Origin of the sequence: Achromobacter insuavis (assembly GCF_902859645.1) — a bacterium.
GTDB classification, from domain to species: Bacteria; Pseudomonadota; Gammaproteobacteria; order Burkholderiales; family Burkholderiaceae_B; genus Achromobacter; species Achromobacter insuavis.
Genome location: NZ_CADIJR010000039.1, coordinates 1 through 55906 on the forward strand (window position 1 = coordinate 1; position 55906 = coordinate 55906).

General features: G+C 67.3%; 53 protein-coding genes and 3 tRNA genes (1 of these 56 cut by a window edge). 17 read left to right on the plus strand and 39 right to left on the minus strand.

Annotation, left to right across the window (positions count from 1 at the left end; translation table 11 throughout):
- Both rluB and scpB read right to left on the minus strand, forming a co-directional pair.
- The coding region (gene rluB, locus H0523_RS18960; RefSeq protein WP_180180123.1) for a 23S rRNA pseudouridine(2605) synthase RluB at positions 1–1386 on the minus strand (1386 nt) is incomplete at its 3' end.
- A gap of 35 nt (positions 1387–1421) precedes the next feature.
- The gene (gene scpB, locus H0523_RS18965; protein WP_054429440.1) at positions 1422–2639 is read right to left on the minus strand and encodes an SMC-Scp complex subunit ScpB; all 1218 of its coding nucleotides are present in this window, start codon (positions 2637–2639) and stop codon (positions 1422–1424) included.
- A gap of 68 nt (positions 2640–2707) precedes the next feature.
- Here scpB and H0523_RS18970 point away from each other — a divergent pair.
- Positions 2708–2784, plus strand: a tRNA-Met gene (locus H0523_RS18970).
- Positions 2785–3616: 832 nt separating this feature from the next.
- Here H0523_RS18970 and H0523_RS18975 read toward each other — a convergent pair.
- The 4 genes from H0523_RS18975 to H0523_RS18990 form a co-directional block, all read right to left on the minus strand.
- The gene (locus H0523_RS18975) at positions 3617–4516 is read right to left on the minus strand and encodes a LysR family transcriptional regulator (protein WP_156333224.1); all 900 of its coding nucleotides are present in this window, start codon (positions 4514–4516) and stop codon (positions 3617–3619) included.
- A gap of 147 nt (positions 4517–4663) precedes the next feature.
- Complete coding sequence (locus H0523_RS18980) at positions 4664–5671, minus strand: CobW family GTP-binding protein (protein WP_082380253.1); 1008 nt, start codon at positions 5669–5671, stop codon at positions 4664–4666.
- A 28-nt stretch (positions 5672–5699) separates the two neighbouring features.
- Positions 5700–6947: a zinc metallochaperone GTPase ZigA gene (zigA, locus tag H0523_RS18985; RefSeq protein ID WP_054429443.1), complete on the minus strand. Its 1248-nt coding sequence runs from the start codon at positions 6945–6947 to the stop codon at positions 5700–5702.
- A 278-nt stretch (positions 6948–7225) separates the two neighbouring features.
- Positions 7226–7301 (minus strand) — tRNA-Asn (locus H0523_RS18990).
- Between the two features lie 212 nt (positions 7302–7513).
- On the opposite strand from H0523_RS18990, the gene H0523_RS18995 reads away from it, so the two are divergent.
- The 4 genes from H0523_RS18995 to H0523_RS19010 all read left to right on the plus strand — a co-directional run bounded on the left by H0523_RS18995 (position 7514) and on the right by H0523_RS19010 (position 11269).
- Positions 7514–7589 (plus strand) — tRNA-Thr (locus tag H0523_RS18995).
- A 153-nt stretch (positions 7590–7742) separates the two neighbouring features.
- Positions 7743–8402 (plus strand): response regulator, encoded by a 660-nt coding sequence (locus H0523_RS19000; protein WP_054429444.1) that lies wholly within the window; start codon positions 7743–7745, stop codon positions 8400–8402.
- Positions 8399–9742 carry an ATP-binding protein gene (locus tag H0523_RS19005; RefSeq protein WP_054429445.1) on the plus strand — a complete coding sequence of 448 codons (1344 nt, stop codon included), beginning with the start codon at positions 8399–8401 and terminating at the stop codon, positions 9740–9742. The genes H0523_RS19000 and H0523_RS19005 overlap by 4 nt, the downstream gene beginning before the upstream one ends.
- A 63-nt stretch (positions 9743–9805) precedes the next feature.
- On the plus strand, positions 9806–11269 hold the full coding sequence (locus tag H0523_RS19010; protein WP_180180124.1) for a DegQ family serine endoprotease: 1464 nt from the start codon (positions 9806–9808) through the stop codon (positions 11267–11269).
- A gap of 58 nt (positions 11270–11327) precedes the next feature.
- Here H0523_RS19010 and maiA read toward each other — a convergent pair whose 3' ends face one another.
- From maiA to H0523_RS19025, 3 genes are read right to left on the minus strand one after another with little or no spacing between them, the layout of a single operon-like run.
- Positions 11328–11972 (minus strand): maleylacetoacetate isomerase, encoded by a 645-nt coding sequence (gene maiA / locus H0523_RS19015; RefSeq protein ID WP_054461036.1) that lies wholly within the window; start codon positions 11970–11972, stop codon positions 11328–11330.
- 50 nt (positions 11973–12022) lie between these two features.
- Positions 12023–13000 (minus strand): 4-hydroxy-3-methylbut-2-enyl diphosphate reductase, encoded by a 978-nt coding sequence (gene ispH / locus H0523_RS19020; protein ID WP_054429447.1) that lies wholly within the window; start codon positions 12998–13000, stop codon positions 12023–12025.
- Positions 13000–13476, minus strand: a complete 477-nt coding sequence (locus H0523_RS19025) for an FKBP-type peptidyl-prolyl cis-trans isomerase (protein WP_175142229.1) — start codon at positions 13474–13476, stop codon at positions 13000–13002. The genes ispH and H0523_RS19025 overlap by 1 nt, the downstream gene beginning before the upstream one ends.
- Before the next feature lie 51 nt (positions 13477–13527).
- Between H0523_RS19025 and radC the strand changes: the two genes are divergently transcribed.
- The 7 genes from radC to H0523_RS19055 all read left to right on the plus strand — a co-directional run bounded on the left by radC (position 13528) and on the right by H0523_RS19055 (position 19709).
- Positions 13528–14205 (plus strand): RadC family protein, encoded by a 678-nt coding sequence (gene radC / locus H0523_RS19030; RefSeq protein WP_054429448.1) that lies wholly within the window; start codon positions 13528–13530, stop codon positions 14203–14205.
- Positions 14206–14294: 89 nt separating this feature from the next.
- On the plus strand, positions 14295–14924 hold the full coding sequence (gene kynB / locus H0523_RS19035) for an arylformamidase (protein WP_054429449.1): 630 nt from the start codon (positions 14295–14297) through the stop codon (positions 14922–14924).
- A 91-nt stretch (positions 14925–15015) separates the two neighbouring features.
- Positions 15016–15138 (plus strand): hypothetical protein, encoded by a 123-nt coding sequence (locus H0523_RS32305; RefSeq protein ID WP_255353610.1) that lies wholly within the window; start codon positions 15016–15018, stop codon positions 15136–15138.
- Complete coding sequence (kynA, locus tag H0523_RS19040) at positions 15135–15983, plus strand: tryptophan 2,3-dioxygenase (protein WP_054429450.1); 849 nt, start codon at positions 15135–15137, stop codon at positions 15981–15983. The genes H0523_RS32305 and kynA overlap by 4 nt, the downstream gene beginning before the upstream one ends.
- 201 nt (positions 15984–16184) lie before the next feature.
- Positions 16185–16451: a type B 50S ribosomal protein L31 gene (locus H0523_RS19045; RefSeq protein WP_006388310.1), complete on the plus strand. Its 267-nt coding sequence runs from the start codon at positions 16185–16187 to the stop codon at positions 16449–16451.
- A gap of 124 nt (positions 16452–16575) precedes the next feature.
- Positions 16576–18306 (plus strand): ArnT family glycosyltransferase, encoded by a 1731-nt coding sequence (locus H0523_RS19050; protein ID WP_054429451.1) that lies wholly within the window; start codon positions 16576–16578, stop codon positions 18304–18306.
- The gene (locus H0523_RS19055) at positions 18303–19709 is read left to right on the plus strand and encodes an MATE family efflux transporter (protein WP_054429452.1); all 1407 of its coding nucleotides are present in this window, start codon (positions 18303–18305) and stop codon (positions 19707–19709) included. Before H0523_RS19050 ends, H0523_RS19055 begins: the two co-directional genes overlap by 4 nt.
- 114 nt (positions 19710–19823) lie before the next feature.
- Here the strand turns inward: H0523_RS19055 and paaK are convergent, their stop codons facing one another.
- The 9 genes from paaK to paaA form a co-directional block, all read right to left on the minus strand.
- Positions 19824–21140, minus strand: a complete 1317-nt coding sequence (gene paaK, locus H0523_RS19060; protein WP_054429453.1) for a phenylacetate--CoA ligase PaaK — start codon at positions 21138–21140, stop codon at positions 19824–19826.
- Positions 21141–21236: 96 nt separating this feature from the next.
- Positions 21237–21710 carry a hydroxyphenylacetyl-CoA thioesterase PaaI gene (gene paaI, locus H0523_RS19065; protein WP_054429454.1) on the minus strand — a complete coding sequence of 158 codons (474 nt, stop codon included), beginning with the start codon at positions 21708–21710 and terminating at the stop codon, positions 21237–21239.
- Positions 21710–22498 (minus strand): 2-(1,2-epoxy-1,2-dihydrophenyl)acetyl-CoA isomerase PaaG, encoded by a 789-nt coding sequence (gene paaG / locus H0523_RS19070; protein ID WP_054429455.1) that lies wholly within the window; start codon positions 22496–22498, stop codon positions 21710–21712. The genes paaI and paaG overlap by 1 nt, the downstream gene beginning before the upstream one ends.
- A gap of 14 nt (positions 22499–22512) precedes the next feature.
- Positions 22513–24177, minus strand: a complete 1665-nt coding sequence (gene paaN / locus H0523_RS19075) for a phenylacetic acid degradation protein PaaN (RefSeq protein WP_054429456.1) — start codon at positions 24175–24177, stop codon at positions 22513–22515.
- A 45-nt stretch (positions 24178–24222) separates the two neighbouring features.
- Positions 24223–25311: a 1,2-phenylacetyl-CoA epoxidase subunit PaaE gene (gene paaE, locus H0523_RS19080; RefSeq protein WP_054429457.1), complete on the minus strand. Its 1089-nt coding sequence runs from the start codon at positions 25309–25311 to the stop codon at positions 24223–24225.
- A 14-nt stretch (positions 25312–25325) separates the two neighbouring features.
- The gene (gene paaD, locus H0523_RS19085; RefSeq protein ID WP_156349980.1) at positions 25326–25826 is read right to left on the minus strand and encodes a 1,2-phenylacetyl-CoA epoxidase subunit PaaD; all 501 of its coding nucleotides are present in this window, start codon (positions 25824–25826) and stop codon (positions 25326–25328) included.
- A 2-nt stretch (positions 25827–25828) separates the two neighbouring features.
- On the minus strand, positions 25829–26593 hold the full coding sequence (gene paaC, locus H0523_RS19090; RefSeq protein WP_054429458.1) for a 1,2-phenylacetyl-CoA epoxidase subunit PaaC: 765 nt from the start codon (positions 26591–26593) through the stop codon (positions 25829–25831).
- A 15-nt stretch (positions 26594–26608) separates the two neighbouring features.
- Complete coding sequence (gene paaB / locus H0523_RS19095) at positions 26609–26893, minus strand: 1,2-phenylacetyl-CoA epoxidase subunit PaaB (protein ID WP_006388300.1); 285 nt, start codon at positions 26891–26893, stop codon at positions 26609–26611.
- Between the two features lie 88 nt (positions 26894–26981).
- Positions 26982–27971, minus strand: a complete 990-nt coding sequence (gene paaA, locus H0523_RS19100) for a 1,2-phenylacetyl-CoA epoxidase subunit PaaA (protein ID WP_054429459.1) — start codon at positions 27969–27971, stop codon at positions 26982–26984.
- 172 nt (positions 27972–28143) lie between these two features.
- On the opposite strand from paaA, the gene paaX reads away from it, so the two are divergent.
- Positions 28144–29088, plus strand: a complete 945-nt coding sequence (paaX, locus tag H0523_RS19105) for a phenylacetic acid degradation operon negative regulatory protein PaaX (protein WP_054429460.1) — start codon at positions 28144–28146, stop codon at positions 29086–29088.
- On the opposite strand, the gene H0523_RS19110 is transcribed toward paaX, so the two are convergent.
- Positions 29071–29706 carry an NAD(P)H-hydrate epimerase gene (locus H0523_RS19110; protein ID WP_054429461.1) on the minus strand — a complete coding sequence of 212 codons (636 nt, stop codon included), beginning with the start codon at positions 29704–29706 and terminating at the stop codon, positions 29071–29073. The two genes, paaX and H0523_RS19110, sit on opposite strands and share 18 nt — an antisense overlap.
- A gap of 34 nt (positions 29707–29740) precedes the next feature.
- Complete coding sequence (gene orn, locus H0523_RS19115) at positions 29741–30286, minus strand: oligoribonuclease (RefSeq protein ID WP_054429462.1); 546 nt, start codon at positions 30284–30286, stop codon at positions 29741–29743.
- Between the two features lie 76 nt (positions 30287–30362).
- On the opposite strand from orn, the gene H0523_RS19120 reads away from it, so the two are divergent.
- Positions 30363–31613, plus strand: a complete 1251-nt coding sequence (locus tag H0523_RS19120) for a M48 family metallopeptidase (protein ID WP_049072380.1) — start codon at positions 30363–30365, stop codon at positions 31611–31613.
- A gap of 2 nt (positions 31614–31615) precedes the next feature.
- On the plus strand, positions 31616–32572 hold the full coding sequence (rsgA, locus tag H0523_RS19125; protein ID WP_054429463.1) for a ribosome small subunit-dependent GTPase A: 957 nt from the start codon (positions 31616–31618) through the stop codon (positions 32570–32572).
- A 30-nt stretch (positions 32573–32602) separates the two neighbouring features.
- Here rsgA and H0523_RS19130 read toward each other — a convergent pair whose 3' ends face one another.
- Positions 32603–33334, minus strand: a complete 732-nt coding sequence (locus H0523_RS19130; protein ID WP_054429464.1) for a CoA pyrophosphatase — start codon at positions 33332–33334, stop codon at positions 32603–32605.
- Positions 33335–33457: 123 nt separating this feature from the next.
- A complete protein-coding gene (gene rplS / locus H0523_RS19135; protein WP_006218237.1) occupies positions 33458–33838 on the minus strand; it encodes a 50S ribosomal protein L19 in 381 nt (126 codons plus the stop codon).
- Positions 33839–34072: 234 nt separating this feature from the next.
- On the opposite strand from rplS, the gene H0523_RS19140 reads away from it, so the two are divergent.
- Positions 34073–34945, plus strand: a complete 873-nt coding sequence (locus H0523_RS19140; protein ID WP_006393647.1) for an EamA family transporter — start codon at positions 34073–34075, stop codon at positions 34943–34945.
- Positions 34946–35031: 86 nt separating this feature from the next.
- Here the strand turns inward: H0523_RS19140 and H0523_RS19145 are convergent, their stop codons facing one another.
- The 17 genes from H0523_RS19145 to H0523_RS19225 all read right to left on the minus strand — a co-directional run bounded on the left by H0523_RS19145 (position 35032) and on the right by H0523_RS19225 (position 55397).
- Entirely contained in the window at positions 35032–35493 is a 462-nt protein-coding gene (locus tag H0523_RS19145) for a hypothetical protein (protein WP_054429465.1), read from the minus strand.
- Positions 35494–35565: 72 nt separating this feature from the next.
- Positions 35566–36906, minus strand: coding sequence for a PA0069 family radical SAM protein (locus H0523_RS19150; RefSeq protein WP_054429466.1), 1341 nt, complete (start codon positions 36904–36906; stop codon positions 35566–35568).
- 212 nt (positions 36907–37118) lie between these two features.
- Entirely contained in the window at positions 37119–38417 is a 1299-nt protein-coding gene (locus H0523_RS19155) for a sulfate adenylyltransferase subunit 1 (protein ID WP_054429467.1), read from the minus strand.
- Positions 38418–38460: 43 nt separating this feature from the next.
- Entirely contained in the window at positions 38461–39369 is a 909-nt protein-coding gene (gene cysD, locus H0523_RS19160; RefSeq protein WP_054429468.1) for a sulfate adenylyltransferase subunit CysD, read from the minus strand.
- Between the two features lie 40 nt (positions 39370–39409).
- On the minus strand, positions 39410–40159 hold the full coding sequence (locus H0523_RS19165; protein ID WP_054429469.1) for a phosphoadenylyl-sulfate reductase: 750 nt from the start codon (positions 40157–40159) through the stop codon (positions 39410–39412).
- A complete protein-coding gene (locus H0523_RS19170) occupies positions 40156–41220 on the minus strand; it encodes a sulfate/molybdate ABC transporter ATP-binding protein (RefSeq protein ID WP_054429470.1) in 1065 nt (354 codons plus the stop codon). The genes H0523_RS19165 and H0523_RS19170 overlap by 4 nt, the downstream gene beginning before the upstream one ends.
- 25 nt (positions 41221–41245) lie before the next feature.
- Positions 41246–42145, minus strand: coding sequence for a sulfate ABC transporter permease subunit CysW (cysW, locus tag H0523_RS19175; protein WP_054429471.1), 900 nt, complete (start codon positions 42143–42145; stop codon positions 41246–41248).
- Entirely contained in the window at positions 42142–43032 is an 891-nt protein-coding gene (gene cysT / locus H0523_RS19180; RefSeq protein ID WP_054429472.1) for a sulfate ABC transporter permease subunit CysT, read from the minus strand. Before cysT ends, cysW begins: the two co-directional genes overlap by 4 nt.
- A 24-nt stretch (positions 43033–43056) precedes the next feature.
- Entirely contained in the window at positions 43057–44085 is a 1029-nt protein-coding gene (locus H0523_RS19185) for a sulfate ABC transporter substrate-binding protein (protein ID WP_054429473.1), read from the minus strand.
- Positions 44086–44310: 225 nt separating this feature from the next.
- Positions 44311–44952 (minus strand): peroxiredoxin, encoded by a 642-nt coding sequence (locus tag H0523_RS19190; protein WP_006388282.1) that lies wholly within the window; start codon positions 44950–44952, stop codon positions 44311–44313.
- 153 nt (positions 44953–45105) lie between these two features.
- Entirely contained in the window at positions 45106–46932 is a 1827-nt protein-coding gene (locus H0523_RS19195) for an acyl-CoA dehydrogenase (RefSeq protein ID WP_054429474.1), read from the minus strand.
- A gap of 161 nt (positions 46933–47093) precedes the next feature.
- Complete coding sequence (gene aspT / locus H0523_RS19200) at positions 47094–48797, minus strand: aspartate-alanine antiporter (protein ID WP_054429475.1); 1704 nt, start codon at positions 48795–48797, stop codon at positions 47094–47096.
- 34 nt (positions 48798–48831) lie between these two features.
- Positions 48832–50649: a bifunctional aspartate transaminase/aspartate 4-decarboxylase gene (locus H0523_RS19205; RefSeq protein ID WP_054429476.1), complete on the minus strand. Its 1818-nt coding sequence runs from the start codon at positions 50647–50649 to the stop codon at positions 48832–48834.
- A 147-nt stretch (positions 50650–50796) separates the two neighbouring features.
- Positions 50797–52488 carry an aspartate-alanine antiporter gene (gene aspT / locus H0523_RS19210; RefSeq protein WP_054429477.1) on the minus strand — a complete coding sequence of 564 codons (1692 nt, stop codon included), beginning with the start codon at positions 52486–52488 and terminating at the stop codon, positions 50797–50799.
- A gap of 224 nt (positions 52489–52712) precedes the next feature.
- Positions 52713–53642 carry an electron transfer flavoprotein subunit alpha/FixB family protein gene (locus H0523_RS19215; RefSeq protein WP_024068180.1) on the minus strand — a complete coding sequence of 310 codons (930 nt, stop codon included), beginning with the start codon at positions 53640–53642 and terminating at the stop codon, positions 52713–52715.
- Position 53643: 1 nt separating this feature from the next.
- A complete protein-coding gene (locus H0523_RS19220; RefSeq protein WP_006388274.1) occupies positions 53644–54393 on the minus strand; it encodes an electron transfer flavoprotein subunit beta/FixA family protein in 750 nt (249 codons plus the stop codon).
- An 80-nt stretch (positions 54394–54473) separates the two neighbouring features.
- Positions 54474–55397, minus strand: a complete 924-nt coding sequence (locus H0523_RS19225; RefSeq protein ID WP_082385492.1) for a histone deacetylase family protein — start codon at positions 55395–55397, stop codon at positions 54474–54476.
- 10 nt (positions 55398–55407) lie between these two features.
- On the opposite strand from H0523_RS19225, the gene mltB reads away from it, so the two are divergent.
- A protein-coding gene (gene mltB, locus H0523_RS19230) for a lytic murein transglycosylase B (protein WP_180180125.1) crosses the window boundary here: on the plus strand, positions 55408–55906 show its start. Its footprint extends 662 nt past the window's final position; only the first 499 of its 1161 coding nucleotides appear in the window; it begins with the start codon at positions 55408–55410; its stop codon lies off the right edge, out of view.

The following is a 55906-nucleotide window of genomic DNA, read 5'->3' on the forward strand; positions in this document are numbered from 1 at the left end:
GCCCGGCTTGCCGCCGCCGCCCGCGCCGCCACCCGCCGCGCCGCGGCCACCCGCGGGCTTGCCGCCCTTGCGGTTGCCGTTGGCTTCGCCCGCCAGCGGGTGACCATTGGCGTAACCGCCAGCGATCATCAGGCCGGTGCCGAAAGGATCGGACGGACACGCCGCCGCCTGACCAGCGCTGCCGACGCGGCCGCCCTGGATCTTGCCGCGGCGGCCGATACGGGCGCCATTCATGCCATTGCGATCCATCGTGCCGAAGCCCGGGGGCAAGGCGCTGTCATGCGACTGCGGCTGCTTGGAGCGGCGGCCTTTGCCGCCAGATTCGTCGTCTTCGCGCAACAGGCCCAGCTGCACCATCAGCGCGGTGACCAGCGAGGCGTCGAGTTCTTCCCAACGGCCACGGCGCAGCGTGCGCGGCAGCACCACGTCGCCAAAGCGGGTACGGATCAGTCGGCTGACCGTCACGCCCACCGCCTCGAACATACGGCGCACTTCGCGGTTGCGCCCTTCCTGCAGGGTGACGCGGTACCAGCGGTTGCTGCCGTCGCCGCCCAGGTAGTCGAGCGCGCCGAACGCGGCCACGCCGTCTTCCAGCTCGATGCCGTCGACCAGCGACTGGCGCTGGGCCTCGTCCATCTCGCCCAGCACGCGCACCGCGTATTCACGCTCGGTGCCGTAACGCGGGTGCATGATGCGGTTGGCCATGTCGCCCGAGGTCGTGAAGATCAGCAGGCCTTCGGTATTCAGGTCGAGGCGGCCGACCGACAGCCACTTGCCGGTGCGCAGCTTGGGCAGGCGCGCGAACACGCTGGCGCGGCCGCCCGGATCGTCATGGCTGACGATCTCGCCCGCCGGCTTGTGATACAGGATCACGCGCGGCGGCTTCTTGGTATTGGTGCGCATGATGGGCTTGCCATTGACGCGCACCTGGTCGTTCGGGGCCACGCGCTGGCCGATATGGGCCGGCTCGCCATTGACCGAGACGCGACCGGCGACGATCAACTCTTCCATCTCGCGGCGCGAACCGATGCCGGCGTCGGCCAGCACCTTGTGCAGCTTCGGCATCACCGCTTCGCTGTTCAGGTACTTGCCCAGGCGCTGCTCCATGCGGTCAGCGGTGTCCAGGTACGACAGGGCCTGCTCGGCTTCCTGCTCGCCGCCGCGGCTGTCCGCGTTGTCGGCGGCAGCCTGGGCGGGCGCGGCGGCCTGCCCTTCGGCAGCCGGCGCCTGCTCGGCGGCGGCGTCGCCGCGACGGCGGCGGAACGGGGTGCGCAGCTTGCGGCCGCGGCCGCGGGCCTCGCCTTCGGCGGCCGGCTCACGGCCGGCGGAGGCTTCCGCCGGCCCATTGGAAACGGCGTCATCCGGACGGGGATTGTCGTCCTGCATTGCTGTATTCGTTGTCACTGGGACAGCTCCGAATTTCAAACTTGGGGAGGCCTGCCAGTGGCAGGCGCATCATCATCTGGGGACTCCGGTTCGCGCTCAGCCTCGGGCTGGGCGGAATCCGGCTCGGCAGGCTCCGCCATGGCGGAGCCGGTATCAGGCTCAAACGGCCCGGCGCCAGGCACCAGGGGTTCGGCCTCGTCTATCGGTTCGGTCGGTTTCGCGCTTTCCGCGTGCTCGACAAGCTCATCCGCGGCGCCGGATTCGGCGCGTGCGTCGGAACTGCCAGTCTCTGCGGGGTTTTCGGACAGCCCGCCATGCGCCTCTTGGGCGGCATCCACTCCCGGCGCCTCGGCTTCATCGAAGCGCCCGGCATTCTCGATGCCCACGGATGGCGCATCGGACAAGCTTTCGGCTTGCCCCCGGACGGTGGAATCGTCTGCGGGAATCGCGTCTTCTTCTGTGCGCGAAAGCGGGGATTCTACGCCATCATCCGCCGCGATGGGGGCGCCGTCGTCCGAAACAGACAATTCCGCCCCTGGAATACTGGCTTGCACACCGGCCTCGGCAAGGGCGCCCTGCCCTTCGCCATTCTCGGCGACGGCAGCGGCATCCGCACCCTCCACGGAATCAGCGGCATCATCGGTACTGGCGGCATCAACGCCTTCGGCGGCGTCGGCGGCATCCGCCAGCTGCTGCACTTCGCCCAGGTCCAGGCCGGCCAGCGCGGCGGCGGCATGCGTCGATTCCAGCGCGGGCAATTCATCCAGCGCACGCAGGCCGAGGTCATCGAGGAACTGGCGCGTGGTGCCGAACAAGGCAGGACGGCCCGGCGCGTCTCGGTGGCCGATGACTTCGATCCAGCCCCGATCCTCCAGCGCCTTCACGATGTTCGACGACACGGTCACGCCGCGGATGTCCTCGATGTCGCCGCGCGTCACCGGCTGGCGCCAGGCCACGATGGCCAGGGTTTCCATCACCGCGCGGGAATACTTGGGCGGCTTCTCGGGATTGAGCCGTTCCAGGTAGCGCTGCATGTGCGGGCGGCTCTGGAACCGCCACCCCGTCGCCAGCTGCACCAGCTCCAGGCCGCCATCGGCCCAGTTGTTCTGCAGCGTTTCCAGCAACGTGCGCAAGGCGCTGTTGTCGAATTGTTCATCATCCCCGAACAGCTTGCGCATTTCGGACAGTTGCATCGGCTGCACCGCGCAAAGCAGCGCGGTTTCCAGCACGAGTATCGCCTCGCTATCGTTCATCGAGATTCAAATTCAAAAAGGGCTAACTTGCGTTAGGTTGAAAATAAGGCTACTATTCTTTTCTCAGACGCGGGGTGGAGCAGTCTGGCAGCTCGTCGGGCTCATAACCCGAAGGTCGTAGGTTCAAATCCTGCCCCCGCAACCAAATTGATCAAGGCTTGGCGAATGCGCCGGGCCTTTTTCATTTGCGGCCGGCGTGTTGAAAGCACACACATTGAACGCACGCAGGACGCCATCGGCCAAGACAAGCCCGCGCGACGCCGGCTTGCGCGCTGAATGAAGCGACTGAACCGACTGAAGTGACTGAAGCGACGCGGCATTTTGCCAACCGGAAATGCGCGCCACGGCGCCACGCCAGGCAGCGGCCCGCGCAGCCACCCGGACCACACCATGGGCGGGACGGCTACAGACAGCGCTGGTTTGCGTATTTCTCACGAGAATCCTGTATTTACCACCAACCGCCGCGGGCTCGCGCGGCGATACTCACGCCATTCAAGATGGGCTGCGCGCAGCCCCCGGCTATGGCGGGGACAAATCCATCAGCGACGGATTCGTTCAAGCAAAATCTGGAAAGCTGGCAAATGCGCCAACAAGCCTGCGGAACGCACCACCATTTGGCGCTATTCCCGCGGCAACCGACATTGCGGTAATCGATATTGCGGTATTCGAGATCAAGGACCTGAATCGTCAGGCATCGGCCAATGGCACCCTGCGCCTGCGGCCGCCATCCGGAAAATCCGGTGCGCCTCTCCCCTGGTGCTCCTGGCGCCCGGCCTTGCAGGGCACAGGCCCGACAAGCCTGGACCCCAATACGCCGGAACCACGATTCTTAGATATTTTCCAAGACTACTTGCTGGCGGACGATGGCAAAGGCCCTGATGCACAGCGCCTGGCCCGTCGAGGCAGCAGCCAAATTATACCGTTATATACCCCGCCCTCAACCCGGCGCCTCCAAGCGAGGGCGCCCCGAGGACAGCTTAGGACTGATCCCAGGGCGCCGGCCCCAGCCGCTCCACCAGGAAATCCAGCATCGAGCGCAAGATCAAGGGCATCTGCCGGCGTGACGCATAGACGCCGTAGATGCCGAGCTCCTGCGGCCTGGCCTGCGGCAGGATGACCTTCAAACGCCCCTGCGCCACATACTCGGCGGCGTAGTAAGTTGGCAACATGGCGACGCCGGCGCCTTCCAGCGCCGCCTGCAGCAGCACCGACACCTCGTTGGCGCTGATGTTGCCGCTGACCGGCACATCGACCGGCACGCCCTCGCGCTCGAAACGCCACAGACTCTTGCCGAAATAGGAGTGGGTCAGGCAGTTGCGCAGTGACAGATCCTCGACCCGCGCCGGCTCGCCTTCGCGCTGCAGGTAGTCGGGCGAGGCGCAGACGATGGAACGGCAGACCGCCAGCTTGCGCGCGATCAGGTTCGGATCCAGGTCATTGGTGATGCGCACGGCCAGATCGACCCGCTCCTCGACCAGATTGACCGTCCGGTCGACCAGCATCAGGTCGACCGAGGTGCCCGGGTGCAGCTTGACGTAGTCGGTGATGACCCGCGCCAGGTGCCGGGACCCGAACGACATGCTGGTGGTCATGCGCAGCAGGCCGCGCGGCGTATCCTCGGGCGTGGAGACCGCGCCGCGCAAGTCGCCCACCATGTCGAGCATCTGCCGGCAGCGCGGCAGCGTCTCGGCGCCGGCCGGCGTCAGGCTGAGACGGCGGGTGGTGCGATGCAACAGGCGCACGCCAACCCATTGCTCCATTTCGGCCAGGTAGCGCGACACCATCGCGCGCGACATATCCAGATGAACCGCCGCCGCCGACAAACTGCCTCTGTCGGCGACCTCCACGAATACCTGCATCGCTTTCAATCGGTCCATGATTGTCTCGATTCTTGCATCAGACTTTCTGGTTATACCGTATTTCCATGCATTTTCAGCACATGAAATGACAGCTTTCCAGCCATTTCAAGACAATCCGGCAAGCGCGTGCCGGCTTTGCCAGCGAGCGGCGCCGCGGTCGGCCCGTCAGGCGGGGAACTGGCCCAGCGCCGCGCACACCTCAGCCCGCACCGCGCCCACGTCGGCCCCTCTGACGATATAGACCAGCCGCGACAAGCGGTCGTCGCCCGGCCATTGCGGCAACGTCCGGATCGGATAGAGCTCGCCGTGCACGCCATGAACCTCGCAGGGCAAGGCTTCGCCCTCGAAGCACACCAACCCCTTCATCCGCAACAATGCCGGGCCGAACCGCTCCTGCACCCGCGACACGCCCGCCAGGAAGGCGGCGCGCCCGATCGGCGCGACCAGCGTCAGCGAAAAGCTCGCCACCTGCGCATGGCGTCCGGCCATCGGCTTGGCGAACGCCCGCAGCCAGCCCGCCAGGTCGGTGCCGTCGCGCCGCGCCTGCGTGTCGGGCCCCTCCAGCAACGCGCCGACCAAGGGCGCGTCGGTGCGCTGCACGCAGCGCCGCGCGCCCGGATTGACCGCGGCCACGGCCTGCTCCACCGCGCGCAATTGTGCGGCGTCCGCCAGGTCGGATTTACTGAGGACGACCGTATCGGCCAGGGCCAGTTGCCGCAGCGCTTCCGGTTGCGTCTCCATCTGCTGCGGTCCGTGGCGCACGTCGACCACCACGATGGCGCCCTGGTAGGCATAGCGCTCGGCCAGGAAGCGGTCGTGCTTGAGCGTGAAGAGCACCGGCGCCGGATCCGCCAGGCCGCTGGTCTCGATCAGCACCCGGCGAAACGGCTTGATGCGGCGATTGAGCGCCAGCATGAACAGCTCGCGCAGGGTGTCGGCCACCGCGCCGCTGACCACGCAGCACAGGCAGCCGCCCTCGATCAGCACGATGTTGTCCTGCGCCAGGCGGACCAGATGATGGTCCACGCCGATGTCGCCGTATTCGTTGACGATGACCACGGCGTCGGCATAGGCCGGCTCGCGCAGCAGGCGATTGAGCAGCGTCGTCTTGCCGCTGCCCAGAAACCCCGAAATCACCGTCACGCCGATGCGCTTGTCGCCTTCCGCCGCCATCACCCCACGGGCTCTCGCCCCGCCCTCGCTATTGCGCCGCGCCCCAGATGGGGAACGGATCCCGAATCGTAGCCAATTCGATCGCCGGGCGGGTCATTTCCTCCTGCGTCATCAGGCACGCCTGCAGCCGGGCCGTCAGCGCCGCCTGGTCCATGCCGACGCCGATCAGCACCAGTTCCTGGCAGCGGTCGCCATAGATGGGATCCCAGTCGGCCACGATGCGGGCGCGCGACTCGACATCCTCCGGCCAGCGCTCGCGGGGCAGCGCGGCCCACCAGTACCCGGCCGCGCCATGGCGCGTGACGGGGCCGGCCTGCGACCAGGAGGCGGCGAACGCGGGCCGCGTCACCAGCCAGAAGTAGCCCTTGGAACGCACCACGCCGGGCCACTCCTCGTGAAAGCAGTCCCACAGGCGCTGCGGATGGAACGGCCGCCGCGCGCGGAACACGAAGCTGCCGATGCCGTACTCCTCGGTTTCCGGCGTGTGCTCGCCGCGCAGCACCTTGAGCCAGCCCGGCGCCTGCGCCGCCTCCTCGAAATCGAAGCGTCCCGTATCCAGCACGCGCGCCAGCGGCACGCGGCCGAACTCGCCGTGCACGATGTCGGCGCGCGGATTGAGCTGGCGCAGGATCGCCTCCAGCCGCTCCAGCTCGTCCGCCGCGATCAGGTCGGTCTTGTTCAGCACCATGACATCACAGAACTCCACCTGCTCGATCAGCAGGTCGACCACGGTGCGCTCGTCCTCCTCGCCCAACGTCTCGCCGCGCGCGGCCAGGCGGTCCTGGCTGGCGTAGTCGCGCAGGAAATTGAAGGCGTCCACCACGGTGACCATGGTGTCCAGCCTTGCCACGTCGGACAGGCTAAGCCCGTCCTCGTCGCGAAAGGTGAAGGTCTCGGCCACGGGCAGCGGTTCCGAGATACCCGTGGATTCGATCAGCAGGTAATCGAAGCGGCCCTCGGCGGCCAGACGGCGGATCTCGATCAACAGGTCCTCGCGCAACGTACAGCAGATGCAGCCATTGCTCATTTCCACCAGCTTTTCGTCCGCCCGCGACAACGCCGCCCCGCCCTCGCGCACCAGCCGGGCGTCGATGTTGACGTCCGACATGTCATTGACGATGACCGCCACGCGCCGCCCCTCGCGGTTGTTCAGCACATGATTGAGCAAGGTGGTCTTGCCCGCGCCGAGAAAGCCCGACAGCACCGTCACCGGCAGGCGCGCATCCGGCCGCGCCAACCCCGAATCGGGCCCCACACCCTCGTCATTCGTCCGCATGATATCTCACCAAAAAGAAATGTTATTACATAACAAATCTTACGCGCGCCCAGGCCCCGGAAGCAAGGCCGCAATGATCGGGCGCGGATGACAACAATGAGGAGAGAATGACGGGCCGGCCAGGCTTGGCCCCAACGTCGCCACACGGACAAACGCATGCGACGCACGCGTCGGGACGGCAGGCAACAGAGACGCCGCGCACGAACGCGCGCGACAAAAAAACCCACGCGACAAAAACCAAAAGGGCCACTCACTTGCGTGAGTGGCCCTGAATTCTTTGGCTCCCCGAGCTGGGCTCGAACCAGCGACCTGCGGATTAACAGTCCGTCGCTCTACCGACTGAGCTATCGGGGAACTGCTAAGAAACGAGATTATGAAGGAAAAATTCGAAGTGTGCAAATCGGATCTTTTTTCGCGCCACACGCACCCCAAGTTTCCCATCGCCAAAAAACTCTGATATCATTTCGGTCTTTCCAGATCAGGCCCCATAAACAGGGCATGAAACGGGAAAGAAAAAGATGTTTTGCCTGAGGTTCTGGCTTGCCGGAAACGAAGCAAATGGTCTTGCCGGCATAGCTCAGTTGGTAGAGCAGCGCATTCGTAATGCGAAGGTCGTAGGTTCGACTCCTATTGCCGGCACCAGAATTCAAAAAGCAGCCCTTCGGGCTGCTTTTTTCATTTCCGGCCGGCGCGCCTGAACCGCCCCGCCGCCGCCCCAGGCAGCCCTCCCCTTGCGGGAACTCCGGCCTCGCCGCACACGTCCAACCCGCTGGACACCTCACGGCGACAACTATCATGCGCATCCTTCTCGTCGAAGACGACACCATGATCGGTGAAAGCGTGCTGGACTGCCTGCGCGCCGAACACTACGCCGCCGACTGGGTCAAGGACGGCCACGCGGCCGAACTGGCCCTGCGCACCGATCCCTACGACCTCGTGCTGCTCGACCTTGGACTGCCGCGCCGCGACGGCCTGACGCTGCTGCGCGAGCTGCGCGGCCGCAAGGACCGCACTCCGGTCCTGATCGCCACCGCGCGCGACGCCGTCAGCGACCGCATCGCGGGGCTGGACGCGGGCGCCGACGACTACATCGTCAAGCCCTACGACGTCGATGAACTGCTGGCGCGCATGCGCGCCCTGATCCGCCGCAGCGCGGGCCGCGCCGAGCCGGTGTTCGAGCACGACGGCATCATCATCGACCCGCAGTCGCACGCCGCCACCGTCGACGGCACGCCAGTGCCGCTGACCGCGCGCGAATGGGCGGTGCTGGAGCCGCTGATCGCCCGCCCCGGCATGATCTTCTCGCGCGCCCAGCTCGAGGAAAAGCTGTACAGCTGGAAAGACAGCGTCAGCAGCAACGCGGTCGAGGTTTATATTCATGGCCTGCGCAAGAAACTGGGTCAGGACCTGATCCAGAACGTGAGAGGCGTCGGCTATGTCATTCCCAAAACATGAGCATTCCGCTTAGCTATTCGCTGCGGGCCCGGTTGCTGTTCTTCCTGCTGGCCGCGATCGCGGTCGGCGCGCTGGTGCAGGGCGCCATCGCCTATCGCAGCACCCTGCAGCAGGCCGACGACATCTTCGATTCGCTGCTGCAGCGCACCGCGCTGTCGCTTGGAACCGGCGACGGATTGCTGCGGATGGGACCAGCCCATGCCAAGGGCTCGGCCACGCCGATGGCCGACGACCTCATCATCCAGATCTGGACGCCGGATGGCGTGCGCGTATTCAACTCGCGCTCGCGCCGCCCCCTGCCCGACCAGATCATCCTGGGTTTCGCCGATGCCGAAGTCGAAGGCAGCACCTATCGCGTCTACTCGCTGGCCACGCCCTTCCAGGTGATCCAGGTGGCGCAGGACATGCAGGTGCGCAAGCGCATGGCGGGCGCGCTGGCCTGGCGCACGGTCGCGCCGATCGCGGCGGCGGCGCCGCTGCTGATGCTGATCGTCTGGTGCGTGGTGAGCTGGTCGCTGCGGCCCGTCAAGCGCGCCCGGGCCCAGGTGGCCGACCGCCGCCCCGAGGACCTGTCGCCCATCAACGTGCCTGACCTGCCCGATGAAATCCGGCCGTTGATGCAGGAACTGAACCTGCTGCTGGAACGGATGCGCGGCGCGTTCGCGCAGCAGAAGCAATTCGTCGGCGACGCCGCGCACGAGCTGCGCTCGCCGCTGGCGGCGTTGAACCTGCAACTGCAATCGCTGCGCCGCGCCAGTGACGACGACAGCCGCCGCGTCGCCGAGCAACGGCTGGCGGCGGGCATCGAACGCGCCACGCGGCTGGTGGAGCAATTGTTGTCGATGGCGCGCCACGAGAACAACGCCGAGCAGCCGCCCGCTGAAACCGTGGACCTGGCCGACGTGGTGCGCCTGGCGCTGTCCGAGACGCTGCCCGCGGCCAACGCCAAGGACATCGGCATCGAACTGCGGGGCGCGCCGCAGGCCATGGTGCGCGGACATCGCGACGATCTGGTGCTGCTGGCGCGCAACCTGCTCGACAACGCCATCAAGTACACCTCCGCCGGCGGCCATATCGCGATCCGGCTCGACACGCCCCCGGAAGGCGCCCGGCTGCTGATCGACGACAACGGCCCGGGCATCCCGCCGGCCGAGCGCGCCCGCGTGTTCGACCGCTTCTACCGGCTGGACGGCAACACCCAGCCCGGCAGCGGCCTGGGGCTGGCGATCGCCCGCGCCATCGCCCAGCGCCACAACGCGGCCATCACGCTCGAGGACGTGCCCGACGGCCCCGGCCTGCGCGCCCAGGTGGCGTTTCCGCCCGAGCAGGCGCCGACTTAAGATTCACCTAAGTGTCAGGCCCGAAGATAGCGCCATGTCCCCACACATGACGCAGGAGCCGACATGAAGACCTCGAAGATGAACCCCTCGCGCCTGGTGCTGGCGCTGCTGGCCGCCGGCGCGATTGGCGGCGCTGGCGCGACCGCCGCGTTCGGCGGCATTTCGATGGCGGCCAGCGCGCCGTCCGCCGTGGCCGCAGCCTCCCCTACGCCGGGCGCCCCTACGCCGGGCGCCTCCATGGGCGCTCCCAATTTCGTGCAGATCACCCATGACTACGGCCCCGCCGTGGTCAACATCAGCATCAGCGGCACGCGCAAGGTGTCCGATGACGACGACGATCCCTTCGCCCAATTCTTCGGCCAGATCCCCGGCGCGCGCGGCGGCATGCCGTCTCGCGAAGTGCCGATCCGCGGCGAGGGCTCGGGCTTCATCGTCAGCAGCGACGGCGTCATCCTGACCAACGCCCACGTGGTGCAAGGCGCCAAGGAAGTGACCGTCAAGCTGACCGACCGCCGCGAATTCCGCGCCAAGGTGCTGGGCGCCGATCCGCAGACCGACGTGGCCGTCATCAAGATCGACGCCAAGAACCTGCCGGTGGTGAAGGTCGGCGACGTCAACCAGCTGCAGGTGGGCGAATGGGTGCTGGCCATCGGTTCGCCCTACGGCCTGGAGAACACCGCCACCGCCGGCATCGTCAGCGCCAAGGGCCGCTCGCTGCCGGACGACACGTCGGTGCCGTTCATCCAGACCGACGTGGCGGTGAACCCCGGCAATTCCGGCGGCCCGCTGTTCAATGACCGCGGCGAAGTGGTCGGCATCAACTCGCAGATCTACAGCCGCACCGGCGGCTTCCAGGGCCTGTCGTTCTCGATCCCGATCGACGTGGCGTACAAGATCAAGGACCAGATCCTGGAACACGGCAAGGTGCAGCATGCGCGCCTGGGCGTGACGGTGCAGGAGGTCAACCAGGACCTGGCCAACTCGTTCAAGCTCGATACGCCGTCCGGCGCGCTGGTCTCCAGCGTCGAGAAAGGCAGCGCGGCCGAGAAGGCCGGCCTGCAGCCCGGCGACGTGGTGCGCAAGATCAACGGCCGCACCATCGTGTCGTCCGGCGATCTGGCGTCGCTGATCACGCTGGCCACGCCGGGCGAGAAGATCACGATGGACCTGTGGCGCAACGGCGCCCCCAAGGAAGTCGTGGCGACGCTGGGCGGCGTGCCGAAGGACCGGACGCAGACCGCCGGCGACAGCCGCGAGGTGCAGAAGGGTCAGCTCGGCCTGGCATTGCGCCCGCTCTCGCCGCAGGAGCAGGAAGCCTCGGGCACGCAGGGCCTGTTGATCGAGCAATCGGCGGGTCCGGCCGCCAAGGCCGGCATCCAGCCGGGTGACGTGCTGCTGTCGCTCAATGGCGTGCCGGTGCACAACATCGGCCAGGTCAAGGACGCGCTGTCCAAGGCCGGCAAGACGGTGGCGCTGCTGGTGCAGCGCGGCGAAGACAAGATCTTCGTGCCGGTGCAATTGGGCTGAGCCCGATCGACGGGCAGGCGGCGCGCCGGCCGGGAAGACATCCCGGCCGGCGCGCGCCTCATTCGGCGTCGGGCTGCTTGCCCGGCGCGGCGGCGTCAAACGCCGGCAAGGCGCGGCAGGCGGCGTCGATGCGCACCACAGTGGGCATCGCGCTCAGGTCGCATTCGAAGCGGCGCGCGTTGGCCACCTGCGGCACCAGGCACAGATCGGCGATGGTCGGCGTGTCGCCATGGCAGAACGCGCCGGTGGCGGCCGAGCCGGCCAGCTGCGCTTCCAGGGCTTCCAGCCCCTGGCGCACCCAGTGCTGGTACCAGGCCGTCTTGGCGGCCTCGTCCACGCCCAGCGTGTGCTTCAGGTATTTCAACACCCGCAGGTTGTTCAGCGGATGGGTATCGCAGGCGATGCCCAGCGCCAGGTCGCGCACGCGCGCGCGGCCGATCGCGTCGGCCGGCAGCAGCGGCGCCTGCGGATGCGTTTCCTCGAGGTACTCGATGATGGCGAGCGACTGGCCGATGACCGCATCGCCATCGACCAGCGTGGGCACCAGTGCGGTCGGGTTGACCTTGCGATAGTCGGCCGACAATTGCTGGCCGCCGTCCTTGAGCAGGTGCACCGCCAGGTATTCGTACGGTAGGCCCTTCAGGTTCAGCGCGATGCGCACGCGATACGCGGCCGAGCTGCGGAAATAGCTGTACAACTGCATGGAGTCTCCTCGATTCTTGTTCTGCGCGACGCCCGCGGCGGGCGTCGCGCTCATTCCAGCGATTCGGTCTGCGCGGCCTTGCGCGACAGGCCCTTGGGCAGCGGGAACGCCACGTTCTCTTCCAGGCCCGGCATGGTGCGCACCGACACCGCGCCCAGTTCCTTGACCCGCGCGATCACCTGCTGCACCAGGATCTCGGGCGCCGACGCGCCGGCGGTCACACCGATGCGCTTGCGGCCCTCGAGCCAGGCCGGATCGATGGAATGCGCGCCATCGATCAGGTACGACGCCACGCCCTTGCGGTCCGCCACTTCGCGCAGGCGGTTGGAATTGGAGCTGTTGGGGCTGCCGACCACCAGCACCAGGTCGCACTCGGGCGCCAGCACCTTGACCGCGTCCTGGCGGTTCTGGGTGGCGTAGCAGATGTCGCTTTTCTTGGGCTCGACGATGCTGGGAAAGCGCGCCTTGAGCGCCTTGGACACGGCCGCGGCGTCATCCACCGACAGCGTGGTCTGCGTGACGTACGCCAGGTTCTCGGGATCGGTGACCTGCAGGCTGGCCACGTCGTCGACGGTCTCGACCAAATACATGCCGCCCTGGGCCTGGCCCAGCGTGCCTTCGACTTCCGGATGGCCCTTGTGGCCGATCATGATGATCTCGCGGCCGGCCGCGCGCATGCGGGCCACCTCGATGTGCACCTTGGTCACCAGCGGGCAGGTGGCATCGAACACCTGCTGCCCGCGCGCCTCGGCTTCGGCCCGCACCGCCTTGGACACGCCATGGGCCGAGAACACCACGATGGCGCCGGAAGGCGCATCGTCCAGTTCGTCGATGAAGATGGCGCCCTTGGCGCGCAGGTCTTCGACCACGTAGCGGTTGTGGACGATCTCGTGGCGCACGTAGATCGGCGCGCCGTGCAGCTCGAGCGCGCGCTCGACGATGTCGATGGCGCGATCGACGCCGGCACAGAAGCCGCGCGGCTGCGCCAGCAGGACTTCGGCGCCGGCGGCGGTGACAGCCTGGCTCATCAGAGAACTCCCAGCAGCGCCACGTCGACCCGCAAGCTGATGCCCGCGAGCGGGTGGTTGAAATCGAACAATGCCGATTCCTCGTTGATTTCCTTCAGGACGCCCGAATAGCGGCCGCCGTTGGGCGCCGCGAACTCGACCAGGTCGCCGGGCTCGAAGGTGGCGTCGGCGCCGGCGTGCTCGGCGAGCATCTTGCGCGTGACGCGCTGGATCAACTCGGGGTTGCGGTCGCCATAGGCGTCGGCGGGCTCCAGCGTGACGCTGAAGCGGTCGCCCTCGGCCTTGCCCAGCAAGGCGGTCTCCAGGCCCGGCGCCCATTGGCCGCTGCCCATCTGCAGCGTGGCGGGACGGCCGTCGAAAGTATCGGTGAACACCGAATCCTTGCCGGGGCCCGAAGCCAGGGTGATGCGGTAATGCAGCGTCAGGTAGGAGTCCGGACGGACCAAAACATTCATTTCGTTAGAGGCGATGCTCAAGATCTGCCACCGTAGTCAGACAGTAAGTGAACCCTGATTTTAGAGCCTCTTATGAAATTGTCTGTCCAGGTGTCCAAACACGAGCGTCCCCGCGAGCGCCTGCTGCGCCTGGGCGCCTCGTCGTTACAAAATACCGAGCTGCTCGCCATCGCCCTGCGCACCGGGGTGCCCGGGCTGAATGTGCTGGACCTTTCCAGCCAGCTGCTGGACCGGTTCCGCGGCCTGCGCGGGCTGCTGGGAGCCTCCCCGGAAGAGCTGCTGGCCGTGCCCGGTCTGGGCACGGCCAAGGCCTGCGCCCTGGCGGCGATCCTGGAACTGGCCAAGCGCGCCATCGAGGAAGAACTGACGCTCGCCAGCACTCTCGACCATCCTTCGCGGGTGAAACAATATTGCAAGGTCACGCTGGCCCACCGCCGGGTCGAACATTGCATCGCGCTCTACCTGGATAGTCAGCTGCGGCTGATCGCCAGCGGCGAACTGGCGCGCGGCACGCTGTCGCAGGCCTCGGTCTATCCGCGCGAGGTGGTGCGCGAGGCCCTGCGCCATCACGCGGCGGCCCTCATCATCGCCCACAACCACCCGTCCGGCCTGGCCCAGCCCAGCGCCGCCGACCTGGCGTTCACCCGCCACCTGAAGCAGGCGCTGGCGCTGGTCGACGTCGCCCTGGTCGACCACCTGATCGTCGCCGGCGACGAAGTCGCCTCGATGGCGGAACACGGCCGCATGTAAGGCTGCGCCCGCGGCGGGAATTCGTTAGACTACGGCCCGATATTGTTTTAGGCTTAACCTAATTTCCGCTTCCGCGACCTCGCGCCTCCATGAAACGCCTGTGGGATATCTCCCCTCCCGTCTCCACGGCCTCGCCCGTGTTTCCTGGCGATACGCCGTATCGCCAGCAATGGAAGTGGTCGCTCGAACCCGGCTGTCCGGTCAACGTCAGCGAAATCACGATGTCGCCGCACGTCGGCGCGCACGCCGATGCGCCGCTGCACTACCAGAACGGCGGCGCCGCCATCGGCGCGGTCTCGCTCGAACCCTTCCTGGGCCCCTGTCGCGTCATCCACGCCATTGACTGCGGGCCACTGATCACCCCGGAGCACCTGCTCCACGCCGCCAACAACCTGCCCCCGCGCATCCTGGTGCGTACCGCCAAGCATGCCGCGCAGGAATGGTGGACGGACGACTTCTCGGCCTACGCGCCCCAGACCATCGAATGGCTGGCCGAACGCGGCGTCATGCTGATCGGGTTGGACACCCCCAGCATCGACCCCGCGTCCAGCAAGACCCTGGACAGCCATCACGCCATCCTGCGGCACGACATGCGAGTACTGGAGAACCTGGTGCTCGACGACGTGCCGGAGGGCGATTACGAACTGATCGCACTGCCGCTGGCTTTGATCCAGGCTGACGCCAGCCCGGTGCGCGCCGTCTTGCGCGAACTGGGCTGATACCGGCCACCGGGCAGGCTGCGCGCGAGACGCGGCGCGATGAGCGCGCCGCCCCGTCACGCGCGGCCCGCCTTTTCGAAGAAGCACGACCATGAACACTCCCTCCGATCCGCGCATGGCGCTTGCCTGCGCCCGCCTGCCGCATTCCGGCTGGCGCAGCCTGCCCGCCTCGGCCCGCCGCGCCGCCCCGCCCTGCCAGGGAGGCCGCGCATGAGCCAGAGCCAACGCCCCGAAGACATCGTCCGAGAGGAAAAGGCGCAGCTGGATTTCACGCGCGACATGACCTACGGCGATTACCTGCACCTGGACGAACTGCTGGGCGCGCAGCATCCGCTCTCGCCCGAGCACAACGAGATGCTGTTCATCATCCAGCACCAGACCAGCGAGCTCTGGATGAAGCTGATGCTGCACGAGTTGCGCGGCGCCATCGCCAACCTGGCGGCGGACCGCCCGCAGCCGGCCTTCAAGATGCTGGCCCGGGTCAGCAAGATCATGGAACAGCTAGTCCACGCCTGGGACGTGCTGGCGACCATGACGCCGCCCGAGTATTCCGCCCTGCGCCCCTACCTGGCGCGCTCCAGCGGCTTCCAGAGCTACCAGTACCGCCAGATCGAATTCCTGCTGGGCAACAAGAACGCCGCCATGCTCAAGCCGCACGCGCATCGCGCCGACCTGCTGGCGCAGGTGCAGCAGGCCTACGAGACGCCGTCGCTGTATGACGAATCGCTGCGCCTGCTGGCGCGGCACGGCGTGGCGGTCCCCGCCGACCGCCTGGAACGCGACTGGACCCAGCCCTACCAGGCGTCGGAAGGCGTCGAGCAGGCCTGGCTGACGGTCTACCGCGACACCGACCGCTACTGGGACCTGTACCAACTGGGCGAGAAACTGACCGACCTGGAAGATGCCTTCCGCCTGTGGCGTTTCCGCCACGTCACCACGGTCGAGCGCGTCATCGGCTTCAAGCGCGGCACCGGCGGCACCTCGGGCGTGGATTACCTGCGGCGCATGCTGGAGGTAGTGCTGTTCCCGGAGATCTGGAAACTGCGCACCGATCTCTGATCGTCGCTTCGATCCGTCCCCGGATGAAAAATCCGGGCCTCCCCACCCGGACGGCCCGGATTGCCTGTTCCGGCCGGACGATCCCATGCTAGAATCCACAGTTACTTTTCGGATACGTGGCAAGAACGCCTGAAAAAGCGATTCGTGCTGGCGACCCTAACTTTTGACATGACTCCCTTGAGGGAGTCCTAGGAAAGCACCATGAAAGAAGGCATTCACCCCGAATACCGCGAAGTCGTCTTCGCCGACCTGCAAACGGGCAGCAAGTTCATCACCCGCTCGACCGTGCAAACGCGCGAAACCATCGAACTCGATGGCAAGACGTACCCGCTCTTCAAGTGCGACGTGACCTCCGAATCGCACCCGTTCTACACGGGCGCCCAGACGCGTATCGTCGAAACCGGCCGCGTGGAAAAGTTCCGCGCCCGTTTCGCCCGTACCGCCGGCACGGTCAAGTCCGCTTCCTGATCCTGTCGCTCCTACGGGAGTCACAGCAAAAAGGCAGCCTCCGGGCTGCTTTTTTTTCCCCTGATCCCGCTCCTACGCAAACCGGGGGCTGGCGCTTCCCGATCACTCGGTTACATTAACGCCCGTGTCCCCACTTTCCATTTCCACTCCGGCCAGGCTGACGTCCGTGGCCACCGCGAAACTGCCCAGGCTGATTCTGCTTGGGCTGGCGCTGGCGTACATCATCGCCGGCCTGTTCATGCGCGACCCGTGGAAAACGGACGATGCGGTCGGCCTGGCGACCATGATCACCGCCATCCGTGAAGGCGGGATCACATGGCTGCTGCCGCAAGTGGGGCACCTGGCTCACGCCGAGGAAGGCCCGCTGATCACCTGGATCGGCGCGATCAGCATCTGGCTGTTCGGCCCCTTCATCGGCGACATCACCGCCGGCCGCCTGCCCAACCTGCTGTGGTTCGGCGTGACGGCGATGAGCGTCTGGTACGGCACCTACCTGCTCGGCCGCCGCGCCGAAGCCCAGCCGCTGGCGCTGCCCTTCGGCGGCGAACCGGAGCCGCGCGACTACGGCCGCATGCTGGCCGACGCCGCGCTGCTGCTGCTGCTGGCCACCATCGGCATCCTGCAGCGCACCCATGAGACCACGGTGGTGCCCGCCATCATGGCCTGCCAGGCGCTGGCCTTCTACTCGCTGGCGCGCACCGTGGACCGCCCCGTCACCGGCTCGACCACGCTGGGCATCGCGCTGGCCGCCAGCTTCCTCACGCGCGGCTGGATCGGCGCCCTGCCGATCATGGTCGCCGCCCTGCTCGCCTTCTATCCGCGCGGCCCGCTCTGGAAGTGCAAGCGCTGGCTGCCCTGGGCCGCGCTGGTCGCCGCCGTCCTGATCCTGGCCTGGTGGATTCCCGCCAGCCAGAGCAGCGAGTACTGGATCCGCAACTGGAAGACCTGGAACCTGGCGTCCTTCGCCGTGCCCACCTGGCACGACGTGGGCCGCACCCTGCGCGACCTGCCCTGGTACCTGTGGCCGACCTGGCCGCTGGCGCTGCTGGCCATCTGGCGCTGGCGCGCCTGGATCTACGCCCCGCACATCTGGCTGCCGCTGATGCTGCTGATCTGCTCGACCCTGGGGCTGTTCGGGCTGGACGAGGCCAGCGACTCCGAATACGTGCTGCTGGCCGTGCCCTGCGCGGTGCTGGGCGCGTTCTCGCTGCCAACCCTGCGGCGCGGCGTAGTCAACACGCTGGACTGGTTCGCGGTGATGTGTTTTTCGCTGACCGCCGCCACCGCGTGGCTCGGCTGGATCGCCCTGCACTTCCAATGGCCCGCGCAGATCTCCCGCAACATCGGCCGCCAGACGACCGGCTATGAGCCCGTCATCTCGTGGGTGGCGTTCGCGCTGGCGGTGATCTTCACCATCGGCTGGATCGCGCTGGTGGTCTGGCGCCTGCGGGTCAAGCCGCAAGCCCTGTGGCGCGGCACCGTGCTGTCCGCCGGCGGCCTGACGGTCACCTGGATCCTGCTGGTGCTGTTGTGGCAGCCCGCGGTCGACTATGCCCGCAGCTATCGCACCGTGTCCGGCGAGCTGGCGCAGGCCCTGGAGCAGAACATCCGGCCGGGCGAATGCGTGCGCGGCCTCAGCCTGGGCAGCGGCCAGCGCGCCTCGTTCCTGATCTTCAACAACCTGACGTTCACGTTCGATTCCAAGTGCACGCTGGTGCTGCAGCAGACCACCAACCAGAGCCTGCGCGACAACACCGCCGCCTACAGCGACAGCGCCGACGTGCTGTGGCAAGGCGGCCGCCGCGCCGATCGCCAGGAAGTCTTCCGCCTGCTGCGCGTCGGCCCCACGCGATGACCCCCGTCCACGCGGCGCCGGCCAGTTTCGGCGCCACCCTGCGCGGCATCGCCAAGCAGGCCTGGCCGGTCCTGATCAGCCAATGGGCCGGCATCTCGTTCGGCGTTCTCGACACCGCCATGACCGGCCACGCCAGTGCCAATGACCTGGCGGCGATGGCCCTGTCGGCCTCCATCTACATCACCGTCTTCGTCGGCCTGATGGGCGTGGTCCACGCCCTCATCCCGATCCTGGCGCAGCATTTCGGCGCCGGCAACAACCGCGAAGTCGGCCGCAGCTGGGGCCAGGGCGTATGGCTGGCGCTGGGATTGTCGGTGGTGGGCGGCATCCTGATGCTGTTCCCGGACTTCTGGCTGTCGATGTCGGGCAACGTCGATCCCGGCGTGCGCGAGCGCATCGCCTCGTACCTGCGGGCGCTGATCCTGGCCCTGCCGGCCGCGCTGGTGTTCCGCACCATCTACGCGCTCGGCACCTCGGTCTCGCGGCCCAAGCTGGTGATGGCGATCAACCTCACCGCCATCGGCTTCAAGGCCTTCTTCAACTGGCTGTTCATCTACGGCAGCCTGGGCCTGCCCGCCATGGGCGCCACCGGCGCCGGCCTGGCCACGGCGGTGGTGTCGTGGATGAGCCTGGGGCTGGGCCTGTGGGTCATCACTCACGACCGCTACTACCGCCGCTTCCACCTGCACGTCGGCCGCCCCGACTGGAAGACGCTGAAGGAACTGCTGCGCCTGGGCATCCCGATGGGCGGCTCGTACCTGGTCGAGGTCTCGGCCTTCACTTTCATGGCGCTGCTGGTCGCGCGTGAAGGCACCTTCGTCACCGGCGGCCACCAGATCATGGCGAACCTGGCGGCGCTCTGCTACATGATGCCGATGGCGCTGGGGGTGGCCACCGCCGCCCTGACGGCGCAGGCGATCGGCGCCGGCAACCTCGCGCACGCCCATCGCACCGGCATGGCCGGCCTGGCGCTCGGGCTGATGGGCGCGCTGCTGACCGCGGCGGTGCTGCTGGCCGGCCGCCCCCTGATCCTGGCGGCCTACACCGACAACCCGCAGGTGACCGCCGTGGCCACCACGCTGCTGGCGGTGCTGCCGCTGTTCCACCTGTTCGACTCCATGCAGTGCATCAACTCGTACCTGCTGCGGGCCTACAAGGTCGCGGTGGTGCCGCTGCTGCTGCAGACCGTGGCGCTGGCCGGCGTCGGCCTGGTCGGCGGCTGGTGGTTCGGTTTCGGGCCGGGCCAAGGCGGCCTGGACGGGCTGCGCGAGATCCTGGTGCCGGGCTCGCCGCAGGGGGCGGGCAGCATGTGGCTGATGGCCATGGTCGGCCTGGCGCTGTCGGCCACGCTGCTGCACTTCTGGTACCGCCACATCGTGCGCGACGTGGCGCGCCAGGCCTGACGGCGCGCCCGGCGGGAAACGGCGGCGTCGAAAAAAAAGCAGCCCGAGGGCTGCTTTTTTCATGGCGGCGTGGCCGTCCCGCCCCGTTGCCGGCGGCGGGGACGCGCAGCGCGCTCAGCCCTTCGGGCGCTTGTCGATCACGCGGCGGGCCTTGCCCGTCAACGTACGCTCGACGTGGCCGGCATCCGACACCTGGATGCGGGCGCTGACGCCGATGTGCGTCTTGACCGCGTGCTGCAGCTGCTTGCCCAGCGCCGCGCGCTCGGCGTCCGACAGGGTCGAGAACTCGGCCCGGACTTCCGTCAGGATCTCGAGTTCGTCCATATTGCCGGTGCGCGACAGCACCAGCTGGTAGTGCGGCGCCAGCTGCGCGATCTTGAGCACCAGTTCCTCGACCTGGGTCGGGAACATGTTCACGCCGCGCACGATCAGCATGTCGTCGCTGCGGCCGGTGATCTTGCCGATGCGGCGCATGCTGCGCGCGGTGGGCGGCAGCAGGCGGGTCAGGTCGCGGGTGCGGTAGCGGATGATGGGCATCGCTTCCTTGGTGAGCGAGGTGAACACCAGTTCGCCCGGCTCGCCGTCCGCCACGGGTTCGCCCGTGTCCGGATTGATGATCTCGGCGTAGAAGTGGTCTTCCCACACCACCGGGCCGTCCTTGGTCTCGACGCACTCGCTGGCCACGCCCGGGCCCATCACTTCGGACAACCCGTAGATGTCGACCGCGTCGATGCCGGCCTCGGCCTCGATGTCGGCGCGCATCTGCCCGGTCCAGGGCTCGGCGCCGAAGATGCCGATGCGCAGCGAAGTTTGACGCGGATCAATCCCCTGGCGGCGCTGCTCCTCCAGAATATTGCAGAAATAAGAGGGCGTGACCATGATGATGTCCGGACGGAAATCGTTGATCAGCTGCACCTGCTTTTCGGTCTGCCCGCCCGACATCGGGATGACGGTGCAACCCAGGCGTTCGGCGCCGTAATGCGCGCCCAGGCCGCCCGTGAACAGGCCGTAGCCGTAGGCCACGTGCACCGTGTCGCCGGGCTTGCCGCCGGCCGCGCGGATCGAGCGCGCCACCAGGTTGGCCCAGTTGTCCAGGTCGCGCTGGGTGTAGCCCACCACGGTCGGCTTGCCGGTCGTGCCGCTGGACGCGTGGATGCGCGAGATACGCTCGCGCGGCACCGCGAACATGCCGAACGGATAGTTCTCGCGCAGTTCCTTCTTGGTGGTGAACGGGAACTTCGAAATATCCGACAGCTGCTTCAGGTCGTCGGGATGCACGCCCATCTCGTCGAACGCCTTCTTGTAGTGCGGCACGTTCTCGTAGGCGTGCTTGAGCGACCACTTCAGGCGCTCGAGCTGCAACGCGCGCAGCTCATCCTGGCTGGCATGCTCGATGGGGTCCAGCCCCGGCTTGCTCATGGTGTTGGACATGGTTATCTCTCTCCTGGAATGCTCTACCCTCCGTGCCGGAGGACGCGCCGCGCGCCCGCCTCGGCCGGTGGCCTTGTCTCTGATTGGTTGACGCGTTCAAGCCTCGGCTGGCGTGCCGACGATCTGCCCCTTGATGCGATAGGAACGGCCCCGGAACAGGGCGACGTTGCGGCCGTCCTGATTGGTGACGGTCACGTCGTACACCCCGGTGCGTCCCGCCAGCGAGCGCTCCTGCGCCACCGCGGTCAGCAGGTCGCCCTCGAAGCCGGGGGCCAGGTAATCGATGGTGCAGCCCGACGCCACGGTGCTGACGTTGCGCGAGTTGCACGAAAAGGCGAAGGCGCTGTCGGCCAGCGCGAAGATGAAGCCGCCGTGGCAGGTCTTGTGGCCGTTGAGCATGTCGGGACGCACCCGCATGGTCAGGCGCGCATAGCCCGGCGCCATTTCCTCGACCTTCATGTTCAGGCCCTGCGAGGCCGCGTCGCCGGCATACATCACCGTGCCCACGGCCTGCGCCAGTTCCTGCGGATCGGCCGGCGCCTCGACGGGCGGAACGTGCGTGCTGCTCATCATTGCCCCTTGAACTGCGGTTCGCGTTTGCCCAGGAACGCGGCCACGCCTTCGGCGTAGTCGGCGCTGCGGCCCAGTTCGCGCATCATGTCGCGCTCCAGGTCCAGCTGGGTCGCCAGGTCGTTGCCCAGGCTGGCCTGCAAGGCGCGCTTGGTGAAGGCCAGGCCCTTGGTCGGCGCGCGCGAGAAGTGCCGCGCCAGGTTTTCCAGCGTGGCGTCGAACGCGTCGTCGGCCACGCATTGCCAGATCAGGCCCCAGGCCTCGGCCTGGCGCGCGCTGAGCTTGTCGCCCAGCATCGCCAGCCCCATGGCGCGGGCGCGGCCCACCAGGCGCGGCAGCACGAAGGTGCCGCCCGTGTCGGGAATCAGCCCCAGCTTGCAGAACGACTGGATGAAGTTGGCCGATTCCTTGGCGATGACGATGTCGCCGGCGAACGCGAGGTTGGCGCCCGCCCCCGCCGCCACGCCATTGACCCCGACCACCACCGGCATCGGCAGCGCGTTCAGGCGGCGCACCAGCGGCGCGTAGAACTTGTCGACGGTCTCGCCCAGGTCGGGCGGCGTGCCATCGGGCGCCGGCTTGCGCTCGCTCAGGTCCTGGCCGGCGCAGAAGCCGCGGCCGGCGCCGGTCAGCACCAGCACGCGCGCGCCTTCGGTCTCGACGCGGGTCAGCGCATGCGCCACTTCAGCGTGCATGTTGGCGGTGAAGCTGTTGAGCTTGTCCGGGCGGTTCAGCGTCAGGCGGGCGATGCCGTCGGCCAGTTCGAATTGGATGTCTTGGTAGGTCATGTCCGGTCCACCGCTCAGATGTGACGGCGCGTCTGCACCACGCGGAAGCGGTTGGACACGTAGGCCGAGTCGGACAGCGCCGCGTTGGCCGCCGGGTTGGCGCCGGTGCCATGGAAATCGCTGAAGGCCGCGGTCTGGTTGACGAACACCGCGCCGGTCAGGTTCAGCGACAGCGACACGCCGGACTCTTCCGCCGCGTCCTGCACCTGCTCGGCCACGTCGTTGCTGGTGGTGTAGGCCGACAGCGACAGCGCGCCGTGTTCGATCACGCTGTCGCGCGCGATCTGGATGCTGTGCGCGGTGGAGTCGGTGGCGACCACGAAGGCGATCGGGCCAAACCATTCCTGGCTGATGGCGGCGTTGCCGGCCTCGGCGCGCAGCAGCAGCGGCGTGCGCACGCGGGCGTTCTCGAACTGCGGGTGCGTCAGCGTCTTGCTGTCGGCGACCACCGGCAGACCCAGCGCGCGCGCCTTCTCGATGCGTTCGACGATGCCTTCGTTCTGGATCGCGCCGGTCAACTCGACGGCCTTGGCGGCGTCGGCGCCGAGCTTGTCGACCGCGGCGCCCAGGGCGGCGGCGACCTCATCGAAGCTGACGCGGCCTTCCGGCGTCTGGATGCCGTCGCGCGGCACGTAGATGTTCTGCGGCGCCGTGCACATCTGGCCCGAGTACAGGGCCAGCGAGAACGCCAGGTTGCGCGCCACGCCCTTCAGGTCGGCGGCCGAGTCGATGATGACCTGATTGACGCCGGCCTTCTCGGTGTAGACCAGCGCCTGGCGGGCGTTGTTCTCGAGCCAGTCGCCGTTGGCGGTGCTGCCGGTGAAGTCGATGATCTTGACGGCGGGATCCAGCGCCAGCTGGCGCGCGGTGTCTTCCTCGGCGGTGTGCGCGGCCAGCAGCACCACGTCCGGGTCGAAGCCGGCCTCCTGCAGCACTTCGCGCGCCACCTTGACGGTCAGCGCCAGCGGCAGGATCGCGCCCGGGTGCGGCTTGACGATGACGGTGTTGCCGGTCGCCAGGCTGGCGAACAGGCCGGGATAGCCGTTCCAGGTCGGGAAGGTCGAGCAGCCGATCACCAGCGCCACGCCGCGCGGCACCACGGTGAAGTGCTTTTCCATGCGGATGGGATCATTCTTGCCCTGCGGCTTTTCCCAGATGGCGACGCCGGGGATGCGCGACATTTCCTGCCAGGCGTAGGCCACGGCCTCGAAGCCGCGGTCCTGCGCGTGCGGGCCACCGGCCTGGAAGGCCATCATGAAGCCCTGGCCGGTGGTGTGCTGCACCGCGTAGGCCATCTCGAAACTCAGCTTGTTCAGGCGCGCCAGGATTTCCAGCGAAACGCCCACCCAGGCCTGCGGGCCGGCGCGGCGCCAGTCCTGCAACGCGCGCTTGGACGCGGCCACCAGCTTGGCGGCCGGCACGTGCGGATAGGTGATGCCCAGGTCGAAGCCAAAGGGCGACTTTTCGCCGCCGACGGTGCCGTCGGCGTCGTGCAGGTTCAGCGGAAACGGCTTGCCGCGCAGCGCCTCGAAGGCGGCGCGGCCGTCGTCATTGGCGGTCTCGCCATAGTTGCGGGGGCTGGGCGACTCGGCAAACGGGCTCCAGTAGCCGCGCAGCGCGGCGGCGGCCAGGGCTTGTTCCAGCAGGGGCTGATGGCGTTCGAAGAATTTCTGGGACACTGCGTCTCTCCAAATGGAATAGGGGTCTGACTGGCGCGCGCCGGGTCAGGTTTCCTGGTCGAAGTCGATCACCAGGCGGTCGCTGACCGGAAAGCTCTGGCAGCTCAGGATAAAGCCTCGCGCCACTTCGTAGTCTTCCAGGGCGAAGTTGGCATCCATGTCCACTTCGCCCTCGACCACCTTGCAACGGCAGGTGGAACACACCCCGCCCTTGCACGAATACGGCAGCTCGATGCCCTGCGCCAGCGCCGAATCCAGCACGCTGTCTTTGTTCTTGTCGATCACGAACTTGCGGCTGTGGCCGTCCTGCACCACGGTCACCTCGCACTGGCCCTTGCCGGGCGCCTGGCGGGCGTCCTGCCCCGTGCGCAACGCGCGCGGCCCCTTCGGGGCGCCGAACAGTTCGAACTTGATGTTCGACTTCGGAATGCCGCGGGCCTGCAGCCGCTCGACCACGCTCTCGGTCATGGTCTGGGGACCGCAGACAAAAGCGTAGTCGATATCCTCGGGGCTCATCCAGGCCGACATCAGCTGGTCGACCTTGTCGCCGTCCAGGCGGCCGTTGAACAGCTCGATGTCCTGGGTTTCGCGGCTCATGACGTAGACCAGCGAGAAGCGGTCCATGTACAGGTTCTTCAGGTCCTCGATCTCTTCGCGGAACAGCACGGCCGACGAGGCGCGGTTGCCGAAGAACAGCGTGAACTTGCTGTTCGGTTCGGTCGACAGCGCGGTCTTGACCAGCGAGAACACCGGCGTGATGCCGCTGCCGACCGCGAAGGCGACGTAGTGGCGCTGGTTCTGCGGCGCGAAATCGACGGTGAAGTTGCCGGCCGGCGCCATCACTTCCAGCGTCTGGCCCGGCTGCAGCTCGTGATTGGCCCAGCTGGAGAAGACGCCCTCATCGACCTTCTTGATCGCCACGCGCAGCAGCTTGTCGCGCGGCGCCGAACAGATCGAATAGGAACGGCGCAGTTCCTCGCCGTTGAGCTGCGTGCGCAGCGTCAGGTACTGGCCCGGCAGGAAGGCGAATTCATCGGCCAGCGTATCGGGCAGGTCGAACGTCACGACCACCGCGTCGCGCGTGTTGCGCGCCACCGAGGCCACTTTCAGGGGGTGGAATTGGTTCAGGCTCATTTTCGAAACCACTCTCAGTGAGTCTTGAAATAATCGAACGGCTCGCGGCAGCTGACGCAGCGGTACAGCGCCTTGCACGAGGTCGATCCGAAGTTGCTGACCAGGCGCGTGTCGCGCGAGCCGCAGCGCGGGCACTCGATGGCGGGCCCGGCGTTGCGCCGGCTGATGCCCGAGATGTCGATGGCCTGTTGCGCGGGCGCGGCGATGCCGTAGTCCTTGAGCGCGGCGCGGCCCTTCTCGCTCATCCAGTCGGTGGTCCAGGCGGGTGACAGGCGGGTCTCGACGCGCACCTCGCCGATGCCGTGGCGCGCCAGCACCTGGCGGATGTCTTCGGTGATCTCGCGCATCGCGGGGCAGCCGGAGTAGGTCGGCGTGATGACGACGACGCAGGCGTCGCCCTCGAACGCGACGTCCCGCACCACGCCCAGGTCCACCACCGACAGCACGGGGATCTCCGGATCGGGGACCTCCTGCAGCCAGGCGTAGACCTGCTCGATGGACGCGGACGCCAGCATGTTCACCACGTCGCTCCCGGATAGGCGCGCGGCAGGTACTGCATTTCCGCCAGCACGTAGCCCAGCTCCTCGGTGTGCCGGCCCTGGCGGCCGCCGCTATGGGCCGGATGGTTCGCCGCCGCGGCGTCGGGCACCTTCAGCGTGGCTTCCTCAAGCACTTCGCACACATGCTGTTCCCAGGGCGTGCGCAGCGCGGCCAGTTCACAGCCGATGCCGCGCGCCGCCATGTCCTGGTCGATCGCGTCGTCGGTGAACAGTTCGCCGGTGAAGCGCCAGGCGTCGTCGATCGCCGCCTGCATCTTGGCGTGGCTGATCTCTGTGCCGTCGCCCAGGCGCACCACCAGGTCGGACGAGCGCCGCACGTGGTAGGTCACTTCCTTGAGCGACTTGGCGGCGATGCCGGCCACGCGTTCGTCCGACGATTGCGCCAGGCGCTGCAGCAGGAAGTAGTGCCAGACGTCGAACAGGAACTGCCGCGCCATGGTGTCGGCGTAGTTGCCGTTGGGCCGTTCGACCAGCAGCGCGTTGTGGAACTGGTGGGCGTCGCGCAGGTAGGCCAGCGCGTCTTCGTCGCGGCCCGCGCCTTCGACCTCGCCGGCCAACGTCAGCCACATGCGGGCCTGGCCCAGCAGGTCGAGCGCGGTGTTGGTCAGCGCCAGGTCCTCTTCCAGGATCGGGCCATGGCCGGTCCAGGCGCCCAGCCGCTGCGACAGGATCAGCGACGTGTCGCCCAGGCGCAGCAGGTATTCAAAGAAAGTCTTGTCCATGTCTCCCCCGCCGCCTTACATGTGCTTGATTTCTTCAGGCATCGGGAAGAACGTGGGATGCCGGTAGACCTTGCTGTTGGCCGGCTCGAACAAGGGATCCTTGTCGCCCGGGCTGCTGGCGGAGATATCGGAGGCGCGCACCACCCAGATGCTCAGGCCTTCGTTGCGGCGGGTATAGACGTCGCGGGCGTGATTGATCGCCATTTCGGCGTCGGGCGCGTGCAGGCTGCCGACGTGCTTGTGCGCCAGGCCGTGCTGGCTGCGGATGAACACTTCCCACAGAGGCCAGTCTTTGCTCATGATGGATATCCTCGGATGCCGGGCGCGCGTCGCGCTCCGGGTATGGATGAGTAAGGAGTTGGAAGGCCGGGCGCCGCCCGGCCGAAGCTCAGGCCGCCTTGCGCTCGGCCTGCTTGTCGGCGTGGGCGACCAGCGCCTCGCGCACCCAGGCGCCGTCTTCGTGCGCCTTGACGCGCGCCGCCAGGCGTTCGCGGTTGCACGGGCCGTTGCCCTTGAGCACGGCGTAGAACTCGCTCCAGTCGATCTCGCCGAAGTCGTAGTGGCCGCGCTCGGCGTTCCACTTCAGCTCGGGATCGGGGACGGTCAGGCCCAGGTATTCGGCCTGCGGCACGGTCTGGTCGACCATCTTCTGGCGCAGTTCGTCGTTGGAGAACAGCTTGATCTTCCAGGCCATGGACTGGGCGCTGTTGGGCGAGTCCGCGTCGGACGGGCCGAACATCATGAGCGCCGGCCACCACCAGCGGTTCAGCGAGTCCTGCACCATCGCCTTCTGTTCGGGCGTGCCGTGCAGGCACATCTGCATCAGCAGGTCGTAGCCCTGGCGCTGGTGGAAGGACTCCTCCTTACAGACCCGCACCATGGCGCGGGCGTAGGGGCCGTAGGAGCAACGGCACAGCGGGATCTGGTTGATGATGGCCGAGCCGTCGACCAGCCAGCCGATCATGCCGATGTCGGCCCAGCTGAGCGTGGGGTAATTGAAGATGCTGGAGTACTTGGCGCGGCCGGCATGCAGGTCGTCGATCAGGTCGTCGCGCGACACGCCCAGGGTCTCGGCGGCGCTGTACAGGTAGAGGCCGTGGCCGGCTTCGTCCTGCACCTTGGCCAGCAGGATGGCCTTGCGCTTGAGCGACGGGGCGCGGGTGATCCAGTTGCCTTCAGGCAGCATGCCGACGATTTCGGAGTGCGCGTGCTGCGAGATCTGGCGCACCAGGGTCTTGCGGTAGGCCTCGGGCATCCAGTCCTTGGCCTCGATCCGCACGCCATCATCGATGCGGCGCTGGAACGTCTGTTCGCGGCCTTCGAGCTGGTCTGCGGTCTTGACCTGCTTGACGCCGGTTTCGACGAGTTGAGCGTACATGGTTGTCTCCTTGAGACGGTTTGCGATAGCGCAAAGCAAACGCCGCGCAGTGCCGTCATGTCATAGGCGGATTATTTAATACAAAAAAACCATTGTCAAACTCAAATCTGTATCACATTGGATTTATGTATCATATCGAGGATCCCGATATCGGCCGTTCCCGGCCTCCCTTATGGCAAACCCTCAGTCGCCCCTGGACCGCTACCTGTCACGCCTCATCAAGAGCGATCCGCCGCGCGCCAAATCGCTCTGCGTCAGCCTGCTGGGCGACGCCCTGGCGCCCCATGGCGGCGCCATCTGGCTGGGCGACCTGATCGAGCTGCTGGCGCCCCTGGGCATCAACGAACGCCTGCTGCGCACCAGCGTGTTCCGGCTGGTGGCGCAGAACTGGCTGCAGTCCGAGCGCCACGGCCGCCGCAGCCTCTACCTGATTTCCGAACAAGGCCTGCGCCACACGGCGCACGCCTCGCAGCGCATCTACGTGGGCGCGCCGCGGGACTGGAACGGGGAATGGACACTGGTGGCGCTGCCGCGCACCGGCAACGGGCTGGCCGAGCGCGCGGAACTGCGGCGCGAGCTGGTCTGGGAAGGGTTCGGCATGATCGCGCCGGGCCTGTTCGCCCACCCGCACACCGAAGCGCGCGCGGCGCACGACATCCTGGAAAAGCTGGGCATCCCGGACAAGGCGCTGGTGCTGTCGGCGCGCGACCTGGCCGGCGCCGGCGGCCTGCCGATCGCCAGCCTGGCCTCGCAGTGCTGGAACCTGGACGACGTGGCCGAACAGTACCGGCAGTTCACCCGTAATTTCGGACCATTGGAAAAGTTGCTGGAGACGCCACCGTCGCCATCCGATGCCTTCATCACCCGTGTGATGCTGCTGCACAATTGGCGCCGGATCGTGCTGCACGATCCCCACCTGCCCGGCCCCATGCTGCCCGACAACTGGCCCGGCCATGCGGCGCGCGAGATCTGCGGCCGCATCTACTGGCAGGTGTTCGACGCCTCGGAAGCGCACCTGAACACCCTGGCCGGCCGCGACAACGAACGCTACACGCCGCTGGCCGCCGACATCGCCGCGCGCTTCGGCGGCCGCCCGGGCTCAGGCGCCGGCGCCTGACTGCGGCAGGGTCACGCCCAGCGTCTCCAGGTGGGACTCGCCGACGGCGCCAGCCGTGGCATCCGCGAGCGTCAATCCCCTTGCCCGGCCAATGAAGGAGAGCGTCCAACGCGCCCGGATGGGCCGGCCCAGGGCCGCGCCGGTGTCGGCATCGATGCCGCTGGGCACATCCAGCGCCAGCACCGGCGCGTTCCAGGCGTTGACGCGGTCCACCAATGCCTGCCAGTCCGGCCCCAGGGGACGGTTCAGGCCAATCCCGAACAGGCCGTCGATGACCAGGTCCGGCGCCGCATCGGGCGTCAACAGGCGGCTGGTGGCGCCCCCCGCCGCGATCCAGCCGGCATGAGCAAGCGCGGCGTCGGCGGGCAGGGACTGCGCGCCCGAGGGCAGCACGACCCGCAAGTCGTACCCCATTTCATGCAGGCGGGTCGCCGCGACCAGGGCATCGCCGCCATTGTTGCCCGGGCCGGCCAGCGCCAGCACCCTGGCCCCAGGCGCGAACCGGGCCGCGACGAAACGCGCCGCGGCCGCCCCGGCCAGCGGCATGAGCCGCCGTCCCCGGGCCAGGGCCTCGTGTTCGGCGGCGCGAATGACGGCAACGGGATGGGATGACGGCATGACGGCTCGCAGGCAGGCGCCGCCGACGGGCGGCTTACACCTTCAGGAAGTGTTCGCGGTAGTACTTCAGTTCGTCGATCGATTCATAGATGTCGGCCAGCGCTTCGTGGCGGCTCTTCTTCTCGAAACCCTTGTACACCGCCGGCGCCCAGCGGCGCGCCAGTTCCTTGAGCGTGCTGACATCCAGGTTGCGGTAGTGGAAGAATTGTTCCAGGCGCGGCATGTAAGCAAACATGAAGCGGCGGTCCTGGCTGATGGTGTTGCCGCACAGCGGCGACTTGCCGGCCGGCACGTGCTGCGCGAGAAACGCCAACAGCGTATCCTCTGCCTGCGCTTCGGAAATCGTCGAGGCGCGGACCTTGTCGATCAGGCCGCTCTTGCCGTGGGTGGATTTGTTCCAGCTGTCCATGGCGTCGAGCTGGCTGTCCGATTGGTGCACGACCAGCACGGGGCCTTCGGCGACCACGGTCAGGTCGGCCTCGGTCACCACCACGGCGACCTCGATGATGCGCTCTTTCTCAGGGTCCAGGCCGGTCATTTCCATATCGAGCCAGACCAGGCGGTTTTCGTTCACAGCCATATAATTTGCCTATAAAAGACGCGATTTTCAAACCCGCGATTTTCGCACATACCCATTTGAGCCGGCCGTATCGCCCATGTTCACATTGCTGTTCGTTGCCTTCCTGCTGACCGATATCGCCGTGCGCATGTGGCTGGCCAGTCGCCAGATCCGCCACGTGGCGCGCCATCGCGACCAGGTACCGCCGGAATTCTCCCACCGGATCGGCCTGGCGAGCCACCAGCGCGCCGCCGACTACACGGTCGCCAGGGTCAGGCTGGGCATGTTCGAACGCACCTATGATGCCATCCTGCTGATCTGCCTGACGCTGATGGGCGGCCTGCAGCTCATCGACCTGTGGGTAGGCCAGCTTACCAGCAATGACTTCCTGCGCCAGATGCTGCTGCTGGTGGCCGTGGCGCTGCTGCTGGGCCTGCTGGGGCTGCCCTTCACGCTGTGGCGGCAGTTCAAGCTGGAGGCCCGCTTCGGTTTCAACCGCATGACGCCCGAACTGTTCATCTCGGACGCGGCCAAGGGCCTGCTGGTGGCGGCGGTGCTGGGGCTGCCGCTGGCGGCCGCGGTGCTGTGGCTGATGGGCAGCGCGGGGCAATACTGGTGGATCTGGGCCTGGGCGCTGTGGACGGCGTTCAACCTGGCGCTGCTGATCGTCTACCCGATGTTCATCGCCCCGCTGTTCAACAAGTTCACGCCGCTGTCCGATCCCGAGCTGGCGGGCCGCATCCAGCGCCTGGCGCAGCGCTGCGGCTTCGCGCTCAACGGCCTGTTCGTGATGGACGGCTCGCGCCGCTCGGCCCACGGCAACGCCTATTTCACCGGCTTCGGCCGCTCGCGCCGCATCGTGTTCTTCGATACGCTGCTGGCGCGCCTGAACGCCGACGAGATCGAGGCGGTGCTGGCGCACGAGCTGGGCCATTTCGCCAAGCGCCACATCATCAAGCGCATCCTGTTCAGCTTCGCCGCCGCGCTGGGCTTTTTCGCCATCCTGGGCTGGGTCGCGCAGCAGCCGTGGTTCTACGTGGGCCTGGGCGTGCTGCCGCAACTGGGCGGACGCAACGACGCCATGGCGCTGCTGCTGTTCTTCCTGGCCATTCCCGTTTTCACCTTCGTCTTCACGCCGCTGGCCAGCTGGTATTCGCGCCGCGACGAGTTCGAGGCCGACCGCTACGCGGCCGAGCAGAGCTCGCCCGACCGCCTGGTGTCCGCCCTGGTCAAGCTCTACGACGACAACGCCGCCACCCTGACTCCCGATCCCGTGCACTCCGCCTTCTACGACAGCCATCCCCCCGCCGCCGTGCGCATCCGCCACCTGACGGCGCCCGCGGCATGAGCATGAACGACCGGAACAAGGCCGCCTTCCAGGACGCGCCCCAAGGCAGCGCGCCCGCCAACGCCGCCAACGAAGGCCGCATCATCGCGGCGCACGGCCGCCATTACACCGTCGAACTGGCCGACGGCAGCCTGCGCAAGTGCTTTCCGCGCGGCAAGAAAGCCGGCGCCGCCGTCGGCGACCGCGTCCGCATCACGCCCCAGGGCCAGGACGAAGGCGCCATCGACGCCATCCTGCCGCGCCGCAACCTGCTGTACCGCTCCGATGAAATGCGGTCCAAGCAGTTCGCCTCCAACGTCGACCAGTTGCTGATCGTGGTGGCGGTGCAGCCGACCTTCTCCGACGATCTCACCGGCCGCGCGCTGGCCGGCGCCTGGAGCGCCGGCATCGAGCCGCTGATCATCCTGAACAAGACCGATATCGTCGACGCGCTGCCCGCGGCCCGCGCCCGCCTGGCGCCGATCGCCGCGCTGGGCGTGGACATCATCGAACTCAGCGCGCTGGAACCCGAAAAGGTCCACACGCTGCTGGCGCCGCGCCTGGCCGGCCGCACCAACCTGCTGCTGGGGCAAAGCGGCATGGGCAAGTCGACCCTGCTGAACGCGCTGGTGCCGGACGCCGCAGCGCCCACCCGCGAGCACTCGACCGCGCTGGACATGGGCAAGCACACCACCACCAGCACGCGCCTCTATCACCTGCCCGCGCCGGGCGGCGACCTGATCGACTCTCCGGGTTTCCAGGCCTTCGGCCTGCAGCACCTGAGCCGCGAGGACATCATCCGCGGCTTTCCGGAGTTCACCAAGCCGATCGAGTCGTGCCGTTTCTATAACTGCACCCATCGCCACGAGCCGGGCTGCGGAGTGGTCGCGGCGCTGGACGCGGGCGCGATCGACCCGGCGCGCTACGCGCTGTACCTGCGGATCCTGGACGAGAATCTGGCGGGGCAGCAGCGTTATTGACGCGGCAGGCCGGCACGGCGGTCCGCGGTCTCAGCGCGGCTGGAAGCCGTTGCGCAGCAGGTGGTACAGGTTGCGCAGCATGCCGGCGGTGGCGCCCCAGATGAAGTGCCGGCCATAGGGCATGCCGTAATAGTGGCGCACCCGACCGTCTTCGAGCCGCGCCTCGTACAGGCGGTGATTGGCCGGGTCCATCAGGAACGACAGCGGCACCTCGAACACCTCGGCCACTTCGAACGCATCCGGCGCCAGCTGGAAGCCGGGGGTCACCAGCGACACCACGGGAATGATCGAGAAACCGGTGGCCGTCAGGTACGGCGGCATGCTGCCCAGCACCTCGACGTGGTTGGCCGGCAGGCCGGTTTCCTCCTGCGCCTCGCGCAGGGCGGCGTCGATCGGCGTTGCGTCGCTGGTTTCGATGCGGCCGCCGGGAAAGCTGATCTGGCCGGCGTGATCGTGCAGATGCGCCGCGCGCTGGGTCAGCATGATGTGCACGCCGTTCTCGCGCGTCACCAGCGGAATCAGCACGGCCGCCGGCACCGGCGTGCCTTCGCGGCCCGGATAGCGCAGGTCGTTGTCGCGTGACAGCTCGAGCGTCCAGGTGGACGGCTGGCTGAGCGTGCCGCGCAGCTGGTCGGGCGTCAGCAGGCCGGACGGCACCGCCGGCAGGGAATCGTTGGCGACGACCCAGGGTTGCGACGCCGGATCGAATCCGGGACGCGCCAGTGGCCGTCGTGGCCGAGCGGAAGACGAGGAATCAGACATTCGGCTTTTCAAAAAGAAAAAGGCACCCTCGCAGGTGCCTTTTTAACCCGGAAACCCGTGCCGAACGAAAACGCTGGATGGCGTGTGCGTCCGACACTGGTAGGGCCGTGTGCCGATAAGCGATCAAGCCGCCGAGGCTTGCTTGCTGACCAGCTTTTCCTTGATACGCGCCGACTTGCCCGAGCGGTTGCGCAGGTAGTACAGCTTGGCGCGGCGCACGTCGCCGCGGCGCTTGACTTCGATGCCGGCGATTTGCGGCGAGTACAGCTGGAACGTACGTTCCACGGCTTCACCCGACGAAATCTTGCGCACGGTGAACGCGGAGTTCAGGCCGCGGTTGCGCTTGGCGATCACGACGCCTTCGAAAGCCTGCACGCGCTTGCGGGTGCCTTCGACGACGTTCACGCTCACGATGACGGTGTCACCAGGAGCAAATTCAGGCTTGGCTTGGCCGCCGGTCAGGCGGGCAATCTCTTCCTGTTCCAGGATAGCGATAAGGTTCATTGAGAACTCCTAGATCATCATGCCTTTGCGGACTAAAAAAACTTTGCCGTTCGATGTTGTTCACGCCCGCCAAAAAGGCCAGGCCATGTACCGCAAGCAGAGGATGAGATTTGGCAAACCAATGATTCTACACCAAAAATTGGCCGACGCCTCAGGTAACATGGCGCCCTGCCCGCGGGTTTGCGGTACCCTAGCGGTTTCTGTAACAAACACGTCATAAGACGCTGTTCCCTCATGTCGTATTCGTCCCTGTTATTGGTCGTCCTGGCGGCGATGGCCCACGCAACGTGGAATCTGCTAGCCAAGCGCGCGGCCATGGTGGGCGCTCCCTTCGTCTTCGCCTACGGGCTGTGCGCCTCGGTGCTGTATGCGCCGTGGGTCGTGTGGGTGCTGCTGCATGACGGCATGACCTGGACCTGGCCCGTGGTCGGGGCGATCCTGACCTCCAGCCTGTTGCATCTGGGCTACAGCCTGTGCCTGCAGCGCGGCTATCAGGTCGCGGACCTGTCGGTGGTGTATCCGATCGCCCGCGGCACGGGCCCCCTGCTCTCGACCACCGGCGCCTTCCTGCTGCTGCGCGAACCGGCCACCACCACCGGCATCGCCGGCATGCTGTGCGTCGTGATCGGGGTGCTGCTGATCGCCACCCAGGGACGGCTGTCGATTTTCCGCAACGCCCAGGCCTGGGTGGGCGTGCGCTGGGGCATGGTGATCGGCCTGTTCATCGCCGCCTACACCGTGGTGGACGCCTATGGCGTCAAGGTGCTGCTGATCAGCCCGGTGCTGTTCGACTGGTTCACCTGTGTCACCCGCACCGCCATGATGACCCCGCACATGGTGAAGCGCCGCGCCCAGGCGTGGGAACTGATGCGAGGCCACTGGCACCTGGCGCTGGCGGTGGGCCTGCTGTCGCCGCTGGGCTACATCCTGGTGCTGTATGCCCTGCGCAACGGCGCGCCGCTGAGCCTGGTGGCCCCGGCGCGGGAAATGTCGATGATGCTGGGCACCTTGGCCGGCATGTTCCTGCTGCGCGAGAAAGTCGGCCCCGGCCGCCTGGCGGGCTGCCTGTCGATCCTGGCGGGCGTGGTGCTGCTGGGCTCGACCTGACGCCGCGCCGGCATCGTGCGCGGGCCGGCGCCGCCTTCAATCTGGATATCGTGCCGAGGGTGTTGACCCCGGGCACTACCGTCGCCTCAGAAGCCGCCGGCCACGCCGAGCCACATGAGGGCGGGAATCATCGCGCCCCACGCCAGCACCAGCACCACGTCCAGCACCATGCTTTTGACGCTGACCTGATCCGACACCGGTTCGACCGTGGCGTTGCCCAGGCTGCGCTCGCGCGGCGCCTGGACGACGTTGCCGACCGGTGCGGCATCAGCCGCGGCCGGCGGAAACGGCCACCTGCCGGGCAGCGTACCCGCCCGCTTGCGCGGCTCGACTTGCGCGGGCGTCGCCACGCCGCCGGCGATGGGAGCGGCGAGATCGATGGACGCGGCGCCATCCGCATGACCGCCCGCCGGCGCGGCCGACCAGGGCATGGCCAGCCCCGTGAAACGGGCATAGACGGCGCGGGCGCGTTGCGCCGCGCGACGCAACGGCGTCAGGGAAACGGCGGCGAGATCATCCGGCAGGACGGAAAGCTGAGCGGTGTTCATGAGGAACTCCTAGTAACGCGGTCAAGAACCACGGCAACGCGCCGCGGCGGCAACCCACGGCCGGGCCGTGGGTCAATCGAACAACGACAATTGCCCGGCAACCATGGCGCGCAATTGGCGCGCGCCGCGCCCATAGGCGCCGGCGACCGGCAAGGCACTGGGAAAAGGGACCCCTGAAGACGCTTTCGCGCCAGCCGGGGATGGGGAAACGGGGGCGCCGGCTGCGGCCGGCGGGAACAAGGCGGCGGAACCGCCGGCGGACGCCGGCGGCTGGAAGCGGTCGCAATCGAGCGCCAGCCGGTGGCGGTTCAGGCCGAGCTTGCGGGTGGCCACGGCGAAGCGCTGGCGCAGCAGGTCGGCCCAGATGCCGGTGCCGCGCATGCGCGAACCGAAGTTGGGATCGTTGCGGCGGCCGTTGCGCAGGTCTTCGATGCGATGGAGCACGCGTTGGGCGCGATCCGGGAAGTGGGCGTTGAGCCAGTCCTCGAACAGGGTTTTGACTTCCCAGGGCAGGCGGATGACGGTGTAGCTGGCGTAGTGCGCGCCGGCCGCCTTGGACTCCTGCAGGATGTGCTCCATGGCGTCATCGTTGATGAACGGGATCACGGGCGCCACCAGCACGCCGACCGGCACGCCGGCGGCGGTCAGGTTGCGCACGGCTTCCAGGCGGCGCCAGGGGGCGGCCGCGCGCGGCTCGAGCGTGCGGGCCATGTCGGCGTCCAGCGTGGTGATGCTCATGTAGACCACCACCAGCTTGTGCTCGGCCAGCGCGGCCAGCAGATCGAGGTCGCGGGCCACCAGGGCGTTCTTGGTGACGATGGTGACCGGGTGGCGGGTTTCGAGCATCAGCTCGAGCATGCCGCGCGTCAGGCGCCAGTCGCGCTCGATGGGCTGGTAGGCGTCGGTGGCCGAGCCGATGTTGATGGGCGACGGCTTGTAGCCGGGGCGGCTGATCTCCGCCCGCAGCGCCTCGACCGCGTTGGCCTTGGCCACCAGCCGGGTCTCGAAATCGAGGCCGGGGGAATAGCCCAGGTAGGAGTGGGTCGGGCGGGCGTAGCAATAGACGCAGCCGTGCTCGCAGCCTCGGTAGGGATTGACGGCCACGTCGAAGGGGATGTCGGGCGAATCGTTGCGCGACAGGATCTTGCGGGCCTCTTCGGCCGTGACGATGGTCTTGGGGGCGGCGGGCGCCCGGCGGACGTCGGGCAGGATGGGGATGACGGAAGTATTGGGGACAGCATCGACGAAATCAGCCGGGAGGCCCGAAGCGGACCAGCCATCGTCGACCTGCACGCGGTCATCTTTCTGGAAGCGATGCCGAACATTAGTAACCGCACCCCGACCGCGCAAGGCGGCGGGGGCGGCAGCCGGGGACCCAGAACCGGCGGGAAAAGAATGATCGGTGCGTGCCATGAAAACTACTGTACAAAAACACAGTGGTTTTGACAAGCACCAAAAGCCTTTTCGTAAGACAGCCCCACTTTACCGCAAGACGAAGACGGCGTCCGGACAATTCGATTTCATCTTGCGATATCGCCCGGAAACCCGCGCCAGCATTGGGTTTGGAATAAAAACAACACCCAAAAACCGGTACGGGGCGGACCCTTCCCGCCCCGACTTGCGGTTTACCGAAGCATGCCCGCCGCCGCGGTCTGATGCGTGGCTTCGTCGATCAGGATGAAGGCGCCGGTGGCGGGCACATCGGCGTATCGATCGACCGCCAGCGACTCGCGCGTGGTGAACGCGACGCGGCCGATGTCGTTCATGCGCAGCGTGCCTTCGGTGTTCTCCACTTCCTGCAGTTCGTGGATGTCGCGATGCGATAGCACCGCGCGGATCTTCGCCGACGTCAGTCGCGTGCCATGCTTGAGCAAATACTTGCGCGCGGGGTTGAGCGCCTGCGCATCGAGCCAGCAGAGCTCCGCTTCGAACTCGCGCGCGACCTGCGCCGGCGCGGCCGCGTGCACGATCACGTCGCCGCGCGACACGTCGACGTCGCGGTCCAGCACCAGCGTGACCGAGTCGCCCGCCACCGCTTCATCGAGCGCGCGATCGAACAGCCGCACTTCCTGCACGCGCGCCGTCACGCCCGACGGCTGCACCACGATCTCATCGCCGGGGCGCAGCACGCCGCTGGCGATGCGGCCGGCGTAGCCGCGGAAATCGTCCTTGCGGCTGCCGTCGTGGCGCGCCACCCATTGCACCGGAAAGCGCAGCGGCCCCGCGCCGCCGTCACCAGCCAGCTCCAGCGATTCCAGCAGCGTCAGCAGCGGCTGGCCGGCATACCACGGCGTCTTGTCCGACCGCGTCACCACGTTGTCGCCGTTCAGCGCCGACAAAGGCAGCGCGTCGAAGTGCGCGATGCCGAGCTTGTCCGCCAGATCGGCGTAGGCGTCGCGGATGCGCTCGAACACGGCCGGGTCCCAGTCCACCAGGTCCATCTTGTTGACGGCCACCACGATGTGGCGGATGCCCAGCAGGCGGGCGATGGTGCTGTGGCGCTTGGTCTGCGGCAGCAGCTTGCCGTCGGCCGCGCGGGTGGCGTCGATCAGGATCACGGCGACGTCGGCGGTGGAGGCGCCGGTGACCATGTTGCGGGTGTACTGCTCGTGGCCGGGCGCGTCGGCGATGATGAACTTGCGCGCCGGGGTCGAGAAGTAGCGGTAGGCCACGTCGATGGTGATGCCCTGCTCGCGCTCGGCCTCCAGGCCGTCCGTCAGCAGGGAGAAGTCGATGCCGCCCTCGGCCACGCGCTTGTACTTGGCGCGCGAAATGGCGTCGAGCTGGTCGGCGAACACGCCCTTGCTGTCATACAGCAGGCGGCCGATCAGCGTCGACTTGCCGTCGTCGACCGAGCCCGCGGTGATCAGGCGCAGCACGCCCGTGCCGGCGCCGGAAAGAAAAGAATCGTTTACTGCGTTCATATGCGTCCCCTGTCGGCCGGCCTGGCGCCGGCCAATCGTGCGATCAGAAATAGCCTTCCTTCTTGCGGCGCTCCATCGAGGCCTCGGATGTCTGGTCGTCCATGCGCGTGGCGCCGCGCTCGGTGATGTCGGTCACCGCGGTCTCGGCGATGATGGCGGCCGTGTCGGCGGCATCCGAGGCCACCGGGCAGGTGCAGGAAATGTCGCCCACGGTGCGAAAGCGCACCGACAGGCGCTCGACCGTGTCGCCGTCCTGCGGCGGCGTCAGGCGCGTGACCGGCACCAGCAGGCCCTTGCGCCGCACCACCTCGCGCTCGTGACTGAAGTAGATCGACGGCAGCGCCAGCTGCTCGCGCTGGATGTACTGCCAGACGTCCAGCTCGGTCCAGTTGGAAATCGGAAACACCCGCATGTTCTCGCCGCGATGCACCTTGGTGTTGAACAGGTTCCACAGCTCGGGGCGCTGGGCCTTGGGATCCCACTGGCCGAACTCGTCGCGGAACGAGAAGATGCGTTCCTTGGCGCGCGCCTTTTCCTCGTCGCGGCGGGCGCCGCCGATGCAGGCGTCGAAGCCGAATTCCTCGATCGACTCCAGCAGCGTCACGGCCTGCGCCGCGTTGCGCGAGTCGGTCTCGCGCCGCAGCACCACGCTGCCGCGCTTGATCGAGTCCTCGACGCTGCGCACGATCAGGGTCTCGCCCAGCTCGGCCGCGCGGGCATCGCGGAACGCGATGACCTCGTCGAAATTGTGGCCGGTGTCGATGTGCATCAGCGGGAACGGAAAGCGCCCCGGACGAAAGGCCTTTTCGGCCAGGCGCAGCAGCACCACCGAATCCTTGCCGCCCGAGAACAGCAGCACGGGCTTCTCGCTCTCGGCCGCCACTTCGCGCATGATGAAAATGGCTTCCGATTCCAGCCAGTCCAGGTGGCTGCGTTGAATCACTGCGGACATAGGTATTCCCCTAAAACGAATTCTTGATACGTGACGGGCGTCAGGCGCGCGTGGTTTCCGCGACGATGCCAATGACCCGGTTGCCGGCATGCAGGCCGCATTCCTTGGAGTCCGACGACTCCCACCACCAGCGTCCGGCCCGCAGGTCTTCGCCCGGACGGATGGCGCGGGTACAGGGCTCGCAGCCGATGGACGGATAGCCCTGGTCGTGCAGCGGGTTGTAGGGAATGCCGAGCGCGCGGATCACGCCCCAGACTTCCGCCTCGCTCCACTCGGCCAGCAGGTTGAACTTGTAGAGACCGAAGGTCGGGTCGTGCTCTTCCAGGTGCAGCTCGCCGCGCGTGGTCGACTGCGCCCGCCGCTGGCCGGTGATCCAGGCGCCGCGTCCGGCCAGCGCGCGCTTGAGCGGCTCGACCTTGCGGATCTGGCAACAGGCCTTGCGCAGCTCGACGCTTTCGTAGAAGGCGTAGGCGCCATGTTCGGCCATGTGGCGCTCGACCGCGTCGGCCTCGGGCCGGTACACCGTGACCTCGCGGCCGTAGCGCGCGCGCACCGCGTCCAGCACGCCCAGCGTTTCGGCGTGCAGCCGGCCGGTGTCGAGCGTGAACACTTCGAGAGCCAGGCCGGCGCCATAGATGGCGTGCGTCAGCACCATGTCCTCGGCCGCCAGGGACGAGGCCAGCGCGGCGTCGGGATAGCGCTGGCTCGCGTCCGCCAGGCGCGCCACCAGCTCGCGCCAGCGCGCCGCGAGGGCCGGCTCCAGGCTGGCGGCGAGATCGGCGGCCGTCATGATTGCACCGCGAAGACACGCGCCCGGCGCGGGCGGGCCAGCAGGATGTCGCCATCGCGCAGCGCCAGTTCGCGATAGAGGTGCTCGGGCACCTCGGCCTCGATGACGGCGTCGGAATCCTGGCTGGCCAGTTCCAGATACGCGCTGGGGCCGGCCAGGTAGGCATGCGACAGGCGCACCGGGATGCCCGCGCCATCGGCCCGGTAGCGCTCGATGTCGAATTCGTGCGGCCGCACATAGGCCGTGGCGCGTTGCGACTCGGCCTGCGCCAGCTCGGGCGCCGGCAGCGACAACCCCGCCCCTTCCCAGACGCCGCGGCTGGCCACGCCCTGCAACTGGTTGACGTCTCCGAGGAAGCCGTAGACGAACGGCGTGGCCGGCCCTTCCCAGACCTCGCGCGGCGTGCCGACCTGTTCGATCCTGCCGGCGTTCATCAGCACCACGCGGTCGGCCACTTCCAGCGCCTCTTCCTGGTCGTGGGTGACGAACACGCTGGCCACGTTCAGCTCGTCGTGCAGACGGCGCAGCCAGCGCCGCAGTTCCTTGCGCACCTTGGCGTCGAGCGCGCCGAACGGCTCGTCCAGCAGCAGCACGCGCGGCTCCACCGCCAGCGCGCGCGCCAGGGCGATGCGCTGGCGCTGGCCGCCCGACAGCTGCGCCGGATAGCGATCCGCCAGCCAGTCCAGCTGCACCAGGCCCAGCAGATCATGCACCTTGCGCCGGATCTGGTCCTCGGACGGCCGCTGCGAACGGTGCTTGACGCGCAGCCCGAAGGCGACGTTCTCGAACACCGTCATGTGCTTGAACAGCGCGTAGTGCTGGAACACGAACCCGACCTGGCGCTGGCGCACGTCGACCGCGGTGGCGTCCTCGCCGGCGAACAGCACGCTGCCCGTGTCGGCCGACTCCAACCCCGCGATGATGCGCAGCAGCGTGGTCTTGCCACAGCCCGACGGCCCCAACAGCGCCACCAGCTCGCCGGTCTCGATGTGCAGCGATACGTCGTTGAGCGCGCGGAACTGGCCGAAGCGCTTGGATAGATTGCGAACCTCGATACTCATGCTTGTCTCCGTCTGGCCGGCCGCGTCAGGCGACGGCCGGCTTGATGGCCGTCGCGGGGCCGGGATACTCGACCGGCAGTTCCGCCGCCTTCAGGTAGCGCGCGTTGCGCCACTCGACCACGTTCTTGGCCACCAGCGTCACCAATGCCAGCAGCGCCAGCAGCGAAGCCACCGCGAACGCCGCCGAATACTGGTATTCGTTGTAGAGAATCTCCACATGCAGCGTCATGGTGTTGGTCAGGCCGCGGATCTGGCCAGACACCACCGAGACCGCGCCGAACTCGCCCATGGCGCGCGCATTGCAGAGAATGGCGCCGTACAGCAGGCCCCATTTGATGTTGGGCAGCGTCACCCGCCAGAAGATCTGCCAGCCGCTCGCGCCCAGCGTCAGCGCGGCCTGCTCTTCCTCGCTGCCCTGCGCCTGCATCAGCGGGATCAGCTCGCGCGCCACGAACGGAAAGGTCACGAACAGCGAGGCCAGGATGATGCCGGGCACGGCGTAGACGATCTTGAAGTCATGGTCCTGCAGCCAGCCGCCGAACCAGCCCTGGGTGCCGAACAGCAGCACGAACACCAGGCCGGCCACCACCGGCGACACCGAGAACGGCAGGTCGATCAGCGTGATCAGGAACTGCTTGCCGCGGAACTGGAACTTGGTGATGGCCCAGGCCGCGGCCACGCCAAACACCAGGTTCACCGGCAGCGCGATCGCCGCCACCAGCAGCGTCAAGCGGATCGCGGCCAGCGCGTCCGGCTCGACGATCGCCTCCAGATAGAGCGCCCAACCCTTGCGGAAAGCCTCGAAGAACACCGCGGCCAGCGGCACCAGCAGGAACAGCGCCAGAAAGCCCAGCGCCAGGAACAGCAGGATGCCGCGCACCCAGCGCGGCTCGGTCAGGTGGGCGGGACGGTCAGCAACGCTCATGACGATCTCCCGAGGCCGCGACGGGCCTGCCAGCCCTGCAGCAGATTGATGATGAGGAGCAGCACGAACGACAGCACCAGCATCACCGTGGCGATGGCGGCGGCGCCGGCGTAGTCGAACTGCTCCAGCTTGGCGATGATGAGCAGCGGCGTGATTTCCGACACCATCGGCATGTTGCCGGCGATGAACACCACCGAACCGTACTCGCCCACGGCGCGCGCGAAGGCCAGCGCGAAGCCGGTCATCAGCGCCGGCAGGATGGTCGGCAGCAGCACGCGGCGGATGGTCTGCCAGCGGTCCGCGCCGAGGCTGGCCGCGGCCTCCTCGATCTCGCGCTCGACGTCTTCCAGCACCGGCTGCACCGTGCGCACCACGAACGGCACGCCGATGAAGATCAGCGCGATCACGATGCCCAGCGGCGTGAACGCCACCTTCAGGCCGAACCAGTTGGCCAGCGGCGCGCCCAGCCAGCCCTTTTCGGCGTACAGCGCGGTCAGCGCGATGCCTGCCACGGCGGTGGGCAGCGCGAACGGCAGGTCCACCAGCGCATCCAGGATCTTCTTGCCGGGAAAGCGGTAGCGCACCAGCACCCAGGCCACGATGGTGCCGAACACCAGGTTCACCAGCGCCGCCAGCAACGAGGCGCCGAAGGTGAGTTGATAGGACGCCAGCACCCGTGGCGCCGTCACCGCGTCCCAGAAGCCCTGCCAGCCCAGCGATGCGCTCTTGATCGGCAGCGCCGCCAGGGGAATCAACACGAGCACGCTCAGGTACAGCACCGCGTAGCCCATGGAAATGCCGAAACCGGGCAGCACGCCCGGGCTGTTGCGCCGAACGGCAAAAGGCGCCTGCGCGCCCTTTGCCGTCGGAATCGAGGCTGAAGTCATGGCCGTCGTCCGCTGGTTGTCCGCTTACTTTTTCTGCGGCTGGTAGATCTGGTCGAAGGTGCCGCCGTCGCTGAAGTGGTCCTTCTGCGCCTTGCGCCAGCCGCCAAAGATCTTGTCGTCGATGGTCACCAGCTTGACCTTGGGGAACTTGCTTTCGTACTTGGCGGCCACGGTCTTGTCGATCGGCCGGTAGTAGTTCTTGGCGATGATCTCCTGGGCGGCCGGGGTGTAGAGAAATTCCAGGTAGGCCTGGGCCGCGGCGCGGGTGCCCTTCTTGTCGACGATCTTGTCGACGATGGCCACCGGCGGTTCGGCCAGGATCGACAGCGACGGCACCACGATGTCGAACTTGTCCGGACCCAGTTCCTCCAGCGCCAGGAAGGCTTCGTTTTCCCAGGCCAGCAGCACGTCGCCCACGCCACGCTCGACGAAGGTGGTGGTGGCGCCGCGGGCGCCGGTGTCGAGCACCGGCACGTGCTTGAGCAGTTCGCCGACGTAGGCGCGCGCCTTGTCTTCGCTGCCGCCGTTCTTCTCCAGCGCGTAGGCCCAGGCGGCCAGGTAGTTCCAGCGGGCGCCGCCCGAGGTCTTGGGGTTGGGCGTGATCACCTGCACGCCGTCCTTGACCAGGTCATCCCAGTCCTTGATGTGCTTGGGGTTGCCCTTGCGCACCAGGAACACGATGGTCGAGGTGTAGGGCGAGCTGTTCTGCGGCAGGCGCGCCTGCCAGTTCTCCGGCAAGAGGCCGCGGTCGGCGATGGCGTCGATGTCATAGGCCAGCGCCAGCGTCACCACATCGGCTTCCAGGCCGTCGATGACCGAGCGCGCCTGACGGCCGGAGCCGCCGTGCGACTGACGAATGGTCAGGTCGACACCGGCCTTTTCCTTGTATTGCTTGATGAAGGCGTCATCGATGGCGCGATACAGCTCGCGCGTCGGGTCGTACGATACGTTCAGCAGGGTCTGCTTCTGCTGCGCCTGCGCCGGCGCGATCGCGGCGAGAGACATCGTCACTGCGGCCAAGGCGGCCAACCATCCGGCTTTCCTGAAAGACATTCCTTGCTCCCTTCCCGTGTTTGGCAATGTGGAAGCAAGTGTGCAGGCGGCCTGTTCTGAACGGAACGAATCATTCTTTGATTGCTCATCGCTCCCAGGCATATAGCGCGGCGGCCGCCCCCTGTGAAAAAGCCGCGCATTCCCAGGGAATACGCGGCTTTGCGGGCGTTTTGCAGGCGCCATCCGGCAAGGCGGCGCGGGCCGCCTTGCGCACGGATTTCTTATTTACTTATTCGGTTGAGGCGTAATGCGCAGATAGGGACGCACCGCCTTGTAGCCCTTCGGGAACTTCTGCTTGATGACCGCCTCGTCCTGCAGCGACGGCACGATGATGACATCGTCGCCGTCTTCCCAGTTGACCGGCGTGGCCACGCTGTGGCTGTCGGTCAGCTGCAGCGAATCGATGACGCGCAGGATCTCGTTGAAGTTGCGGCCGGTGCTGGCCGGATACGTGATGATCAGGCGCACCTTCTTGTTCGGGTCGATGATGAAGACCGAACGCACCGTCAGCGTGGCGTTGGCGTTCGGGTGGATCATGTCGTACAGCTCGGACACCTTGCGGTCCTTGTCGGCCAGGATCGGGAAATTGACCTTGGTCGACTGGGTGTCGTTGATGTCCTCGATCCACTTGGTGTGCGAGTCGGTGCCGTCCACCGACAGCGCCAGCACCTTCACGTTGCGCTTGGCGAATTCGTCGGCCAGCTTGGCGGTGTAGCCCAGTTCGGTCGTGCAGACAGGGGTGAAATCGGCAGGATGCGAGAACAGCACTCCCCAGCTATTGCCCAGATACTCGTGGAAACGGATCGGGCCGGCCGAGGATTCCTGTTCGAAATCGGGCGCGGTGTCGCCCAGGCGTAGATGACTCATGGTGTCTCCTGCTTGCGGATTCAGGTTACGGAATCGACCGGCCGCCAGGTCCGGCGGCCGGCTGGAAAAACGTCTCGATGGCGGCCTGTGCCGCCCCTCGAAACGATTCTTCCATCAAACCTGTTGCAGGGGAAATACGCAAGACATATAACCTTATGCAATATTCGCGGCCGCGCCGCAGGCGTCGGCCACCACCCCCGCGCGCACCGCCGCCGACAGCGCCAGGGCGCGTGGCAGGATGTGGGCGGCGTAGAACAATCCGGTCGCCAGTTTCTCGCGATGGAACGGATCGGTCGACCCCGCGGCCAGGCGCCGGCGGCACACCAGCACCGCGCGCGCCATCTGCCAGCCGCCATGCACCACGCCGGCCAGCATCAGGTACGGCACGCTGCTGGAATAGACCGCGCGGATGTTCGCCGCCGACTGTTCCAGGATGAACTCCACCCCGGCCTCGTAGGCCTGGATCGCGCTGTCGAGGTTGTCGCGCAGCAGGCGCAGGCCGTCGCGCTCGGACGCCGCGGCGCGCGACGATTCGGCCTCGACCGCCCGCAGCGTCTCGCGCATGGCGGCGATGGCGGCATAGGCGGTGGCGCCGGCGTCGCGCTGGGTCTTGCGGCTGACCAGGTCATTGGCCTGGATCGCGGTGGTGCCTTCGTAGATCGGCAGGATGCGGGCGTCGCGGTAGTACTGCGCCGCCCCGGTCTCCTCGATATAGCCCATGCCGCCATGCACCTGGATGCCGAGCGAGGCCACTTCCACCGCCGATTCGGTCGAGAAGCCCTTGACGATCGGCACCATGTATTCGTAGAAAGCACGGTTGCGGGCGCGCTGCTCGGGGTCGGGATGATGCGTGCCCTTGTCGTGCGCGGCCGCCGTCACGTAGGACACCGCGCGCGCGGCTTCGGTCAGCGCCTTCATGGTCAGCAGCATGCGCTGCACGTCCGGGTGGCGCGCGATCGCGACGGCCGCGGCCGAGCCTTCCACCGCCCGGCCCTGCACCCGTTCTCGGGCATAGGCCAGCGCATGCTGGTAGGCGCGCTCGGACACGCCGATGCCCTGCTGCCCGACCGAGTAGCGGGCCGCGTTCATCATGATGAACATGTATTCCAGGCCGCGGTTCAGTTCGCCGACCAGGTAGCCGACCGCGCCCTCGCCCGCCTCGCCCTTGCCCGAGCCGTACAGCAGCACCGCGGTGGGGCTGCCGTGGATGCCCAGCTTGTGCTCCAGCGAGGCGCACCAGACGTCGTTGCGCGCCCCCAGGGCGCCATCGGCGCCGACCAGGAACTTGGGCACGATGAACAGCGAGATGCCCTTGACCCCGGGCGGCGCGTCCGGCGTGCGCGCCAGCACCAGGTGGATGATGTTCTCGGCCAGGTCGTGCTCGCCGTAGGTGATGAAGATCTTCTGGCCCGACAGGCGGTAGCTGCCGTCTTCCTGGCGCACCGCGCGGGTGGCGACCTGGGCCAGGTCCGAGCCGGCCTGCGGCTCGGTCAGGTTCATGGTGCCGGTCCATTTGCCGCCAATGAGGTTGGGCACGAACTTCTTGCGCTGCTCCTCCGAGCCGACGGTGAGGATGGCCTCGATCACGCCGTCGGTCAGCATCGGGCACAACGAGAACGCCAGGCTGGCCGCCTGGATGTTCTCGCCGGGCGCGGCCGCCACCAGCTTGGGCAGGCCCTGCCCGCCCCAGGCCTGCGGATGCTGCAATCCCTGCCAGCCGCCGGCCGCGTAGTCCTTGAAGCCCTGCGCGTAGCCCGGCGTGGCGGTGACCTGGCCATCGTTCCAGACCGGCGGCCGCGTATCGCCGGGCACGTTCAGCGGCGCGATCGCCTGCTCGACGAAACGGCCATTTTCTTCCAGGATGGCGTCCACCAGGTCGGGCGTCACCTCTTCGAAGCCGGGCAGTTTGAGGACGTCGTCCAGGCCGGCCAGTTCGTTCAGCGCGAAGCGGAAATCCTTCAGCGGGGTAAGGTAGGGCATCTTGTCTCCATGAGCCTGCTCCCGTGACGGCGGGGGCGGCGGGGTGCGATGGGATGCCGCCTTGGGCGACGCGCGTGGCGCGGTCGATGGCGGTCTCGGTAGTTTCCCTAGCCTATGTTAAACCCTCGCTCCGCGTCATGGGGCGATGCGCCCTGCCGGCCTCACCCCCCGAGGTGATGCGCCAGCGACACGATGATCGGCCCCAGCACCGGCAACAGCACGTTGGCGATGGCGTAGGTCACCGTGTAGCCCAGCAGCGGCACCGCGCTGCCGCTGGCGCCCAGGATGGCGCTGATCGCGGGCGTGCTGACGTGCTGGCCGGCGATGGCGCCGACCAGCAGCGGTCCCTCAATCTTGAGTATCTTGTGCCCGACCCACAGCGACAGGCAGGCCGGCCCCAGCGACACCAGCAGGCCGATCAGCGGCAGCACCGCGCCGTGCTCGCGGATCAGCGCCACCGCCTCCGGCCCGGCCGACAGGCCGACGCAGGCGACGAACACCGCCAGGCCCAGGTCCTTGAGCAATTGCACCGCGTGCTCGGGCATGTGGCCCAGCGCCGGCCGCTTGGCGTTGATCCAGCCGCAGACCAGGCCGCTGACCAGGGCGCCGCCGCCGCTGCCCAGCGACACCGGAATGCCCCACAGCCGCGCGCCCAGGGCGCCGATCATCAAGCCCGCGAGGATGCCGAAGGCCAGGAACACCAGGTCGGTGACGCCGCTGCGCCGCAGCTCGTTGCCCAGCGCCGCGCCCGCCTGCGACAGCTCCGGCTCGGCGCCCACCAGCGTCACCAGGTCGCCGTACTGCACCACGGTGGCCGGCGTGACCGGCAGCATGTGGCCGGAGCGCTGGATCGACTGCAGGAACACGCCCCGCGCCCGCTGCGCGCGCGGCCGCCTGGCCAGTTCACCGACGGTGTGGCCATTGACCTCTTTCTTGTTGACGATGACCTGCAGCTCGGCCAGCTGCAGGTCGTCGGCATGCGCTTCGGGCAGCTGGATCTCCGGCCCGATGACCGAGCCCGCGCGCAGCGCGAAGCGGCGCAGGCCCAGCACCACCACGATATCGCCGGTGGCCAGGCTGTCCTCGGGCGTGGGCTCGATCGCCTCGCCGTTGCGCAGGATGCGGCTGATGGCGGTGCGCCCGCCCAGCTCGGCCTCGATCTCGGCCACCGTCTTGCCGTCGGCGTCCTTGACCACGTGCGAACGCCCCACCAGCCGCGGCAGGGTCGGCAGCAGGTTGTCGTCCGACTCGCCCGGGCCCGCGCCCAGCTTTTCCTCCAGCGCCTTGGAGGCCTCGCGCAAGTTGATGCGCAGCAGCGCCGGCGCCACCTGGCTGGTGAAGAACACGATGCTGATCAGGCCCACCAGGTAGGTCAGCGTGTAGGCCGTGGCGATGTTGGCCTCCATCCGCTGCACCTCGGCGTCGGCCAGGCCCAGGTGCTTGAGGGCCTCGGCGGCGGTGCCGACCACCGCGGACTCGGTCGCCGCCCCCGCCGCCAGTCCCGCCGCGGTGCCCGCGTCCAGCCCGAACAGCGGCACCGCCAGCAGCACGATGGTCAGCACCAGCAGCGCCTCGATCACCGGCAGCACGATGTAGCGCAGGCTGGAGCGGTTCAGGTTGGCGAAGAACTGCGGCCCGCCCGAATAGCCCATGGCGAAGATGAACAGGGCGAACGCGACCTCCTTCAGGTCGCCGCGCATCTGGCAGCCGGTCTGGCCGATCAGCAGGGCGACGATGAGCGTGCCGCACACGCCCCCCAGCTGGATCGGCCCGACCTTGAGCTTGCCGATCAGGTATCCCAAGCCCACCGTCAGGAACAGCACCGCGATGGGAACGTTATTGAAAAACCCGACTGAGCACGTCATGAGGTCATGTCACCCTGGATGTGGTGGCGGCTGGCTACGACTTGATCCCTTTCTTGGCCGAGCGCTCGGCCTTGGCGGCCTTCTTGACCGCCTGTTTCACCGCCTTCTTGGCGGCCTGCTTGCCGGCGGCCTTGCGCTTGGCGGCGGCGGGCTTGACCGTCTGGCCCTTGCCGGCGGTCGGACCCGAACGCACCAGCTGGCCGGCCTTCCACGCCTCGACGTATTCCGTGGCGGCATCGACCATGTGCTTGCCGATCTTGGAATAGTCGCCGTCGTCCAGGTTGGCCAGCGAGATGCGGATCGACCACGGCGGCCCGCCGAAACCGCCGCCGTCCATCAGCACCACGCCGGATTTCTCGGCCAGGCGGAACAGGAAGTCAACCGGCTCGTAGTTCGACGTCATGTACTTGCAGAAGGCATCGCCGTAGGTGTTCTTGGCCCACACCATGAAGTCCAGCTCGACGTAGTACCAGCCGCGCATCGGATCTTCCGGCGGCAGCGGCGCCCCCAGCCCGCGCCACAGCGCGTCGCGGCGCGCGCGCACGATCTGCATGGTCAGATGCTTGTAGGCGTCCTTCAGATCGAGCAGGTGCGACAGCGCAAAGAAGCCCATCTGCACCTGCTGCGGCAGCGACAGGCCCGCCGTGTGGTTCAGCGCCACGTTGCGGCTGTCGGCCACCAGCCGGTCGATGAATTTGAGCTTCTCCGGCTCCATGGTCATGGCGCCGTAGCGCTTGTTCAGGCGCTTCTTCCACGACGCCGGCAGCTCGGCGATGCGGCGGTCCATGGTGTTCTGCTCGTGGGTCGCGATCACGCCCAGGCGCCAGCCGGTGCAGCCGAAGTTCTTCGAGAACGAATAGACGCAGATGGTGTTGTGCGGCACCTCGGCCATCAGCGAGCGGAAGTTGGGCACGAAGGTGCCGTAGACGTCGTCCGTCACCAGCACCAGGTCCGGATTCTTGCGGATCAGGCCCACGATCTGCTTCATCTCGACCGGGCTGAAGGCGACCGACGGCGGGTTGCTGGGGTTGACCGTCACCGCCAGCTTGATCTTCGGATTCTCGAGCTTGGCGATTTCCGTGGCCGGATAGTGCCAGTCGTGGGTGCCATCGGCGCGCACGCTGCTGGCATTGATGGCGACGATCTTGAACTGGAAGCGCTCCAGGTGCGCGATCTCGATGTAGGGCGTGAAGGTCGGCAGGAACAGCGCGATGGTGTCGCCCTGCTTGAGCAGGCCGTTCTGCATCAGCGAGTCGAAGATGTAGCACATGGCCGCCGTGCCGCCCTCGACCGGGAACAGGTCGAACTTGCCCTTGGGCGGCCGGCCGTCGCACATTTCCTTGATCAGGTAGTCGTGCACCACCTGCTCCAGGTGCACCAGCGCGCGCGGCGGCACCGGGTAGTTGTCGCCGATGACGCTGTCGGTCAGCTCGTGGATCCATTCGTCCGGCACGAAGTTCTTGATCTTCACGCCGTACTCCAGCACCCCGGCCAGGAAGTCCGCGCCCGCCGCGCCCTTGTTCTTGGACAGGAACTTGCGCAGGCGGTCGGCGCAGCCCTTCTTGGGCGGCATGCCCGCCAGGATCCCGTCATCGCGCACCCGGCGCGCTTCCTTCATGGCGAACTGGCCCAGCAGGAAGAAGGCGTCGCGCGGCTCGGTGGCGATCCAGTTGGGATTGCCGCGGCCGGCGTTCAGCATGGTCAGCGCGGCGGTCTGCTGGCTGTCCTTGGCCAGCGTGATCAGATAGTCCTTCAGTTCGAAGGGTGACAGCTGTTCCAGGTCGCGTTGGCGCGAACGCGTGGTTTTCAGGGCCGAGGCCAGGCTGACGGTGAGAGGCGCGGTGGAAGCCATTGTTCAGTACTCCTGGTTTGCGATTGACAGGCGCTTGCGGCGGGGAATGCCCCGGATCCGCTGGCCGGTCCGCCGCGAGGGGGACGGCCGGGCAGCGGCAATCCCGGTCCCCGGCAAGGCGCGGCCGCCCCGCCGGGGACCGGGCCTCTAGGTCATGAGCATGACGATGACAATGCCCCAGATGATGAGCAGGGTATTGCCGATGGCGTAGGGCACGGTGTAGCCCAGGGCGGGCACCTGGCTCTTCGCGGTTTCGGTGATCTGGCCGATGGCGGCCGTGGTGGTGCGGGCCCCGGCGCAGACCCCCAGCACGATGGCCGGATGGAACTTGAACACGTAGCGGGCGATGTACACCCCCAGGATCATCGGGATGCTGGTGGCGATGATGCCGGCGATGAAGAGCTTGGCCCCCAGTTGCTGGAAGCCCTGCACGAAGCCCGGCCCGGAGCTGATGCCCACCACCGCCACGAACGCGGTCAGGCCGACCGAAGTCAGGAACCAGTGCACCGGTTCCGGCACGCGGCCGAAGGTGGGATGCACCGACCGCAGATAGCCGAAAATCAGGCCGGCGATGAGCGAACCGCCCGAGGTCGACAGCGTGATCGGAATGCCGCCCACGGTCAGCACCAGCGTGCCGAACAGGCCGCCCAGCAGGATGCCGAAGCCCACGAACACCATGTCGGTCTGCTCGGTGGCGCGGTCCACGTAGCCGACCTTGCCGACCACCCGCTCGACGTCGCGCTTGGCGCCCAGGATGAAAAGACGGTCGCCGCGGTCGAGCTTCAGGCCCCAGTTGACCGGCATCTCATGGCCGCCGCGCACCACTTTGCGCAGGAACACGCCCCGCCCCAGCTCGCGCACCTGCTCCATCTCGGAGATTTCCTTGACGGTCTTGCCGGCCAGGTTCTTGTTGGTCAGCACCACCTCGACGATCTCGGCGGGCAGGTTGATCAGGTCACGGTCCTCGACTTCGGCGCCGATGATCCCGGCCGCCTGCAACACCAGCGCATCGTGCCGGCCGGCCACGCCGAGGACGTCGCCGGCCTGCAGCACGGTGGTGGAATCGGTGTCGAGAATCTGGTCGCCGCGGCGGATGCGTTCGACGAATACGCGCGCCTCGACGAAGCGCGACTCGATATCGCCCACGGTCTTGCCGACGAATTCGGAATGGTCGAGCTTGTAGGCGCGGGAGATGAACTTGCGATAGCCCGACAGTTCCATCGAGTCGGCGCCGCCGGACATCTTGGCCTCGTACTCCTGGCACTCCTTGACGATGTCCACGCGCATCAGCTTCGGGCCGAGCGAGGCCAGCAGCCAGGCGCTGCCGACGGTGCCGAAGATGTAGCAGACCGCGTACGCCACCGGGATGCTGTCGATCCATTTCTTCTTGGTGGCCGCATCGATGCCCAGGCCGTTGATGGTGTCGGTCGCCACGCCCATCACCGCGGAAATAGTCTGCGCACCGGACAACAGGCCCGCACCGGTGCCGGCGTCGAAACCGAATCCGACGGCGGTGCCCCAGGTGACCAGCAGGCAGATGACGCAGATGACGACGGCGAAGATGACCTGCGGCAGGCCATCGCTTTTCATGCCGCGGAAGAATTGCGGGCCGACGCCATAGCCCAGTCCGAACAGGAACAGCAGGAAAAAGACTTGTTTGACGATCGGGGCGATCGTGATGTCGAGCTGGCCGACCAGCACACCGACCAGCAAGGTGCCAGTCACCGCCCCCAGATTGAATCCGAATATTTTCTTGGCGCCGATCCAATACCCGAGACCCAGGGTAAGGAAAATCGCAAGCTCCGGATATTTTCGCAGAGTGTCAAAGAACCATTCCATCCCGAATCTCCTTCGTTATGTACCGGTCAAGCACTTACGCCGTGTCTAGCTGCGCGCGAGACACATTATCAGAATCCTTCAAAAGATCAAAAGATTTGGATAGTAAATATCAAATAGTTTCGATTGTCAGGCAAACAGGAAAAACAACCGGCGCATAAAAACCAGGCATGAAAAAGCCCGCGGGCGTAACGCGCGCGGGCTCGGGGACTGCCGGTAATGACGCTTTACAGCGCGCCGGTCAGTTCGGGAACGACCTGGAACAGATCACCCACCAGGCCATAATCGGCCACGCCGAAAATCGGCGCCTCGGGATCCTTGTTGATGGCCACGATGACCTTGGAATCCTTCATGCCGGCCAGGTGCTGGATGGCGCCGGAAATGCCGACGGCCACGTACAGCTGCGGCGCAACAATCTTGCCGGTCTGGCCGACCTGCCAATCGTTCGGCGCGTAGCCGGCGTCGACCGCGGCGCGCGAGGCGCCCAGGGCGGCGCCGAGCTTATCGGCCAGCGGATCCAGGATCTTGAAGTTCTCGGCGCTGCCCAGGCCACGGCCGCCGGAAACGACGACGCGGGCGCCGGCCAGTTCCGGACGGTCGCTCTTGGCGACTTCGCGGCCGACGAAGCTCGACAGGCCGGAATCGGCCACGGCGGCAACGTCTTCCACGGCGGCCGAGCCGCCCTGCGCGGCCACGGCGTCAAAGCCGGTGGTGCGCACGGTGATGACCTTGACCGGGTCGGCCGATTGCACGGTGGCGATGGCATTGCCGGCGTAGATCGGGCGCTGGAACGTGTCGGCGGATTCCACGCCGATGATGTCGGAGATCTGGGCCACGTCGAGCTTGGCGGCGACGCGCGGGGCGACGTTCTTGCCCGAGGCGGTGGCCGGGAACAGGATGTGGCTGTAGCCGGAGGCCACGGCCAGCACCTGGGCGGCGACGTTCTCGGCCAGGCCGTCGGCCAGCTGCGGGGCGTCGGCCAGCAGCACCTTGGCCACGCCGGCCGCTTGCGCGGCCTGGTCGGCCACGGCGCGGGCATTGGCGCCGGCGACCAGCACGTGGACGTCGCCTCCGATCTTGGCGGCGGCGGCGACGGCGTTCAGGGTTGCGCCCTTGAGCTGGGCGTTATCGTGTTCGGCAATAACCAGCGTCGTCATCTCAAACCACCTTCGCTTCGTTCTTGAGTTTGTCCACCAGGGCCGCGACATCGGCCACCTTGATGCCGGCCTTGCGGGCGGGCGGCTCGCTGACCTTGAGCGTCTTCAGGCGGGGCGCCGGATCGACACCCAGTTCTTCCGGGGTGACGGTGTCCAGCTGCTTCTTCTTGGCCTTCATGATGTTGGGCAGCGTGACGTAGCGCGGCTCGTTCAGGCGCAGGTCGGTGGTGATGATGGCCGGCAGCTTGAGCGTCAGCGTTTCCAGGCCGCCGTCGACTTCGCGCGTGACCGTGGCCTTGCCGTCGGCCAGCTCGACCTTGCTGGCGAACGTGGCTTGCGGCCAGTCCAGCAGCGCGGCCAGCATCTGGCCGGTCTGGTTGGCGTCGTCGTCGATGGCCTGCTTGCCCAGGATCACCAGTTGCGGCTGTTCCTTGTCGACCAGCGCCTTGAGCAGCTTGGCCACGGCCAGGGGTTGCAGTTCGGCGTCGGTCTGGACCAGCACGCCGCGGTCGGCGCCGATGGCCATGGCGGTGCGCAGCGTTTCCTGGCATTGCGCAACGCCGCAAGAAACCGCCACGACTTCGGCCACGGCGCCCTTTTCCTTCAGGCGGGTGGCTTCCTCGACGGCGATCTCGTCAAAGGGGTTCATGGACATCTTCACATTGGCGATATCCACGCCGGTCTGATCAGACTTGACGCGCACCTTGACGTTGTAGTCAACGACGCGCTTGACAGGTACCAACACCTTCATCCCGCTGCCTCCAAATGGAAATAGTTACCCGGGGGAGTTAACGATCCGCCGGGATCGCATTGCACAATTTTTTCCTGATTCTACAGCTTCGCCAGCGCCCGTATATGGGCCACGACGCTGCGTCCCAGGGCGGACAGGTTGTAACCGCCCTCGAGCGTGCTGACGATCCGCCCCTGGCAATGGCGCTCGGCCACGTCCACGAGCTGCTCGGTGATCCATGCATAGTCGGCCTCCACCAGCCCCATTTGACCCATGTCATCCTCGCGATGGGCGTCGAAGCCGGCCGAAATCAGAATGAGTTCCGGGCGGTGCGCCTCGAGCCGCGGCAGCCAGGTGTCGGTGACGATGCCGCGCACGGCCGCGCCCGCCGTATAGGCCGCCACCGGCACGTTGACCATGTTGGCCGCCGGGTGCTCGGTGCCGCTGTTGGGAAAGAACGGGTGCTGGAAAATGCTGCACATCAGCACCCGCTCGTCGCCGGCGAAGACGTCCTCGGTGCCGTTGCCGTGGTGCACGTCGAAGTCGACGATGGCCACCCGCGACAGGCCATGGAAGTCCATGGCGTGGCGGGCCGCGATGGCCACGTTGTTCAGGAAGCAGAAGCCCATCGCCTGCGAGCGGCAGGCATGGTGCCCTGGCGGACGCACCGCACAAAAAGCGGTGCGGGCCTCGCCGCCGATGACCGCGTCGACCGCCGCCACCCCGGCGCCGGCGGCGTACAGCGCGGCCTCGTAGGTGTGCGGATTCATCAGGGTGTCGGGATCTATCGGGTAATACCCTTGCTCGGGCGTATGTTCGCGCAGACTGTCCAGGTACTGGACAGTGTGCACCCGCAGCACGTCATGGCGGGACGCCTGGGGCGCCTGCCGGTCATCCAGATAGGGCATCAGGCCGCTGGCGAGCAATTGGTCGGAAATGGCGTCCAGCCTCTGCGGGCTTTCCGGATGCCAACTGCCCATTTCATGCAAGCGGCATGCCGGGTGGGTAAGATACATGGTCTCCATAAGGAAGATTATGTTCATCTGTCGGCGATTACTGCAACTCGGCACCTTGTCGGCCCTCCTGGCCGGCTGTTCCACCACCGCTCCCACCGCCTCGAATCCGTCCGCCGCCCTGCCCCCCGCGGCCACCGCCGGCAACCCCGCCCCCATCCGCATCGGACCCGCGGCGCCGACCCCCGGTCCCGAACTGGCGGACGATGGCCCGGCCGCCCTCACCCCCAGCGGCGTCCTGCGCCCCGAGGTGCGCAGCTTCGTCGAAAGCCTGGCCGCCGAGCGCAACCTGCCGCTCAAGCCGATGGTCTCCGCCCTCGAAAGCACGCGCTACAACGCCACGGTGGCGCGCCTGATCGCGCCGTCGCCCCCGGGCAAGAAGGTCTGGCGCAGCTGGCTGACCTACCGCTCGCGCTTCGTCGAGCCCAAGCGCATCGGCTGGGGCGTGGAGTTCTACAACGAGCATCGCGACCAGCTCAACCAGGCCGCGCAGCGCTTCGGCGTCCCGGCCCCGATCATCG

What these genes read in the sequence shown, in the direction of transcription:
- H0523_RS19170 (WP_054429470.1), bottom strand. Translation starts at nt 41,220, where the DNA reads ATGAGTATCGAGGTTCGCAATCTATCCAAGCGCTTCGGCCAGTTCCGC.
- scpB (WP_054429440.1), bottom strand. Translation starts at nt 2,639, where the DNA reads ATGAACGATAGCGAGGCGATACTCGTGCTGGAAACCGCGCTGCTTTGC.
- radC (WP_054429448.1), top strand. Translation starts at nt 13,528, where the DNA reads ATGAAATTGTCTGTCCAGGTGTCCAAACACGAGCGTCCCCGCGAGCGC.
- H0523_RS19185 (WP_054429473.1), bottom strand. Translation starts at nt 44,085, where the DNA reads ATGTCTTTCAGGAAAGCCGGATGGTTGGCCGCCTTGGCCGCAGTGACG.
- ispH (WP_054429447.1), bottom strand. Translation starts at nt 13,000, where the DNA reads ATGAGCCAGGCTGTCACCGCCGCCGGCGCCGAAGTCCTGCTGGCGCAG.
- H0523_RS32305 (WP_255353610.1), top strand. Translation starts at nt 15,016, where the DNA reads ATGAACACTCCCTCCGATCCGCGCATGGCGCTTGCCTGCGCCCGCCTG.
- H0523_RS19130 (WP_054429464.1), bottom strand. Translation starts at nt 33,334, where the DNA reads ATGTCTGATTCCTCGTCTTCCGCTCGGCCACGACGGCCACTGGCGCGT.
- H0523_RS19195 (WP_054429474.1), bottom strand. Translation starts at nt 46,932, where the DNA reads ATGCCCTACCTTACCCCGCTGAAGGATTTCCGCTTCGCGCTGAACGAA.
- H0523_RS19150 (WP_054429466.1), bottom strand. Translation starts at nt 36,906, where the DNA reads ATGGCACGCACCGATCATTCTTTTCCCGCCGGTTCTGGGTCCCCGGCT.
- H0523_RS19055 (WP_054429452.1), top strand. Translation starts at nt 18,303, where the DNA reads ATGACCCCCGTCCACGCGGCGCCGGCCAGTTTCGGCGCCACCCTGCGC.
- cysT (WP_054429472.1), bottom strand. Translation starts at nt 43,032, where the DNA reads ATGACTTCAGCCTCGATTCCGACGGCAAAGGGCGCGCAGGCGCCTTTT.
- H0523_RS19165 (WP_054429469.1), bottom strand. Translation starts at nt 40,159, where the DNA reads ATGACGGCCGCCGATCTCGCCGCCAGCCTGGAGCCGGCCCTCGCGGCG.
- H0523_RS18975 (WP_156333224.1), bottom strand. Translation starts at nt 4,516, where the DNA reads ATGGACCGATTGAAAGCGATGCAGGTATTCGTGGAGGTCGCCGACAGA.
- paaG (WP_054429455.1), bottom strand. Translation starts at nt 22,498, where the DNA reads ATGACCTACCAAGACATCCAATTCGAACTGGCCGACGGCATCGCCCGC.
- paaI (WP_054429454.1), bottom strand. Translation starts at nt 21,710, where the DNA reads ATGAGCAGCACGCACGTTCCGCCCGTCGAGGCGCCGGCCGATCCGCAG.
- paaA (WP_054429459.1), bottom strand. Translation starts at nt 27,971, where the DNA reads ATGTACGCTCAACTCGTCGAAACCGGCGTCAAGCAGGTCAAGACCGCA.
- H0523_RS19010 (WP_180180124.1), top strand. Translation starts at nt 9,806, where the DNA reads ATGAAGACCTCGAAGATGAACCCCTCGCGCCTGGTGCTGGCGCTGCTG.
- H0523_RS19225 (WP_082385492.1), bottom strand. Translation starts at nt 55,397, where the DNA reads ATGGAGACCATGTATCTTACCCACCCGGCATGCCGCTTGCATGAAATG.
- maiA (WP_054461036.1), bottom strand. Translation starts at nt 11,972, where the DNA reads ATGCAGTTGTACAGCTATTTCCGCAGCTCGGCCGCGTATCGCGTGCGC.
- paaE (WP_054429457.1), bottom strand. Translation starts at nt 25,311, where the DNA reads ATGAGCCTGAACCAATTCCACCCCCTGAAAGTGGCCTCGGTGGCGCGC.
- paaD (WP_156349980.1), bottom strand. Translation starts at nt 25,826, where the DNA reads ATGCTGGCGTCCGCGTCCATCGAGCAGGTCTACGCCTGGCTGCAGGAG.
- rsgA (WP_054429463.1), top strand. Translation starts at nt 31,616, where the DNA reads ATGAACGACCGGAACAAGGCCGCCTTCCAGGACGCGCCCCAAGGCAGC.
- aspT (WP_054429477.1), bottom strand. Translation starts at nt 52,488, where the DNA reads ATGGAATGGTTCTTTGACACTCTGCGAAAATATCCGGAGCTTGCGATT.
- H0523_RS19110 (WP_054429461.1), bottom strand. Translation starts at nt 29,706, where the DNA reads ATGCCGTCATCCCATCCCGTTGCCGTCATTCGCGCCGCCGAACACGAG.
- H0523_RS19120 (WP_049072380.1), top strand. Translation starts at nt 30,363, where the DNA reads ATGTTCACATTGCTGTTCGTTGCCTTCCTGCTGACCGATATCGCCGTG.
- orn (WP_054429462.1), bottom strand. Translation starts at nt 30,286, where the DNA reads ATGGCTGTGAACGAAAACCGCCTGGTCTGGCTCGATATGGAAATGACC.
- H0523_RS19155 (WP_054429467.1), bottom strand. Translation starts at nt 38,417, where the DNA reads ATGAACGCAGTAAACGATTCTTTTCTTTCCGGCGCCGGCACGGGCGTG.
- H0523_RS19045 (WP_006388310.1), top strand. Translation starts at nt 16,185, where the DNA reads ATGAAAGAAGGCATTCACCCCGAATACCGCGAAGTCGTCTTCGCCGAC.
- H0523_RS18980 (WP_082380253.1), bottom strand. Translation starts at nt 5,671, where the DNA reads ATGGCGGCGGAAGGCGACAAGCGCATCGGCGTGACGGTGATTTCGGGG.
- kynB (WP_054429449.1), top strand. Translation starts at nt 14,295, where the DNA reads ATGAAACGCCTGTGGGATATCTCCCCTCCCGTCTCCACGGCCTCGCCC.
- paaX (WP_054429460.1), top strand. Translation starts at nt 28,144, where the DNA reads ATGGCAAACCCTCAGTCGCCCCTGGACCGCTACCTGTCACGCCTCATC.
- H0523_RS19205 (WP_054429476.1), bottom strand. Translation starts at nt 50,649, where the DNA reads ATGGCTTCCACCGCGCCTCTCACCGTCAGCCTGGCCTCGGCCCTGAAA.
- zigA (WP_054429443.1), bottom strand. Translation starts at nt 6,947, where the DNA reads ATGCGGACGAATGACGAGGGTGTGGGGCCCGATTCGGGGTTGGCGCGG.
- cysW (WP_054429471.1), bottom strand. Translation starts at nt 42,145, where the DNA reads ATGAGCGTTGCTGACCGTCCCGCCCACCTGACCGAGCCGCGCTGGGTG.
- aspT (WP_054429475.1), bottom strand. Translation starts at nt 48,797, where the DNA reads ATGACGTGCTCAGTCGGGTTTTTCAATAACGTTCCCATCGCGGTGCTG.
- H0523_RS19140 (WP_006393647.1), top strand. Translation starts at nt 34,073, where the DNA reads ATGTCGTATTCGTCCCTGTTATTGGTCGTCCTGGCGGCGATGGCCCAC.
- kynA (WP_054429450.1), top strand. Translation starts at nt 15,135, where the DNA reads ATGAGCCAGAGCCAACGCCCCGAAGACATCGTCCGAGAGGAAAAGGCG.
- rplS (WP_006218237.1), bottom strand. Translation starts at nt 33,838, where the DNA reads ATGAACCTTATCGCTATCCTGGAACAGGAAGAGATTGCCCGCCTGACC.
- paaC (WP_054429458.1), bottom strand. Translation starts at nt 26,593, where the DNA reads ATGGACAAGACTTTCTTTGAATACCTGCTGCGCCTGGGCGACACGTCG.
- H0523_RS19005 (WP_054429445.1), top strand. Translation starts at nt 8,399, where the DNA reads ATGAGCATTCCGCTTAGCTATTCGCTGCGGGCCCGGTTGCTGTTCTTC.
- H0523_RS19220 (WP_006388274.1), bottom strand. Translation starts at nt 54,393, where the DNA reads ATGAAGGTGTTGGTACCTGTCAAGCGCGTCGTTGACTACAACGTCAAG.
- H0523_RS19190 (WP_006388282.1), bottom strand. Translation starts at nt 44,952, where the DNA reads ATGAGTCATCTACGCCTGGGCGACACCGCGCCCGATTTCGAACAGGAA.
- H0523_RS19215 (WP_024068180.1), bottom strand. Translation starts at nt 53,642, where the DNA reads ATGACGACGCTGGTTATTGCCGAACACGATAACGCCCAGCTCAAGGGC.
- H0523_RS19000 (WP_054429444.1), top strand. Translation starts at nt 7,743, where the DNA reads ATGCGCATCCTTCTCGTCGAAGACGACACCATGATCGGTGAAAGCGTG.
- H0523_RS19145 (WP_054429465.1), bottom strand. Translation starts at nt 35,493, where the DNA reads ATGAACACCGCTCAGCTTTCCGTCCTGCCGGATGATCTCGCCGCCGTT.
- paaB (WP_006388300.1), bottom strand. Translation starts at nt 26,893, where the DNA reads ATGAGCAAAGACTGGCCTCTGTGGGAAGTGTTCATCCGCAGCCAGCAC.
- cysD (WP_054429468.1), bottom strand. Translation starts at nt 39,369, where the DNA reads ATGTCCGCAGTGATTCAACGCAGCCACCTGGACTGGCTGGAATCGGAA.
- paaK (WP_054429453.1), bottom strand. Translation starts at nt 21,140, where the DNA reads ATGTCCAACACCATGAGCAAGCCGGGGCTGGACCCCATCGAGCATGCC.